32 protein-coding genes (1 of these 32 running past the window's edge) are annotated in these 48449 nt (G+C 49.7%); 19 read left to right on the top strand and 13 right to left on the bottom strand.

What is annotated here, in order from left to right; all coding sequences use genetic code 11:
- From AAC022_RS10745 to AAC022_RS10735, 3 genes are all read left to right on the top strand, one after another.
- Positions 1-4007: Ig-like domain-containing protein (locus AAC022_RS10745; RefSeq protein WP_339730808.1), on the top strand; the 4007-nt coding region annotated here is incomplete at its 5' end.
- A gap of 382 nt (positions 4008-4389) precedes the next feature.
- The gene (locus AAC022_RS10740) at positions 4390-4749 is read left to right on the top strand and encodes a DUF3467 domain-containing protein (RefSeq protein ID WP_339730807.1); all 360 of its coding nucleotides are present in this window, start codon (positions 4390-4392) and stop codon (positions 4747-4749) included.
- Positions 4750-5153: 404 nt separating this feature from the next.
- A complete protein-coding gene (locus tag AAC022_RS10735) occupies positions 5154-8030 on the top strand; it encodes a 2-oxoglutarate dehydrogenase E1 component (RefSeq protein WP_339730805.1) in 2877 nt (958 codons plus the stop codon).
- 24 nt (positions 8031-8054) lie between these two features.
- Here AAC022_RS10735 and fhcD read toward each other — a convergent pair whose 3' ends face one another.
- The 4 genes from fhcD to surE form a co-directional block, all read right to left on the bottom strand.
- Positions 8055-8981, bottom strand: coding sequence for a formylmethanofuran--tetrahydromethanopterin N-formyltransferase (gene fhcD / locus AAC022_RS10730; RefSeq protein ID WP_339730803.1), 927 nt, complete (start codon positions 8979-8981; stop codon positions 8055-8057).
- An 85-nt stretch (positions 8982-9066) separates the two neighbouring features.
- Positions 9067-9741, bottom strand: a complete 675-nt coding sequence (locus AAC022_RS10725) for a response regulator transcription factor (protein WP_339730801.1) — start codon at positions 9739-9741, stop codon at positions 9067-9069.
- A complete protein-coding gene (locus AAC022_RS10720; protein ID WP_339730799.1) occupies positions 9731-11779 on the bottom strand; it encodes a PAS domain S-box protein in 2049 nt (682 codons plus the stop codon). Before AAC022_RS10720 ends, AAC022_RS10725 begins: the two co-directional genes overlap by 11 nt.
- Positions 11780-11992: 213 nt before the next feature.
- On the bottom strand, positions 11993-12802 hold the full coding sequence (surE, locus tag AAC022_RS10715) for a 5'/3'-nucleotidase SurE (protein WP_339730798.1): 810 nt from the start codon (positions 12800-12802) through the stop codon (positions 11993-11995).
- A 103-nt stretch (positions 12803-12905) separates the two neighbouring features.
- On the opposite strand from surE, the gene AAC022_RS10710 reads away from it, so the two are divergent.
- Both AAC022_RS10710 and AAC022_RS10705 read left to right on the top strand, forming a co-directional pair.
- Positions 12906-13541 (top strand): nucleotidyltransferase family protein, encoded by a 636-nt coding sequence (locus tag AAC022_RS10710; protein ID WP_339730796.1) that lies wholly within the window; start codon positions 12906-12908, stop codon positions 13539-13541.
- A 408-nt stretch (positions 13542-13949) separates the two neighbouring features.
- A complete protein-coding gene (locus AAC022_RS10705; RefSeq protein WP_339730795.1) occupies positions 13950-15281 on the top strand; it encodes a hypothetical protein in 1332 nt (443 codons plus the stop codon).
- A gap of 176 nt (positions 15282-15457) precedes the next feature.
- On the opposite strand, the gene AAC022_RS10700 is transcribed toward AAC022_RS10705, so the two are convergent.
- The 4 genes from AAC022_RS10700 to AAC022_RS10685 all read right to left on the bottom strand — a co-directional run bounded on the left by AAC022_RS10700 (position 15458) and on the right by AAC022_RS10685 (position 18129).
- Complete coding sequence (locus tag AAC022_RS10700) at positions 15458-15784, bottom strand: hypothetical protein (RefSeq protein ID WP_339730813.1); 327 nt, start codon at positions 15782-15784, stop codon at positions 15458-15460.
- 423 nt (positions 15785-16207) lie between these two features.
- Complete coding sequence (locus AAC022_RS10695; RefSeq protein WP_339730794.1) at positions 16208-16546, bottom strand: hypothetical protein; 339 nt, start codon at positions 16544-16546, stop codon at positions 16208-16210.
- Positions 16547-16626: 80 nt separating this feature from the next.
- A complete protein-coding gene (locus AAC022_RS10690) occupies positions 16627-16956 on the bottom strand; it encodes a hypothetical protein (RefSeq protein ID WP_145218885.1) in 330 nt (109 codons plus the stop codon).
- A gap of 843 nt (positions 16957-17799) precedes the next feature.
- Positions 17800-18129: a hypothetical protein gene (locus AAC022_RS10685; RefSeq protein WP_339730793.1), complete on the bottom strand. Its 330-nt coding sequence runs from the start codon at positions 18127-18129 to the stop codon at positions 17800-17802.
- Between the two features lie 657 nt (positions 18130-18786).
- On the opposite strand from AAC022_RS10685, the gene AAC022_RS10680 reads away from it, so the two are divergent.
- A complete protein-coding gene (locus AAC022_RS10680; protein ID WP_339730792.1) occupies positions 18787-19656 on the top strand; it encodes a formyltransferase family protein in 870 nt (289 codons plus the stop codon).
- A gap of 15 nt (positions 19657-19671) precedes the next feature.
- On the opposite strand, the gene AAC022_RS10675 is transcribed toward AAC022_RS10680, so the two are convergent.
- A complete protein-coding gene (locus AAC022_RS10675) occupies positions 19672-20364 on the bottom strand; it encodes a uracil-DNA glycosylase (RefSeq protein WP_339730791.1) in 693 nt (230 codons plus the stop codon).
- A 295-nt stretch (positions 20365-20659) separates the two neighbouring features.
- Here AAC022_RS10675 and AAC022_RS10670 point away from each other — a divergent pair, with 295 nt between their 5' ends.
- Positions 20660-21148, top strand: coding sequence for a hypothetical protein (locus AAC022_RS10670; protein ID WP_339730789.1), 489 nt, complete (start codon positions 20660-20662; stop codon positions 21146-21148).
- 40 nt (positions 21149-21188) lie between these two features.
- Here the strand turns inward: AAC022_RS10670 and AAC022_RS10665 are convergent, their stop codons facing one another.
- Together AAC022_RS10665 and AAC022_RS10660 are read right to left on the bottom strand one after the other, a co-directional pair.
- Complete coding sequence (locus tag AAC022_RS10665; RefSeq protein ID WP_339730788.1) at positions 21189-22910, bottom strand: SMP-30/gluconolactonase/LRE family protein; 1722 nt, start codon at positions 22908-22910, stop codon at positions 21189-21191.
- Between the two features lie 58 nt (positions 22911-22968).
- Positions 22969-23799, bottom strand: a complete 831-nt coding sequence (locus tag AAC022_RS10660; protein WP_339730786.1) for a hypothetical protein — start codon at positions 23797-23799, stop codon at positions 22969-22971.
- 181 nt (positions 23800-23980) lie between these two features.
- On the opposite strand from AAC022_RS10660, the gene AAC022_RS10655 reads away from it, so the two are divergent.
- The 5 genes from AAC022_RS10655 (at position 23981) to AAC022_RS10635 (ending at position 31573) form a co-directional block, all read left to right on the top strand.
- The gene (locus AAC022_RS10655; protein ID WP_339730784.1) at positions 23981-24520 is read left to right on the top strand and encodes an NUDIX hydrolase; all 540 of its coding nucleotides are present in this window, start codon (positions 23981-23983) and stop codon (positions 24518-24520) included.
- Between the two features lie 102 nt (positions 24521-24622).
- The gene (locus AAC022_RS10650; RefSeq protein WP_339730811.1) at positions 24623-25738 is read left to right on the top strand and encodes an aminotransferase class I/II-fold pyridoxal phosphate-dependent enzyme; all 1116 of its coding nucleotides are present in this window, start codon (positions 24623-24625) and stop codon (positions 25736-25738) included.
- Positions 25739-25899: 161 nt separating this feature from the next.
- Positions 25900-27594: a serine/threonine-protein kinase gene (locus tag AAC022_RS10645; protein WP_339730782.1), complete on the top strand. Its 1695-nt coding sequence runs from the start codon at positions 25900-25902 to the stop codon at positions 27592-27594.
- Between the two features lie 187 nt (positions 27595-27781).
- Positions 27782-29506, top strand: a complete 1725-nt coding sequence (locus tag AAC022_RS10640; RefSeq protein ID WP_339730780.1) for a SpoIIE family protein phosphatase — start codon at positions 27782-27784, stop codon at positions 29504-29506.
- A 72-nt stretch (positions 29507-29578) separates the two neighbouring features.
- A complete protein-coding gene (locus AAC022_RS10635) occupies positions 29579-31573 on the top strand; it encodes a helicase C-terminal domain-containing protein (protein WP_339730779.1) in 1995 nt (664 codons plus the stop codon).
- On the opposite strand, the gene AAC022_RS10630 is transcribed toward AAC022_RS10635, so the two are convergent.
- Positions 31570-31980, bottom strand: a complete 411-nt coding sequence (locus AAC022_RS10630; RefSeq protein ID WP_339730778.1) for a hypothetical protein — start codon at positions 31978-31980, stop codon at positions 31570-31572. The two genes, AAC022_RS10635 and AAC022_RS10630, sit on opposite strands and share 4 nt — an antisense overlap.
- 370 nt (positions 31981-32350) lie before the next feature.
- Between AAC022_RS10630 and AAC022_RS10625 the strand changes: the two genes are divergently transcribed.
- The 3 genes from AAC022_RS10625 to AAC022_RS10615 all read left to right on the top strand — a co-directional run bounded on the left by AAC022_RS10625 (position 32351) and on the right by AAC022_RS10615 (position 38169).
- Entirely contained in the window at positions 32351-33523 is a 1173-nt protein-coding gene (locus AAC022_RS10625) for a serine/threonine-protein kinase (RefSeq protein ID WP_339730775.1), read from the top strand.
- Between the two features lie 179 nt (positions 33524-33702).
- The gene (locus tag AAC022_RS10620; protein WP_339730774.1) at positions 33703-34614 is read left to right on the top strand and encodes an SGNH/GDSL hydrolase family protein; all 912 of its coding nucleotides are present in this window, start codon (positions 33703-33705) and stop codon (positions 34612-34614) included.
- A gap of 69 nt (positions 34615-34683) precedes the next feature.
- On the top strand, positions 34684-38169 hold the full coding sequence (locus tag AAC022_RS10615; RefSeq protein WP_339730773.1) for a PVC-type heme-binding CxxCH protein: 3486 nt from the start codon (positions 34684-34686) through the stop codon (positions 38167-38169).
- A 16-nt stretch (positions 38170-38185) separates the two neighbouring features.
- On the opposite strand, the gene AAC022_RS10610 is transcribed toward AAC022_RS10615, so the two are convergent.
- A complete protein-coding gene (locus AAC022_RS10610; protein WP_339730771.1) occupies positions 38186-38737 on the bottom strand; it encodes a hypothetical protein in 552 nt (183 codons plus the stop codon).
- A 268-nt stretch (positions 38738-39005) separates the two neighbouring features.
- On the opposite strand from AAC022_RS10610, the gene AAC022_RS10605 reads away from it, so the two are divergent.
- The 4 genes from AAC022_RS10605 to AAC022_RS10590 form a co-directional block, all read left to right on the top strand.
- On the top strand, positions 39006-40499 hold the full coding sequence (locus AAC022_RS10605; protein ID WP_339730770.1) for an aldehyde dehydrogenase family protein: 1494 nt from the start codon (positions 39006-39008) through the stop codon (positions 40497-40499).
- Between the two features lie 291 nt (positions 40500-40790).
- A complete protein-coding gene (locus AAC022_RS10600) occupies positions 40791-43934 on the top strand; it encodes a PSD1 and planctomycete cytochrome C domain-containing protein (protein ID WP_339730768.1) in 3144 nt (1047 codons plus the stop codon).
- A gap of 2 nt (positions 43935-43936) precedes the next feature.
- Entirely contained in the window at positions 43937-45394 is a 1458-nt protein-coding gene (locus AAC022_RS10595) for a DUF1501 domain-containing protein (RefSeq protein WP_339730766.1), read from the top strand.
- Positions 45395-45557: 163 nt separating this feature from the next.
- On the top strand, positions 45558-48449 hold the 5' portion of the coding sequence (locus AAC022_RS10590) for a discoidin domain-containing protein (RefSeq protein WP_339730765.1). Its footprint extends 180 nt past the window's final position; the window shows 2892 of its 3072 coding nt (coding positions 1-2892); its start codon is at positions 45558-45560; the stop codon falls past the right edge of the window.

Raw genomic sequence — 48449 nt, 5'->3', positions numbered from 1 at the left:
GCGACGCCAGTGGCGTCACCATCAACGGAAACCAGCTGGATATTACCCCGAGTGCGTACAACGATCTGGCCGTGGGTGAATCCGTGGTGATTAATTATTCTTACAATGTGATCGACGGCGAAGGGGGCGTTGTTGCTCAGACCGCTTCGATTACGATCAACGGCGTGAATGATGCCCCGGTGGCCCAGGACGATACGTTTTTAACTGATGAAGACACGGTTCTGATGAACGGTGATGTCTTCGCCGATAACGGGAGTGGTGTTGACAGCGATCCTGATAACGGTGCTACCTTTACCGTGACCGGTATCAACGAAGGGGTGTCTGTTGGCACGGTAGGAATTCCGTTTAGCCTGGCTTCCGGTGCCACTGTGACACTGACATCAGGTGGTGTTTTCGAATTCAATCCGAACGGGCAATATGATTATCTGGCCGTTGGAGAATCAGCCACTGAATCATTCACTTACACGATTGATGACGGCGAGGGGGGAACAAACACTGCGACCGTTATGATTACGATCGACGGTGTGAATGACCCTGTTACCGCAGCCGATGATGATGCCACGACGGACAAGAATACGTCTATTGTGGTTGATGTGCGGCTCGACAACGGTCATGGGGCTGACAGTGATCCCGATAACAGTGATGTTCTTCGTGTGACTCATATTGCTGAGGGGGTGGAAGCACCTGTCGTTCTTGTTGAAAGTAATCCAGAAGAGCTAGACTCAGGGGCAACGATCACACTCAATCCTGACGGAACGCTCACTTATGATCCGAATGACGCACACAATGATCTGACACTGCCCACAGATAAGTTTACTGAGACATTTACTTACACAATTACAGACGATCAAGGTTCGACCAATACGGCGACCGTAAGTATTATCGTCACAGGATCAAATGAGCCATTGATGACATCAGGACTGCCTGATGTGACCAGCGATGGTCTGGCAGAAGTGATCATCAATCTGGATAATCATTTCAGTGATGCGGATCCTGGTGATACGATTAGTTATAGTATTGCTAGCTTCCCTCCCACCCTGGTGGGAGGAGATCCTCTGCCTGCTAATTTCTGGGCCAACAATATCTTTATCAGCGGGAATGAATTGCATATTCAATTCAGTGATTACAGTAATATTCAGGTTCGGCTGCCAGCGGAGATTACTGTCACTGCCAAGTCCAGTGACATGGTCTCCCCCGACGTCAGTAGCATGTTTACGCTAACTCCTGACCCTCAAACAACGGCTGCAGTCCAACTGGTGGCTCGGTCTACCGTATCTTCAGATCGTGACTTCATCACTTTCCAGGCAGAAGCCGATTTTGGTTCTGCTGTTGGAAGGGCGCAGTTAGCACTGACAAATGGATTACAGGACCTTGAGTTCAGTATCTATTTACAGGACTTTGTAGATCATCCTACCTTTCTGTTGGACTTTGACGGAACTCGTACGATTGGGGATTCGAACGATGATCTGGCACTTGTTCAGCTTATTGACAATGACTCTTTTGACCCAGTGTTCGTCATCTACGATAAGTCACTGATGAATCAAGATCCCAACCTTGTCTTAGATGCCAGCACTAACACTGTGTCGGGAATCTGGCAAGGCTTGAGCAGTGATATGATTGATAAGTTATATGCTGGGGAATTGGCAATTCAAATATTTAAAGAAAGTGGTGATTCCGACACCGTTGGTGGGGAAAAGATCATAGTATCTCCTAGAGTCGCAGATGCAGGACAGCTTCCTGCGGGGCAAACAGAATTTGCGGTTGATGAGAGATACTATGTGGAAATCTGGGTGAGCGATCAAATAATCCAGTCATTGATCGCGCAGTCGGGAACCGTATCGGGGATTGGCGGAAGTCAGCTTGATATAACTTGGGACAGTAATAACATTGCCCGAGCAGTGAGAGTAAGTGCTACAGATGAAGCCTCTGCTTTTAACGGCAGTTCCGATAACGGCAGCATAAATAATAGTGCCGGTGTTATTTCTAATATTAGAGGATTAAGCTTGCTTCCTGGAATCGCCAGCGATAGTGGTTATGCTAGGTTAGGATATGTATTAGTTGAAGCGGAGGGGGTAACATCGGATACCAATTTTGAAGTCAGACTATCTGACAGCAATGATTTTGTAAAAAGAAGCATTGGTAATATTGACAATAGTCAGGTTTTTCTGGGCGGGCTTTCCCTGACTCATACGCCGGCTGCGTCTCCTTTGCACGGTACCGTTGGTGAACCGGAAGGAACGACCGTTGATGTCGTTGTTGTTCAGGAACAAACGGAAATCGATCAGACAGGTCATGTGACCGAGTTACCCAGCAGTATTACCTGGATTGATGAATGGAGTTCCTTCTGGGCTGAAATTTATGTGGAAACTTCGAATAATGATTCCGTTGAGAATGCATTGGTCGATTTGAATTACAACACGGAATTCTTTACCGCCACTGAGATTGAGTTCGGCAGTGATTTTACTGGTAGTGGGAATGTTGTGATTGATGATTCGACGGGAGTTGTGACCTCGATCAGCGGTACCGCGATTAACTCTGGAACAGGAAACCTGGGAAGTGCGTTGTTAGCACGTGTGAAGTTTGAATCATTGGAGCAGGATGATGTCTCGATTGACTTCAATGATAAATTCCTCGGCCCTCATTCTCTGGGGCTTGAACTGAGTAATGTTGAAATTGGTCTGGCTGATGGTGCTGAAGCGAATATCATCGTCGGAGATGCACCGGAGACTGATTTATGGGCCATGGCCTATGATGTGAACGATGATGATGCGATCAACTTCAGTGATCTGGTCATCTTAACTTCTGTTTATGGTCAGAATGTTCTTGACCAGAATTCCCCTTATGTCTGGGCACTTGATGCTGACAAAAGCGGTACCGTTAACTTTAGCGATCTGACTAGCTTCATCTCAAACTATGGTGTTTCAAAAGGTGGCGACCAGCAAGTCGTTTATCCTGAAAACTTCCTGCAGCGTTGGTATGGGCAAACCGATGATCTGGTCGGAAGCTCTTCCATTGACGACGTCATGGATGAAGCTCTGGCGATCTGGCAGGATGCTCTGGGACTGGAACAGCCGCTGGACATTCAACTGGTCATTACCGATTTGGGTGGAACACAGTTGGGTGCAGGTCAGATTACAGCCGTCGATGATGAAGGGCGTCCTGTAGCAGGGATTGTTACATTGGATGATGATGCCGCTGGTCAAGGCTGGTATTCTGAAATCAATACCAGTGCCTTTGGTGGAACGGAACTGGAAGGGGGCGTATCGTATACTGCTGACAGCGGCTCTGATGCCGTCGGTCATTACGACTTGCTCACCGTGCTATTACATGAAATTGGACACGTGGCCGGGTTCACAGAAACCTATGCTCCATTCCAAAGCCATATCGAAGTGGGCGTCGGTGGAACTTTGAGTTTTGTCGGCAGTGGATTTGAAGCCACATTAACTGATGACGGCTTGCACCTGGATGATACCGTTCATGCTGGCGATATCATGAATGCGACACTGGATCCGGGAGTTCGCAAACTGCCTTCCGTGCTGGATGCTCTGATTCTGCAGACCGTTCACGAAACGGCAACGACAGGGGACTTTGAGATTCTGGTTGGCGTGAATGCTCCTTTAATGGCGAATCTGCCTGCTGGCGAGCAGCTCAACACCGGTGCTGAGTCGTTGACTGCCTTGGATTCCAATATCGTTCTCGTTTCCAACGACTTGTCGGAATTGACCGAAAATGGACTGCCTCAGGTCAATCTGCTACTGAATCACTTGAATCCCAGTTCCTCTGCTCTGAATCAGGTCGAACTTGATTTATCCGTTCTGGAAGGATTAAGTGAGGAACTGATCAGCGACCTGCAGCTCAACGGACTATCCATTGTTGACAGCCGCGAACACAGCCCAAGTTCAGACACCGACCAGACTGATTCCGATTTTGATCTTCTGGGGCTGACTCAGGAATTTGATGCCGGATTTGACGATGTCTTTTCTGAATGGGCAGGTCCGATTCTTTAAGTCAGAAGTGTTCAAGAGGTGTACGACTCGCCCTTATGTGTGTTTTACAGGCCACCATAAGGGCGAATTTCCCCTAAACTATCTCAACTGGCTGTTGTAGGAAAGCTGGGGAAGAGCGTTGTGTTTTTTCAACATGCAGTCAATTTCGTTATACATTTATGAATGTCTTTAAAGACTTACAAAGTCTATACGATCTTTTCTTGAATACTGAACAATCTGATGTTATGTTTCAGGAGTCTTTGAACAAGTCAGGACAAATCAATCTAATATTGGGGGGATCTGTTTTCTTATAACAGGTCGTATTGATTCCCCATCAGTTCAGGTCCCTATTTCTGGAACCAATTACTTCTTAAGATTTTATAACATTGAGGAGAAACTAAGCGTGAGTGCTAAGAAAGATGAGAAATCAGCTGAAGCAACAACAGAAGCAGCAGCAGGACAGGCTCCAGCTCCAGCTCAGCAACAGCAGCAGGTTAAGGTGAACGATGACAACATCGTAGCCAGCTATGCCAACTTCTGTCGCGTTTCCAGTACTCCAGAAGAATTGATTCTGGACCTGGGATTGAACCCGCAGCCGCTTGATCCTTCGAATACCGAGATCACCGTAGGCCAGCGAATTATTCTGAACCATTACACAGCCAAACGACTGTTGAGTGCACTTTCAATGGCATTACAGCGCCACGAACAGGCATTCGGAGTTTTGGAAACAGACATCCGTAAGCGTGTTGTTCAGAAGTCATAATGCTTTTAAACGAGAGCGTTTGACGAAAGCTACATCAAAAAACCGGCCCGATACGAACTGTATTAGGCCGGTTTTTTTAATGCGCTGCGCACTTTTTCATGCTGCTTTGAAGAGCTGGCATCTACCGATTCAGGCACACTCGTGACAGTTATTCTGGTATTTCCTGAAATTTTGGATAAAAGATTGGCAACGGATGAGTAGGAAAGCCAAAACGAGTTTGGTAACTTTCATAATGACAGCGCAAGTCAACTAGAGGAGAGAGCTTTAAAACTCTGATCTTATACCATATTGTAAAAGAAATACGGTTAGAACTCGTTTCATCGATAATCCATTGGTGATTCCTTGACCAAGGGGCATTTCTAATGCCTTGTCGGTTGTTCGTCTCTAAGCCCGGAGAGGGCATAATGCTAGATAAACCAGATTCAGTATCATCCCACTTCGAGGGCAATGGGCACCACGATAGTCAGTTGCCGGAAGAATTAGTCAACGAAATCAGCTCAGAATCATTAACCTTCGTTGAAGATCTGTACGCGAGCTACTTGAAGTCGCCGGGGTCCGTCTCCCAGGAATGGCAGGACTTTTTCGCCCGCTTCCCCCACAAGGTCGCGCGTACGCAAAGACCTGGATTTGGCCCTTCGTTTAAACGTCATACGATGTTTAATCCGCCTGGTTCGCAGAAGACGGAAGGGACGGACCGCCAGACAATGAAAATCGCTGATCGGCAGGAACGTCTCGATCAGCTGATTCGAAATTACCGGGTACGAGGACATATTCTGGCATCGTTAGATCCGTTGGGGAAAATACAGTCCACTCCCGCCGAGCTGATGCCCGAGTTTTATGATTTCTCCGAACGGGATTACGACCGGATTTTTTCCACATCCACTTTTGGTGGTCCTGCTCAACGAACATTGCGGGAAATGATCCAATGGTTAAAGAACACCTACTGTCGATCCATTGGTGCGCAGTTTATGCACATCGACAGTTTGCACGTTCGCAAGTGGCTGCAAGACCGGATGGAAAGCACAGCCAACTTTCTCAAGTTTGAACGTCCCGAAGCGTTGCGGATTTTACGTCGTTTAACCGATTCGGTTGTCTTCGAAGAGTTCATTCAGAAAAAGTACGTCGGCTTGAAAAGCTTTTCACTGGAAGGGGCGGAAAGCCTGATTCCCCTCTTGGATCTTGCCATTGAAAAAGCCGGTGAGCAAGGCGTTGACGAGATCGTCTTTGGAATGGCACACCGCGGCCGATTGAATGTGCTCACAAATATCATGGGCAAAAAACCGCGTGAAATCTTTCGGGAATATGAAGACTCGGTTCCCGAAATGAGCGTGGGACGCGGCGATGTCAAATATCACCTGGGGTACAGTTCCGACTGGATGACCGAATCGGGACACAATGTCCATCTGACACTTTGCTTTAACCCCAGCCACCTGGAGTTCGTCAATCCCGTTGCCATGGGGCGAATGCGCGCCAAGCAGGACCGCTGGCACAACATCGATCGAACCAAGGGCATGGTCCTGTTGATTCACGGTGATGCGGCTTTTGCCGGGGAAGGCGTAGTTCAAGAGAGCCTGAATCTGAGCGAATTGAAAGGGTATCGAACCGGCGGTACGATTCATGTCGTCGTTAATAACCAGATCGGTTTCACGACGGACCCTGCGCAAAGTCGTTCTTCGACCTACGCGACAGATGTCGCCAAAATGCTGCAGATTCCCATCTTCCATGTGAATGGAGAAGATCCGGAAGCAGTCGCCCAGGTCGTCAAACTGGCGATGGACTTTCGTAAGGAATTCCATCGTGATGTCGTGATCGATATGTATTGCTATCGCCGTCGTGGACATAACGAAGGAGACGAACCCTCTTTCACACAGCCGTTAATGTACGATATCATCAGCAAGCACCCCTCTGTACGCGATAGCTTCCTGCAGCGAATGCTGGAACGCAAGTCGGTCACACAGGAAGATGGCGATCGTCTGCGGGACGAGAGTATCTCACACCTGGAATCGGAACTGGCAGCAGCTCGAGTGGATAATTATCCGCATACGGTTGAATTACCAGCTGGTATCTGGGCGGGATATCGTGGAGGAGAAGAATTACCAGCCGACCAGATCGACTCGGGAGTTCCGGAAGAAAGCCTCGTCAATCTGTTATCGAAACTAACCGAACTTCCGGAGAGTTTTACACCGCATAAGAAAATTCAAAGGTTATTGCGCATCCGCAAGGAAATGGCAGATGGTGAGCGTAAGTTAGACTGGGGTGCAGCGGAATCACTTGCATTTGCTTCCTTGTTGACCGAAGGGTATCGGATTCGCGTGAGTGGTCAGGATGCGCAGCGCGGGACGTTCAGTCATCGCCATGCCGTGCTGCATGATGTTAAAAGCGGTAAAAAATATACGCCACTCAAACATCTGGTCGACGGGCAGGGACCTGTTGAATTCGTCAACAGTCCTCTTTCGGAAGCGGGGGTTCTCGGCTTCGATTACGGCTACAGTTTAGACTGTCCCGATGGCCTGATTGTCTGGGAAGCGCAATTCGGCGATTTCTGTAATGCGGCCCAAGTGATTATCGATCAGTTTATCGTCAGTGCCGAAGATAAATGGCAGCGTTACAGCGGGATCGTGCTGTTGTTGCCACATGGATTTGAAGGGCAGGGGCCTGAACACTCCAGTGCGCGATACGAGCGATTTTTGCAGATGGCTGCGGAAAACAATATTCAAATCGCAGTCCCCACAACACCGGATCAGTTTTTCCACCTGTTAAGACGGCAGATGATTCGCAAGTGGCGGAAGCCATTAATCGTGATGACACCCAAAAGTCTGCTGAGACATCACGACGCGGTCTCCAGCTTATCCTCGATGAGTTCGGGCTCCTTTTTCAAAGTCATTGCCAATACCACAGACATCGAACCCGAAAAAGTCACCCGGATATTACTATGCACCGGAAAGATCTATTATGATCTGAATGAGCATCGAAAACAGGCGGAACGCGATGATATTGCCATCATTCGGATGGAGCAGCTGTATCCCATTCCCAAAGCAGAGCTCGAGAAGGCTTTAGCCCCCTATCCGGAAGGGACCCCCGTGTACTGGGTCCAGGAAGAACCGGAAAACATGGGGGCCTGGCAATTTATGTATTGTCGCTTTAAAGGAAATCTGTTTGGCCGCCATCCACTGCAGGGCGTTTATCGTCAGGCTAGTGCCAGCCCGGCGACAGGGTCTGGCAGGAGCCATCAGTTTGAGCAGGAAATGCTGATTTCAGAAAGTTTCCGAGAAGAAGCATAGCCGCATCTGGAATCAAACTTTTTTTCACTGGCTTGTGGAATCCAGGATATCCTTCAGGTGAAAATGATGTTTTCCTAACTGGCCACCATAATTTCCAGCAGTGATTTCGAGGACCCCCGGTTGCTGGCTGGCGATGTGTAAGCCAGCCTGCATCGCCTGTTGTACCGCGTCGAACGAGTCGCCGTCGATGACGATTTCGTAAACGCAGCCGGTACCTTCAGGCAGTTCTGATGTGGTCTGTGCACGAAGCGTCGGGCAGTAGGCATCGTTGGTGCTGGCTTTCAGTTTGGAATAACGCGATCCGACTTTACTGCCGCTTCTGACGATGCCTCCTGGGAAAGGCAGGATGATATGTTCCCGTTTCTGCATGGCGGTAACAGCGGCTTCTGTCGCGAGTAATCCACTTTTCTGATCCGTTGCACAGATTAAAAGGTTACCACCTGCGACCCCTTTAAACGTGCCAACCTGATCTTCGCAAACGAATTCCCCATCCATCACCGGGATCCGCCAGAGTCGGCGGTCGCCCCATTTTTTGGAAACCTGAAAGCCATCACCAAAAAAACGAAGCTGACTTCCCAGTGCGATCTGTTTTTCGGGATCAGAGTCTGTGATTCCGGAATAACAGGCGGTTGTTGGACAGGTGAGAATGCATTGGCCGACCCGGTTCGAGACCGCTTTTTCCAGCGCAGAGCGGCTGAACGCGAAAAACATTAAGCTGACTCCCGGTCGTCCGTCGGGGCTTTCTGCAGGCGAGAGGAACGTTTCAATACCGGCTTCCGCGTCGCAAGCGATGACGCTCGTGGCATATCCACTGACTTCGGCTGCGGCTATTTTGACCCAGGATTCAGTCAGTGCTGTCACGATAATTCGCGTTCCCACGGTTGTGAATGCTTCAGCAAAGGTATCACAAATGGGAACACCATTTAGTTCCAATTCAGTTTGAGTATTCAAATTCGTTCCCAGACGAGATCAAAAAAACGGTTTTTAGTAAGGTTGTTTGCAGAATGCAGTTTGCGTTAGTTCTGCGATTTTCAAATTAGAGACGGTCAGGATCAGCGATAGAGGTTCCTTGAATTTGCAAATCCATTTGAATCAGTTTAGGAACACTTTTGACTTGCATTTTTTTCATGATTTTTGCGCGATGTGCTTCAACCGTTTTAAAGCTGACACTCAATTTTTCTGCGATCTCACGACTGGAAAGTCCGGCCACAACATATCCCATCACTTCTCGCTCTCTGCGGGTCAGCGAGTCTTTGCGTTGGATGAGTTCCTTGTTTTGTGACCGCGCCATTTTATTTTTGATATCCTGCCCAATTCCTTTTTGGATATAATCCAGCAAAACCTGATCACTCACTGGTTTTTCCAGGAAATCGACTGCACCGGCTTTCATTGCACGCACCGCCATCGGAACATCACCATATCCGGAGACGATGATCACGGGAATATCATATCCCCGTTCCCGCAGTTTCTCCTGAAGTTCCAAACCACTCATTCCCGGAATTCGAACGTCCAGGACGAGGCAGCCGGGAGAATCGGGAGAGTAGCTTTCCAGAAAATCGTTGGCTAGCTCATGAGTCTGAACTTTGAGACCGACGGATTCGATGAGCCACCGGAGCGATTTTCGTATCGCCGGATCATCATCAACTACAAATACGGTCGCTTCCTGATTGACGGTCGCTTCCTGATTGATAGGCATAACTTCAGAAACCACGATGATGTTCTCCATTAATGACAGGCAGAGTTATGAAAAAACTCGTCCCTTTTTTATTTCGACGAGGGAATAGTTTGCCGCCGTGCGCTTCAATAATTGTCTGGCTGATAGACAAACCTACTCCGAGTCCTTTTTGTTTAGTTGTGTAGAATGTTTCGAAGATAGAATTTTCTTCCTCTTTTTTCAAACCTATTCCGCTATCTGTGACACAAATAACCAAATTTCCATCTTCATCCTGGTCGGATTGGATGATTAATTTTCGTTCTTTGACTGGTATCTCAGCCATTGCTTCGATTGCATTAATGATCAGATTCACCAGAACCTGTTCAATTTGAATGGCATCACCAATGGTCTGCAAAGGTCCTGGACTGAGTTCCAGGTGCAATGATACGAAATTTCGCTGTATTTCATGTTCGAGTAGTGAGATCGAATTCTGAATCACCAGATTCAGATCGAGGGGTTTGTGCTCGACTTCGCTTTTTTGGACATGCCGACGTAGACGTTTAATGGTTTCACTGGCACGCTGGGCCTGGCGCGAGATCTCTTGCAGTGGTTCGATCAACTGGTCCTGGCTGGTAGTTCCTGACTGAATACGGCGTATACAGCCATTTGTGTAGTTATTGATGGCGGCGAGCGGCTGATTTAGTTCATGGGATAATTCAGCCGCCAGTTCGCCCATGGTAGACAGGCGGGAAAGATGGGCCAATTCGGCACGGCGCCTGACCAGTTCCTGCTCAGCCTGTTTCTGTTGTGTGATATCGGTGGCAATCACCATGGCTGCGATGATCACTCCTCCACTCACCATGGCCCCCACGCGACATGAATACAGGGCTTTCTTTCCCTCCGCATTGAGACCTTCGGTTTGTATGACCTGGGGGATACCGGTTTGGAATACTTCTTTTAGAATCTGTTTTGCTTTGGTAAGATCATCCGTCTTCATGTATTGAAAGATGTTAGACCCAATGATGCCTTCAATGCCCACTGATGCGATGTTATGGTTGATGTAGAGAATCGTACCATCACAGTCCAGAGTCAAAATCGTATCGGGCGCGTTGGTGACCAGAGAACGCCATTTGGCTTCGGTCTGCTGTAGCGCGCGATAGAGTCGATTTCGTTTTTTATACTCTTCATTCAGGATCGCATGTGCGTGTTGTAGTTCGGCTGTACGAGAAACCACTCTGGATTCCAGATGCTCATTTAATTTTTCGAGTTCTTCCAGCGCTTGATGCTCTCCGGTGACATCTTTGATACAGGACAGAAGTAGGTTTTCTCCTCGGAAGTAAATCTGAACTGCCGACAATAAGGTACAAAGTCGGCTGCCTTTGGGGTTCACGAAATCAAAAAATAGTTCCCGCGCGGTGCCTTCCCGTTTGACTTGTTCAATCATTTCCTGGCGTTGTTGTGTGTTTGACCAGAAACCTATATCAAAGGCACTTTTTCCCAGAATTTCTTCCCGACCGCATTGCAGTGCAGACAAAAAACCCTCATTGACTTCGATAAATAATCCTGTTTCCATTTCCGTGATGCACATGGCAATCGGATTGACCTGGAAGATTTTACTGAACCGTTCTTCGGAGAGTCGAAGTTCTTCTTGTGAAAGCGTTTTTTCGGTAATATCCGCCGCAACGGACAGAAAACCATCCACATCACCCTGTTCATCAAACAGGGGCATATATTCTACGTCGAGGATCAGGTTTCCAACGAACCTTTCCAGGCGTGATACTTCACCATTCAGCGTTTTTCTGAAGATCGAGATCAACTCCGGGTCATCCGCATATTCTTGAAAGACAGACCTGCCGACCCATTCACCAGGTTGGAATCCGACTTTTCTCAGGCCGCCGCCTTCAGAGAAGGTGACTATCCCGTTCCGATCAACGGCCCAGATAATCAACGGGGTATTGGCGAGAATTTTTCTGAGCAGTTGATGATCGATTTGCGCGAGATTCTGCAAGAACTCGCTGGTTTTCAACCCCAGCAGGTTCTCACCCAGCGACTGGGAATCAGCAGAGGAGCTTTGAAGCGAATTATTCTGTGTCACTGCTTACCTCGAAATCGCATAGGGAAGATCGTACTTAACATTGTGGTCCGCAGAAGCGCGTTACGGATGTGAGCATTTCTGATCAGCTGGTCATCGTGCATGCCAGAATAAAAAATCGCTGAATGTAAATAGATTCACGATTGTTTATGTTAACTTGGCAGGCAGGACAAAGTCAAATTTGCATTCTCTTTAAGTGATTGATCAGGCATGGTTCTATGAATTCTCGTCAGATTCCAGGTCAATCTCTCTGCCTGTCTGTCCCTTTAATGTTTCATTGAGTTTTGCATGATCCGTTAAATCAAATTTGAGAGGCGTGACGGTCACATATCCTTCTGAAAGCTCCTGTATATCGGTGCCTGCTTCCAGCCGGTGATTGCTGATCGGATCCAGGCCGCTCCAGTAATAAGGCCGCCCTCGTGGATCGATCCGTTTTTCCATCACATCAAAGTGTCGTTTCACGCCGAGAGATGTCCATTTTACGCCGCGCGGCCATTCGGGTTTCGTTTCCGGAAAATTGACATTCCAGAGTCTGTCAGAGTCAGAGCGGGAGTTTTCCTGTAACAGTTTTTTGATAATCGGAATACTCTGTTCCGCACATTGATCATAATCCGGTTTGATATCGTTAGCAAAACTACTGGCGGCGGAAATGGCAATCGATGTGATGCCGGCAAACGCGCCTTCGATCGCGCCGGCGACAGTTCCCGAATACAGCACGTTGATTCCCGCATTGGACCCGGAATTAATCCCACTCACGATCAGATCGGGGCGTTGAGGACAGAATTCCAGGATTCCCAGTTTGACACAATCTGCCGGACTGCCGGCAACAGCCCAGCCCCAGTGCTGTTCCCCTTCGAACTCCTGATGTATCATCAGAGGATGGAGATAAGTAATACTGAGGCCGACGCCACTCTGCTCTGACAATGGGGCGACGACTTCAACATCGCCCAGTTGTGTCAGCGCTTTTTGCAGACTCCGAATACCAGGGGCATGAATTCCATCGTCGTTGGTTAATAAGATTTGCACTAAACTACCTCAAGTTATAGAAGAGAGCAGGGGGCTTAGTAATCAAGCTTCCCTGTGGCTTTGCGATTTCTCTGTTTGAACGAGTCATTGGTATATTATCCGAATGAGCGACTTAAATACACCACCACGACTGTTTGTCATTATTCCTGCTGCTGGCAGGAGCCGTCGCATGGGCACGCACAAGCTGTTGCTGACCCTTGGTAAAGAAACCGTCATCCAGAGACTGGTTCGGGGATTAAGCGCGCCTTTTATAACCCGAGTCGTCATTGTCGCTCGCAAAGGGGATGATCGATTGCAGGATCATCTTTCCGATATGGATCTGGATTTGATCCAACCCGAAGTTGATCCTCCCGATATGAAACAAAGCGTGCAAATCGGGTTGGAATGGATTAACACCCACTACGAACCGGTGGAACAGGACAGCTGGCTGTTAGTCCCCGCGGACCATCCGGTCCTCAATCGTGCGGTACTGGAAGTACTTTATCAGGCCTGGGTGCAATGTCAGGCGGAAGTCATGATTCCTACCTTTCAGAAACAAAAAGGACACCCGGCTTTCTTTCGCTGGTCCATTTCAAAGGACGTCTTTCAGCTTGGGGATGATGAAGGCATCAATGCGTTGTGGAACAATCATCGGGTTCAACCACACTTGTTCGAATGCGATTTTCCGGAAATTCTGATTGATCTGGATACTCCCGAAGATTTCGAGTCGGTAAAGCAGCAATTTTCTGGAGATTTCTGAACCTCAATGCATCCAACAATTTAGATGCTTGGATGGCTGGCGTTTTTCAGCGCAGTTTTGCTGTAGCATTTAGTGCTCATGTTGCTATCTGACAATAGGTTAGCGCGCCACGGTGTTGCTTTTGTGAAACTTTGCAGGTGATAACGATTGTAAAGTGAAAGCGTGATCGACCTCTTAACTAAAAAGTCATATCCCCCTTTTTTCCTCAAGTTACCAAAACTATGTGATCTATGCTTGAGTGCTAAATAGATCAATCCGATGCGATTTTGTTTTTTCCATACGAGACGTCTGCTTTTGATTTGCATCTTTTTTCAGGTCATGTCAATAATGCAGGCAGTCCTGTATGAAATGAAAATTCGGAAAACGCACACTTTCATCATGTGACGAACTTTTTTGGAGGGGGAAATAATGAGAAAGACTTTAGCCTTGGCATTTGCCGCAGTGGCAATGCTGGCTGTTAGTGATTCAGCGCAAGCCTGCAGGTATTTTGGAGCAGCTAGTTATAACTGCTGTCCTACAGTAGCCTGTCAACCAACGGCCTGTTACACCGCTTGTCGTGTTGAGCGGAAGACATGTTACCGTACTGTATACGACCGGGTTTTAGAGCCTCAACAGTATACTGCGTATCGTACTGAATACGAGACAGTCTACGAAGACAAGCAGCAAACCTGTTATCGCATGGTGAATGAGACGGTTTACCGCGATGTCGAATATACGGTACAGAAACCGATATATCAGACATCGGAACGTGAAGAACGTTACACTGTGCGTCGCCCTGTCGTCGAGACTAAATATCGCGATTGCAGCTATCAGGTACAGCGTCCTGTCTGGGAAAATCATGAGCGGGAATGTCGTCGTACTGTGATGCGACCGGTTGTGGAAACAATCGAGCAGGAATGCCGACAGACTGTCATGCGTCCTGTCACAGAAACGATCAACCAGGAGCGTTGTTACACGGTGATGAAGCCCGTAACTACGTATCGTACGGTGCATCGTTTACGTGGCGTCTGGGAAACAAAACAGATTACCAAACCTGGTAAATGTCGCCCCTGCTGGTCGACGAATGCTTGTGGTGTTCCCCAAATGACAATGGTACAGGTTCCCGGAAAAACACGATGTCGTAAAGTTTGGCGACTGCGAAAAGTCGCTTGTCAGGTTCCTTGTACGCAATACGTACCTCAGGTTGTTCGTCAGAACTGCCCGGTTCAGGTTACACGGTATGTTCCTGAAGTGGTTGTGAACAAGTTTCCTGTCAAAGTCTGCAAAATGGTGCCTGAAGTGGTTGTTACCAAGGTTCCGTACCGGACTTGTCGCTGGGTTACCGAAACCGTTGCTCAGAAAGTTCCTTACCAGACCTGTAATTGGGTCTGTGAAGAACGAGTTCGTAAAGTTCCCGTGCAAACCTGTAAAATGGTTTCAGAGAAATGCACCCGCAAGGTTGCTGAGTGCGTGACTCGTAAAGTTCCTTTTACAGTGACACACCGTGTTGCTCGTTGCGTACCAAAACAGGTCGCAGTGAATTGCACACGTTATGTTTCCAAGTGTGTGGCCCGTAAAGTTCCTTACGAAGTTTGCACCATGGTTCCATCAACGGTCTGTCCCACAACTGCCTGTGCAACTGGCAATTGTGGGCTGGTACCTCAAGTTCGGGAATCAGCTAAACCAGTGGTTCCGGAACCACAACCAGAACCGGAAGCAAATCCTAAATTGACTCCCGCGAAACCAGATGTTTCTGCTTAGTCGACTTGGCGAATTGCTTGTGATATGAACGAATTGAGGCAGGTTTCAATTGAAACCTGCCTCTTTTTCTATATCTCCAGTGAGAATACTTGACGAAAAGCAATCAAACTCTTGCCGGCAGCAGATGATCGAAATACCCTTTATGTTATTTCAGATCAATCGACCAGGCTCAAGGCTTAATAGCCTCCTTCAGATGGCAGGCCTTCAGCCCCACAGACGATGTCACAACTTGTGTTCAAGTCACAATCGTCAAAGGCATCATCAAATTCACTGCCCATGTAGTAGCTTTTGGTTTTGCCGTGGCTACCCGACCAGAAACCGGTGAAGGCATACGTCTGGTTCAACGCACCAATCGCGTTCGAAACGTCGTTCAATTCCGTATTCACGGCGACGGCGACTTCGCTTAAGCCAACGATCATTGCCAAGACAGCAATCGTCAGAACCAAGACTAATTCGGCTGAAATGATGAATCCTGATTCGTCATTGTACAAACGGCGTACGATACCTAACATTTGAGAGTCCCCTTAACTTAATTGTAGAGTGTGCCAAAAAATCGAAGCATCGACGTCCGGCACTGTGAGAGAGTGTTTGTTTTCGTGAGAGAGATTTTTACGTTTCCGTCCATTTGTAATGAGCGTGCACTCAAAAAATCGACATGAAAATAACAGAACGCAGACTGTGTGCCAGAACAGCTCGGAAGGGAAAATCCGCGGTCGGATTTGCGGCGTTATCTCTTTTGTTTCCCTTTGTTTACGCGTTTTTTGTACGGGTAACCATTCGGAAACCTCTTTCAGACAAACGCGTCCGGAATGTAAAGTGGATTGAACACTTTTTTTGAACAAAGTGTAAGATCTGCTGATCGTAAAAAAAGAACCGGCGGGAGTTCCGCCGGTTCTATGAGAGAGTTGAATTGTCGCAGTTTGAAACTACGGAGTGACACTTTCAGAAGCAGTCACCGCGATTGTTCCTGTCACCAGATCGCAGGACGTGTTCAGATCGCAGTCATCGACTGAGTCATGAAACGTAGAACCAGCGTAGTGACTTTTCGCTTTGCCTTCACAAAAAGTGCTGGCAGTAAAACCGGTATAAGCATAACTCTGATTCAGAGCACCGATGGCGTTTGAGACGTCGTTCAATTCGGTGTTTACAGAAACAGCGACTTCACTCAGTCCCACAATCATAGCCAGCACAGCAATGGTCAGTACTAGAACCAGTTCTGCTGAAATTACAAACCCACTTTCATCTTGCCATATAGCCCGTAACATGATTTTTATCCCCTATTTTGAAGAAAACTCTGCCCAGGAAGCTCCTGAACAGAGTTTTGTGAATTTGATCGTAATCAAAATTATGGAGTAACTGATTCAGAAGCAGTTACAGCAGTTGTACCTGTAACCAGGTCACAAGTGGTGTTCAAGTCGCAGTCATCGACAGCGTCATTGAAACGTGAACCAGCGTAGTGGCTCTTGTTTTTTCCACCAGTTCCAGCGAAACCTGTGTAGGCATAGCTCTGGTTCAGTGATCCGATTGCGTTTGAAATGTCGTTTAATTCAGTATTAACAGCAACAGCAACTTCGCTCAATCCGACGATCATAGCCAGTACAGCGATGGTCAAAACGAGTACTAATTCTGCTGAAATTACGAAACCTGCTTCATCGTTCCAAAGTTGATTTAACATTCTAATGAGTTCCTTGGTTTTTTTCAAAATTTAGTTGAGAGACTTTTACGGATCGATTTCCCGAAATGAGAAACCCATCCAAAACGATGAGATCCATATCACACATGCGATATATTTCTCAGAGCCAGAGAGAGACAACGCTCCATTCAGGCACACTTTGTGAAATTACCGGCCAGCAATTTCACGGTACAAACTGCAGTATTGTTTTCATAAATATTTTTAAATTCACACGTTATGACCCGCGGAGCAATGGAAGCCCAAAATGGTGCCTGTGGCATCATTCGCATTGAATGCTCTCTCACCTTCATGCAATGCCGTTGGCTTCTCTTCTTCGTTCGGGGACTAATCGCAAGAAATAGAAGAAGCCTCAACACGGGTCACAACGCTGCGAATCAATGTGTGTTTATTTGATCAACCAGTATTCCTGGCATTTTCAATTCGATTCAACTTGTCATGCCTAGACCATAACGCAGTCGGTGTGCCAGACGGAAAAGGAACGTTGATGACCGAAGTCCACAAAGCGTGTGGAGAGAAAGAAACACATCTTTGGAATCGCTATAAATGTAATCAAAGATAGAATTTACATAAATAGTCGATGGGAGAGTCACAAAGACGTAGAAAGATCGATTGGTTGTTTTCAGGCAACACTGGCTATTAAAAATCTTGAACAGTCTGTTAAAGCAACTGTCAATCAGATGAGCGAAATTTTATACACCAGCCCCCAACAGCGTCTGACTGTCTTGCCAGGTCTGGAATTCAGATCAAAACTAAGTTGTTTTTGAAGAACCCTGCTCAGGAACGGCCCTGAGCAGAGTTTTCGTATTTACACACAATCATCTCAAACTATGGAGTAATAGCTTCAGAAGCGGTAACAATACCGGTACCTGTTACCAGGTCGCAAGTGGTGTTCAGGTCACAGTCATCAGTAGCGTCATTGAACCGTGAACCGGCGTAGAAGCTCTTGGATTTTCCACCATTTCCAGTGAAACCAGTGTAGGCATAGCTCTGGTTCAGGGCTCCGATGGCGTTTGAAATATCGTTTAATTCAGTGTTTACAGCGACAGCGACTTCGCTCAGTCCGACGATCATAGCCAGGACAGCGATCGTGAGTACGAGAACTAATTCCGCAGAAATTACGAAACCAGCTTCGTCATTCCAAAGTTGATTCAACATGTTTGAGTTCCTTAATTGTTTTACTAGAGAGTAAGAGTGTTTGTTTTCGATTCAGATCGAGAAACCTAAATCGCGAGAGACTACATCTGCATCTTTCCATGCAAATGCACCAGCATTGATCATGGAAGGTCCAGACAAGAACCAAGAAACTTGTCAGAATACTTCCCATGACCGGGGAATCAGACTGCCCCAAATAAGATATGAGAACCGGTTCACTCATATGGCCTTTGGAACGAGAACCCGCTATTCACAGGTTCGCAGCAGAGTATTCCCACTATGCTGATTATGGTGATCGCACAGATCGTGCCGAAGGAGTATTCTTTACAAGCCCTACAACACGCAGATCTGGAATAGTTTCTCTAACACCTTTTACTGTTCAAGTTTAACACGCACACTGTTTTGGACCGTGTATCAGAAAGCAGCTGGAGACGTACCTCGTTTGTAAGGAATCTGAAACACTGCTTTACATTTCCTGTTTACGAAATCCAACAAATACTTACATTGAACATGATGGGTTCAATAGAAAAGGGAATCTGACTTACGAAGGAACATAGAACTGAGTTCCCGTTAGAGATGTGATAAATTTAAGTGAGACAGAGCGAATTCTGTTCTGTCGTTGAGAGATGTGCCATTAGCTCAGGAAAGTATATTTAGGCTATGCAGGTTACTATTACCGCCGTCGGTCCGGACAATCGTGGATTAGCCGACCCTATCGTGCACTATGTCACCGGTGTCGGGGCGAATATTCATGAAATTCAAATGTATGACCATGATTCCGAGCATCTGTTTGCGATGTTACTGCGAATCGACTGGCCGACCGACGTAGAGCCGGTTGCGGTCCTGCGCGAGCGGATCATGCAGATTGGGACGCAAAAGGGATTGACCTTAAGAGTCTGGGCGCGTGACGAACATGATCGTCCACCACGCGTTGCCATTTGTACGACCTACCGCAGTGAACCCGCGGAAGCCGTGCTGAATGCCATCCAGGATGGCCTGATTAAAGCAGAGCCTGCTGTGATTCTGGGAAACCGGGACCGCTGCCAATCCTTAGCCGACAAATATCAGGTCGATTTTCACAATATCGGCGATGATCACGGCAACCCGGATAACACTCGCATGGTCGAGTTGTTTGACTCGTATGATGTCGATTATGTGCTGCTGGCCCGGTACATGCGCGTTTTGCCCCCCAGCATTTGCTGGAGTTTTGCTGGTGGGAGAATCATTAACCTGCATCATGGGTTACTCCCTTCGTATCCCGGGTTCCAACCTTACGAAGACGCCTTCAGCCATCATATGCTGACATTTGGAGCCACAATTCATTTTATTATTCCGGAGTTGGATGCAGGCAATCAAATCATCCATCAGAATGCGTTTACGGTATCGCCGGGCACTACGTTAAAAGAAATTAAACGGATCGGCGAGACCGCGCATGAGCCGGAATGCCTGGTGGAAGGGGTCCGTCGGGTGGTGAATCGCGAAGTCGAACTCCACTTTCATCGTGTTGTGGGCATAGAAGACAGGGAATGATGTTGTCCCGAGCGCTTACGGGTTTTCTTTCAACTTGGATTTGACCTGCTCAAACACCGAGTCGAACATGGGTTCTGTCAGCCGCCCGGTGAAGGTGTTCTGCTGGCTGGGGTGATAACTGCCGATGAGCCAGTGCCCATCGGGGAACTGAAATGAGGCACCATGCGAAAAGGCAGGGCGCTTGCCGGTCCATTTTTCCTGGCGTTTTTTGAAATCCAGTACTGCTTTCCAGCCGATCCCTCCTAGTGCCAGAAAGACTTTAACGGGAAGCAAGTCGACCGTCTGTTCCAGCCAGGGGTGGCAGTTTTCAACTTCTTCACGCGTTGGTTTATTCGCTGGCGGAGCACAATGACAGGTAGCGGTGATCACGCAGTTATGTAATTGAAGACCATCGTCGCTACTCTCTGCTTGAGGCTGATTGGCGAAGCCCGCTTTGAACAACGCCCGGTACAGCCAGTCGCCACTTCGGTCCCCCGTAAACATTCTACCGGTACGGTTCGCCCCGTGTGCTGCGGGCGCGAGACCCACAATTAACAGTTCGGCACGCGGGTCACCAAAATTCGATACCGGTTTGCCCCAGTACTCCCAATCTCGGAAGGACTTGCGTTTTTCGGCGGCGATTTTCTGACAATGGGCCAATAATCGCTCGCATTTCGTACAATTCACGATGTTCTGATTCAGCTGATTCCACTTCGATTCTGGCATCATTTGCTCTTGCGTTCAGTTCTATTGGTGAAGAATGCCGGATTGTGACCGTTGTGCTGCTTAGTTCAGATAAACCGGTTCAATGCGACATATCTGTACTACCAATACCAGCAAACAGGCGAAACAGTCAAACCGGACTCTATATTTAAAGAGAACATTTTAAAATCCAGACTTGAAAAGCCATCTGATGCCACTTTACGATAGTATCAAAGCGCCATGTGTTCCGGTTTTGTGTCGGCACGGCGTTTGTCAATGACAGACAGCTTTTGAATATGAGTCCCTTTCAGGAACAGCGATTGTGTCCAAACTACAACTCCCTCTCATGTCACTCGTGGCGGCAATCCCCGGCGGTTTTTTGACTTACCTGCTGGTGATGGCATTTCTGAATCATGCAGAAGCCATGTCAACCACCCTGCTTGGCATAGCAGGATTGACACTTTTGTTGAGTGGCTTTCTGACGATCTTACCCGTCGGCGCCCTCATCCTTGGCCCCAAGGGAGCCTCGAAGAAAAAGGCCAAAGGCAAAGATCAACCTGAGCCCGAGGATGAAGAAGACGAATTCGTCTCCGATTCAGCAGCCGAACTTTCTGATGAATTCGCCGAAGACGAATTTGCTGATGAAGAAGACGGCGAGGACGACGATGACATGCTGGCCTCAGGAGATGATCTCGATTTCGGTGAAGTCGACGAGATCAGCGATAGTGAAATCAGCGGCGAAATCGAAGAGGAAGAATTTGATTTCAGCGATGAGTATGAATTCGATGATGAGGATGAAGAGGACAAGTAACGGGCCATTGCCCTCTTTCATTCTCATTATCACGACACTCTTATTTCAGGTGTTCCTGAAAAAACTGATCCATGTCTGCGACCATGTCGTTGAACCAGGGCAGTTGATTCCAGCAGCCATGTTTCCCGTTCGGATACACTTTGACGCCAGTTTTGACGCCCAGCGATTTTAGTTTTTCACGCGAAGGCGCGTTTCGTTCGGGATGATCATGCTCCCCCATCATAAATAATAGCGGTGGTGTCTGCTTGGAAAGATGCAGATGCGCATCACTAAGCTCATACAGCTCGGGTGCTTCATCAATCGTTTTTCCCAGCCAGATATTTGAGTAGGAGTTCTTGGGGCTCTTGCGTGAACGGTCAGCGACAGTGCCCGAAGCCATCTGCATTGGCCCCGCCATGACAATCGCAGCCTGCAGTGCGGAAGACTGATCTTGGTGTCCCGCCTCTCCCTGTAATGATTTGACATCCGATGCCGCCGCCATGAGTCCTACCAGATGACCGCCCGCAGAACCTCCCACGGCACCAATCTGCTGCGGATTGACGTGATACTGTTTTGCTTCTCCCCGTAAAAACCGGACGGCAGCATTGCAGTCTTGAATTCCCGCGGGAAACTTTGCTTCATGACCCAGTCGGTAGCCGGCTGCCATCGTGACATAACCGCGTTCCGCCAACGCAACCGCCAGGGCGCGGAACTTGGCTTTGTCCCCATTTAACCAACCTCCACCATGTACAACGACCACGGCGGGAAATGGGCCTTTCCCTTTCGGTACGAAGATGTCAGCCAGTAAATTTCGAGGTCCAGCCTGTCCATACACGACATTCAGATGGGGAGTGACTGATTCGGGTACATTAGTCGAAGGACGTTTTGAACTGGTTTTTGTTGTCGGTTCGGAAGCAGGTTCTGGCATACAGCCGTAGGCGTTCATCCGTTGGCGATACAAGCCGCCAAAACCAGTGATATAGAGCGAACGCATATCCTGATCGCCGAAAGCGCAGTTAATGGGTCGCGTTGGAGTATGAATTTTCGCCAGCAGTTTGCCTTCTGGATTCCAGATCCAGATATCCGCAGGACCGGCACAGTAGACGTTGCCTGCACGGTCAACCGTCATGCCATCGGCTCCTTTATCAGGACCGGAATCCATCTTGGCGAACAATCGCCCGTTGGCAGTGATACCCGACTTTGTTACGTCATAAGCCCAGATTTCTTTCGGCACATAAGCGGCGACATACAGCGTCTTGCTATCTGGTGAAAGGATTAAACCGTTGGGGGTTTTAATGTCTTTAATAGCGACAGATTGCTTCCCTTCGGGCGAAATATAGATGACTTCTCCCTGGCCGGTGAGTGTGTAATAGATCCCGCCTTGTTGATCAACGACCAGGTCATTCGGACGGCGGGGAGGCTTGGCGTCCGCCGGTTGGCCGGCAATCCGGATTTTCTGTTTCCCTTTCAACACGCTGATCTGGCTGGCACCATTGTCTGACAGATAGAGTTTGCCATGGTTGAAATAGCTGGCGCTGATCCGGCCTGCGTCTTCCAGGAAAACGGAGACTTTCCCAGAGCGGGGATGATAGCGATATAGTTTGCCCCCTTTTACATCGGGGAAATACAGATTTCCTCCCCCATCCCAGGCAGGGCCGTCCGCCAGGCCGAAGTCAGTGGCAATGGTTTCCAAGGGGGATGACGTATCGACGATTGAATCCGCGGCGGTGCCGATCTGATTCAATAACGCAAGCGACAAGAGAAAAAGGGCGAGCTGTTTCATAAATGGTTCCTGTTATTCGGTTCAAGGTGTCAGTTCGTTAGATTGATATCAAAGTCTGTTATTGTCTGACGAGGCGGATTTGTCGCACGTCCATTACGGCATTTTTCGCTTTTTGGATTGGTTTCACCTGGAGTGACTGCACGCCGGTTTGATCAATTTTCAGTTGACCAATATGACGTTCTTTAAAATTCTGAAAGTGGCCGGTATCTTCGACGATAAAAATCACCTTTTGGTCATTGATCCCCAGTTCCACTTTACTACCTCCCTGTCCGCGCCCGCAGCCCTGCAGTAAATAGACATCAAACACGCCGGGCGTTTTCAAATCCAGTTTCCATTCGCACCAGTCTTTTTCATTGGCCCAGTAGCCAACGGTATTTTTATGCGGCTGCGGTTCATAGCGTAACAATTTGCCATGCACGACCGCATCTTTCGCATCCAGCACGATCTGCTGATCGGCATTTTCTGGAGTCACCTTCGGTTTCACGGGTAGATAGGGAGGTTCCTTGAATTCGACGATGACTGTTGCTGCTAGCGGCAGTGCTTGAGGCAGCTGGATTTCCCATTCCTCAATGCCCGGCTTGAGCGTGAGCGGTTTTTTCTCGGTATCATTGGCAAGGTAAATCGTTTTCAAGCGATTATTCATGCGCGGGATCGAGATACTTTTAGGGGGCCTGGAATCAGAGAGTTCCAGTTTCAGACCTAGAGGCAAGGCACTGATGCTTCCCCAGCTTTTTTTGATGGGAAATGCTTTCTGGCCAGACTGACGAGCAAATTTCGTCGCTGCCTGGACTGAGTGACCGTGGAAAAAACAGCTCACCGTCCCTACAATCAGGAGCATAGAAAACAGGGAGATCACATTTCGAGTGAACCTCAACGTCAAGTTGTGCATCAAAACAGCGCCCCTCGATTGATGTTGAAAAAGGGTGTGAGTGAAATTACTCTCCATTCTTGATCATCTCAATCGGCAGATCAATCGATAAGTGAGTGAATGGGGCAGTTCTGCGTAAGAAACATTCATTGTCAATCTGTGGATTGGCGGGACAAATCTGGAAACGTAAAGAAAGACATCGATGAGTGATGAAGATCAGACGATCGTTGAAACCCGTTTCTTAAAATTAATCAAACGCGGACGCTGGGAATTCGTCCAGCGCGCGAATTCGACCGGGGTTGTCTGTCTGTTCCCACTTACAGAGGATTACCGGGTGATTCTGGTCGAACAGTTTCGGCCTCCCGTTAATGCGCCCGTGATTGAGTTTCCTGCAGGTCTGGCCGGAGATATCAAAGGTCAGGAAGAAGAAGCATTCAAGACAGCCGCTGCCCGAGAACTGATCGAAGAAACAGGATATGAAGCACAGACCATGATTCCGCTGGGATCGACCGTCTCTTCTGCCGGACTGACTGACGAAGCCGTTGAATTCTTTCTGGCGCTCGATCTTAAAAAGGTGGCGTCTGGAGGCGGCGATGAATCGGAAAACATCACCGTTCACGCGGTTCCGTTCCAAGAAATTGAACCCTGGTTGCAGGCGGCACAAGAGCGAGGTTGCCTGTTGGATGCGCGGGTTTATGCCGGCCTTTATTTTTTATCGAAACACATTCCCGAAAACCGCTGATTTGTTTCCTTTCTTTCGGAGTCATTCCTGAGATATAATCAGCGTGCCAATCAAAAATAATCTGATATACCAAAGCCCTTTCAGAAAAAGAACGTGAATCCTATGAGCGAAGAATGGATAGCCGACCGCATGCATCTGATTGATGCTTCAGGAATTCGAAAAGTATTCGATCTGGCGGCGAACATGAAGAACCCGGTTAACCTGAGTATCGGGCAACCGCACTTTGATACTCCTGATACGATTAAAGATGCCTTGTGTCAGGCGGTCAGAGATGGCAAAAATGCCTATAGTCAGACGCAGGGGATTGCACCACTGCTTGAAAAAATTCAATCGCGGGTCGACGCAGAGTATCAGCATGAAGATCGCCAGGTGTTTGTTTCCAGCGGCACCAGCGGAGCATTGATGCTGGTTTTAAATGCGCTCATCAATCCGGGCGATGAAGTGATTGTCTTCGACCCCTACTTTGTGATGTATACACATCTGACACGCGTCGTCGGTGGCAAGCCGGTCTTTGTGGAGACTTATCCCGATTTCACCATCGATATCGAAAAAGTACGCGCTGCGATTACCGATCGCACCAAGTTGATTCTGTTCAACAGTCCCAGCAATCCGACCGGGCATGTCGCTTCGGAAGCAGAGACGCGTGCACTGGCGGAATTGGCGGCGGAAAAGAATATCGCGCTGGTCAGCGATGAGATCTATCGTTCTTTCTGCTACGACGAATCGTTTGTCAGCCCGGCTGCTTTTAATGAGAAAACGATTGTGATTGACGGATTTAGTAAATCACATTCGATGACCGGGCATCGCCTTGGCTTTGTGCATGGACCGAAGAGCGTCGTTCAACAGATGATCAAACTGCAGCAATACACGTTTGTCTGCGCGCCGCATCCGGTGCAATGGGCGGGACTGGCTGCGCTGGATTGTGACATTTCAGATCGGGTAGAAGAATATCACCAGAAACGTGATCTAATGCGGGACCGCTTGTCAGACAAATTTGAAATCGCCGGTGCTGGCGGAGCCTTCTACATGTTCCTCAAAACGCCTTGGGGATCGGGGACTGAGTTCTGCACCGAAGCGATCAAAAACAATCTGCTGATCATACCCGGCAATGTGTTCAGTAACCAAGATACGCATTTTCGGATTTCCTATGCACAGGAGAACCCGGTTCTAGAGGAGGGAGCCGCCATTCTCAATCGTCTGGCAGATCGTAAAATGTGAAAAATCGGCCCGAAAACCAATAGACTTTCTCTTGGCAGTAAGTTTTTTGAGACATTTGAAAACTTTCGCTATACCTTAAAGGGTATCACCTCTATTATGGAGAGTGTGTACTTCTTTCTATCAGGTGATAAACGACTTACGATACTGCCAGACAACAACTTATGCCATCTGACAAACGACGAAAAAAGATCAAACCGGTCTCGGCTGGAACGACCGGAGAAAGTTCCGCGACGCCTCCCAGTCAGGGGAAAGGGGTGCGTACACCGCCGGTGTCAGGTTTTGATGATTCCGATTCCACTCAGGAAACGATTTATCAAACCAGCAATTCATCGCAGCCTTCGGGTGACGCCAGATCAACGAATCTGATCGGTTTACAGTTGGATGACTTCAAGATTCTGAGAAAGCTGGGGCAGGGCGGGATGGCAACCGTCTATCTGGCCGAGCAGGTTTCTCTCAAACGCGAAGCCGCCATCAAGGTAATGCATAACGAACTGATGAGCGACGAAACGCATGTCAGACGATTTGAACGCGAGGCAAAAGCAGCCGCTGGCCTGACGCATCCGAACATCGTTCAGGTCTATATGACGGGCGACTTCGAAGGCACCCACTATATTGCACAGGAATACGTGCGCGGGGTCAATTTACGAGAACATCTCGCCCGCAATGCGCCCCCTGATTGTGCGTTAATTCTGCGAATCATGCGTCAGGTAACCGCAGCCTTAAATGCCGCTGCGGAAAAAGAGATTGTGCATCGGGACATCAAACCTGAAAATATCATGATCACCTCCCGGAAACTGATCAAGGTGGCCGACTTTGGTCTCGCGCAAATCGCTCAGTCGGATGAACGCGTCGATTTGACTCAGGTCGGCACGACTATGGGCACGCCTTTGTATATGAGTCCGGAACAAGTTAACGGCAAGCCCCTTGACCAGCGGAGTGATATCTATTCGCTGGGGGTCACCTGCTATCATCTGATTTCAGGGCGTCCCCCGTTTCATGGAGAAACGGCACTTTCGATTGCCGTCAAACATCTGAATGAACCGCCGCCACCACTGGCAAAACGTCGACCGGATCTCCCTGTCGCGCTCTGCAACCTCGTCCACCGTATGATGGAAAAAGATCCAGACAAACGTCCGGCGAATGCGGCTGAGCTGATGCAGGCAATTAAGAAAATTCCAGAGCAGCCTACGGTCAAGCAGGGGAAAAACTGGACTTCACTGGTTCCCTTTCAGGGCAATCGGGGATTTCAAAAACAACTTCTCGCGTTTGTATTGGCATCGCTGTGTCTGGGGAGCGTGGCGGCTGCCATCGGTTGGGTCAATCGCCCCGGAGATCCATTGAAGGCACCATTCCAAGAGCAAGTAGGCGGAGGGGCTGTCGAGAGTATCATCCCCCATGAAAAAACGGCGTTTGCGCAGTTTTTTCTCGCAATGCGATTGAAAGAAAAAGAAGCAGCCTGGCAGGCGGTCATCGATTATGAACCTGTTAGTGAAGTTTATAAAAAACGCGCCCAGATTCGCTTAGGCGTATTATTGATCAAACCGGATCGATATGACGAAGCCAAAGCTATTTTTCAGGACCTGGCAAACTCGGGTCAGACTGAGTATGAAGTCAATGGTTATGCGGGGCTGATGGCTCTGGAAAGTATCAACGGGAATGCGCGGGGGGCTCAGGATATATGGGATATCCGAGTGCGGAACCATTGGAGGGATCTGGATGCAGGATTGATCGAATACGTCGTAACGGCGCTGGAAGAGAATCAGATTGCTTTGGAAGCGGATAAAGTAGATAACAGTGAGTTTATTCTCGACCTTTCCAGTTTTGACGATGAGGAAGCCAGACCCCCTGGAACTTGAAAGCGCCAGGAACACCTGAGAGAAATCAGCGAGAGTTCTGACAATCTTCCGAGCTCCTGTTAGGGAGAGTGTCTTTTCGTGAGCAATGGCCTATAATGGCTGCAGGTTCAGCTTTGTTTCCATGACGCCAGAGTTGTGAGCGTCGATTTCGTTTATCAGACAGTTTTCAGAACATTCGGGCACATCGGTGGCGATTTTACAAATTTTAAAAGGGAAAGTTCCCGAACAGATTATCGAACTCAGTGGCGACCGGGTCATCATGGGCCGGCATCCCAACTGTGAGATTGTGCTCGATAATGTCGCCGTCAGTCGCTATCACGCACAGATTCTAGAAAGTCACGGCTTCTTTTATCTGGAAGATCTGCACAGCCGCAATGGGACTCTGCTGAACGGGACGGTCATCGAAGGCCGCACGGAACTGCACGAAAACGATACGATCAGCATTTGTGATATTCAGATGCAGTTCTTATTGGACTATCAGGATTCGCCTGATTTTCTCGATTCGGCCATTCAACAGACGGTGGAAGTCAGTAATCAATCCTTGAAACAGGGTTCGCATTCACTGGCACTGGATGGAAGCGCTCATGAAGGCGTGTTGGATGGCTCCTCGATTATCAGCCAGCTCGATCTGAATACCAGTAGCCAACTCCGAATCAGCGTCAAGCCGGAAGTGAAGCTGCATGCGGTTCTGGAAATCAGTCAGATTCTTAGTCGTGCCTTGAAGCTGGACGAAGTACTGCCCCGAATTCTGGATGGCCTGTTCAAGATTTTTGCCCAGGCGGACCAGGGCTTCATCATGCTGCAGAGCCCGGAACGGAAAAAACTGGTTGTTAAAACAACGAAAGCCCGCCGCGCGGAAGATGAAGATTCGATTCGGATCAGCACCACAATTGTACGTCAGGCGATCATGAGTGGTTCTGCGATTCTGAGTGCCGACGCGGTCGGAGATGATCGATTCAAAATGAGCGAGAGTATTACCTCGCTCCGAATCCGTTCGATGATGTGTGTGCCGCTGGTCTCACAAGGGGGCGACATTCTAGGAGTCATTCAAATTGCGAGCCGCGATATCGGTCAGCAGTTTACTAAAGACGATCTGGATGTGATGGTGGCGATTGCACAACAGGCAAGCCTGGCCGTTGAAAATGCCAAGCTGCACGAGGATTTAGTCAAACAGCGAGATATTGAACGCGATCTGGAATTTGCCCATCAGATTCAGTTAGGACTGCTGCCACATACTCGACCGAAATTCAAAGAGTATGAGTTTTTTGATTACTACGAATCAGCCCAGAGTGTGGGCGGCGATTATTTTGATTATATCGATCTCCCGAATGGAAAATTGGTTGTCACATTAGGCGACGTGGCGGGCAAAGGCGTCCCGGCGGCGATTCTGATGGCGCGGCTCTATGCATCAGCACGCTATCAGGTTCTTTCGAGGAATACTCCGGAAAAAGCCCTGGGAGAATTAAACACGGAAATTGCGTCCAGTGAAGTCGGGCTGCGGTTTATCACGTTTGTTCTGGCAGTGCTTGATCCGAAGAAGCATACGGTTTCGATTGTTAATGCCGGACATATGGCGCCATTGCTTCGAAAAAGTGCCGATGGAAGCGTAGAACCGGTGGCACAAGAGAAATCAGGGATGCCATTGGGAGTGTTGAAGAAACAGACGTTCCATGTCGAAACGATTACGCTCGATCCAGGGGACACACTTTTGTTTTACACGGATGGAGTCACAGAAGCGATGGATCAGGATAATAACCTGTATCATAAAGACCGCCTGGTAAAATATCTCAAGTCGGGGCCGGATGAAGTGGAGCCACTTGTGAAAGGCCTCCTGGTTGAAGTCGAGGCGTTCCAAAACGATTCCATACAAAAAGATGACATGTGTGTTGTCTGCTTCCGTCGCAAGAAATAAAACACGCTCTCAGAGTCCATTCAATAATTTACTGGTCTCTTTTTTGTTCCCACTCAACAGATGAGGCCCACTTTGACAACGGATGTGATTTCAATTCTCGGCGACGAGGGCAAGGTTGCGCAGAGGCTCGAACGGTATGAGAATCGTCCCGAGCAACTGGAAATGGCCGAAGCAGTCGCACAGGCGATTGAAAATAAGAACCATCTGCTCGTGGAAGCCGGAACCGGGGTTGGAAAAAGTTTCGCCTATCTGGTCCCTGCAATACTGGCGACCTGTAAACAGAATGAGACCAGATCGGGCAAAGACCGCAAACGGTTGATCGTCTCGACGAATACGATCAGTCTGCAGGAACAGCTCATCAACCGGGATATCCCATTCTTGAATGCGGTCTTACCGGTCGAGTTTTCGGCGGTGTTGGTGAAAGGCCGCTCGAATTACATGAGTCTGCGTCGCTTGAAAGGGGCCGTCGATCGAGCCGGCAGTACCTTTTCACGTGAAGACGAATTACATCAACTCGATCAGATTGTGGAATGGTCGCGTAATACCACTGACGGCAGCCGCTCGGATCTGGAATATCGTCCTCTGCCGAAAATCTGGGATGAAATTCAAAGCGAGCATGGAAACTGTCTGGGGAAACGGTGTCCCACTTACAAAGAGTGTTTCTATTATCGGGCGCGCCGCCGTGTCTGGAATGCAGATGTGCTGGTGGTAAACCATGCCCTGTTCTTTTCAGATCTGGCAATCCGCCGGGAAGGCAGCAGTATTCTGCCTGATTATGATACGGTGATTCTGGATGAAGCACACACGATTGAAGCGGTCGCCGGCGATCATCTCGGTCTATCCATTACCAACAGCCAATTCGATTATCTGTTTAACAAGCTCTATAACGACAGAACTCAGAAAGGGCTGCTGTTGCATCACAATCTGATCGATTGTCAGCAGCATGTAACGCGTCTGCGATTTATGGTCGAAGGTTTGTTTGATCATTTACTGGAATGGCAGTCGAGCCACGGCCTGTCGAATCGACGCATCCGGCAGCAGCCGCCGATTGAGAATTTGGTCACACACGAGATGAAGTTGCTGTCAGCACAGATATTCGAGTATGCCTTTTCCCTGAAAAACGAAGAAGAAAAGATCGAGCTGCAGGCCGTCGCAGAACGCAGTTCTGCTCTGGGAGATGCGGTAAACAGCTGGCTGACGCAGCAGGCGGAAGGAGATTCGGTTTACTGGGTGGAAGTTTCGCGAGGACGAACACAACGCGTGAAAATGGTCAATGCACCGGTCGATGTCGGGCCGGTACTCCGCGACGAATTGTTTAATCAGACAGATACCGTCATTCTGACCAGCGCTACACTGGCGGTCGGCGACCAGGACTTCAGTTTCACGCGCTCCCGTCTGGGCTTAACGCAGTGTAAAGAATTGAAGCTGGGAAGCCCGTTTAATTACAAGGAGCAGGTCCGCTTGATTCTGCCTGGATCAATGCCCGATCCCGGCGATGCACCGGCGGCGTATGAAGCGGCAGTGGCTGATAAATTAAAACAGTATATCGAACAGACAGACGGTCATGCGTTTGCTCTGTTTACCAGTTATAAAATGATGACGCAGTGTGCCGATCGAATCAGTGGCTGGTTACAGGAGCATAATCTGGCCTTGTATCTGCAAGGAGAAGGCTTACCGCGTTCCTTAATGCTGGAGCGGTTTCGGAATAATCCCCGGGGAGTTCTGTTCGGAACGGACAGTTTCTGGCAAGGCATCGACGTACCCGGTGATGCGTTAACCAACGTGATTATTACCAAGCTTCCTTTCAGTGTGCCCGATCATCCTCTGCTCGAAGCGCGTGTCGAAGCGATTCGCAATCGAGGGGGAAATCCGTTTATGGATTATCAGATTCCTGAAGCGGTGATCAAACTCAAGCAGGGCTTCGGGCGGTTGATTCGCTCTGCCAGCGATCAGGGGCAGGTCGTCATTCTCGACCCGCGGGTCCGCACCAAACGTTATGGTCAGAAGTTTCTGGACAGCCTGCCTGACTGTACGGTGATCATTGATCGGGAAGAAAACTTCGATTAATCGGAACCGAAAATGATATCGCTGCTGCAGTAGGAGCCGCCAAAATTATTCGCCAGTGTGACGACCTGATCCAGTCCGTCGAGAAACAGGGGCCGGCTCAAGTCGGTCAGCGGATGTAAAAACAGGGACCAGAGCACCTCGTCGCCAATCGCATAGCGTGCATCAAGGGAGCGGTCGAAATTGGCTTCCATCACTTCCCATAAATCATCTTCGTCCAGGTCTTCCTCTTTTAGAATTGGCGTCATGATACGCACACGGTCATGGATTTCATCCACAACCAGAAACAATACCCGCTTTTTATATTCTACTTTCCAACAGCCTGCTCCCGTTTCAAGGAGGGTACTCACCTCTTCAATCAACTCCGATATAGATTGCGTATTCAACGCCGTTTTTATTGTCGCAATCATTGTCCTACTCCTTGAACAAATAAACCCAGTGATTGAAATCATGGCCCGGCTTTTAGAAACCCGGGCAATCGAACCTGATGTGCAGGTATTCTGTCTAAACCATTACTTTCAGGATGTCAGGCCTTTTTTTGCAACAGAGATCTGTTACGATTTCTGAGATCGGGCTGATTTCAATGTTCCTCACATCTCTATTGTTTAGCAATTCGCTTCTAAAAAGCAACATATTTTTTAATACCTTGCCGAATTCTGTTTTTTGAAGATAGGAAAACCTGGAATTCGGATTAAAATCAACTCGGTTTTTCACTTGATGATTACTTCAGATGCAGGCAATACCTGAAAGTAATTCTCATCCAGTTCTTGCGGAGTTCCATTGACGAACCACGACTCAACACAATCAGGTCACTTGTCAGAATTAGAGCAGCAATATCAGGATTTGCTCAACAATAATTTCCTGCAATGGAACAACCGCCGTACGTTTTCGCGTTGTCTGGGTGTGGGAGGCCAGGGGGTTGTTTATCTGAGTGCGCGCGAAGGCGCCGATGGGTTCAATATTCCCGTGGCACTCAAACTCTTTTCTCCCAAACGCTATGACAATGGTCGTGCTTATCAAAACGAGATGGCCCGACAGTCTCAAGTCGCTGCCCGTGTCGCGCGGGTTCAGGAAAATCATCTGGTCGCTGTACAGAATTTTGTGAAGCGGAAGCAGATCTACATCATGGAAATGGAATGGGTTGACGGCTATGACTTGCGCAGTCTGCTCACACCGGCGACGTTCAAACAGATTCGAGAACAGGTGACGCTGCGTCGCTGGAAAAACATCAATAACAATGTTTTTACCAAAGGGGTGCAACAACCGCGTTTGAAACCAGGCATTGCTGTGGCCATTCTTCGTGAGTGTCTGGCAGCTTTGGCGGCATTACATCGCAACGAGATTATTCACTGCGATATGAAGCCGGCCAACATCATGCTCAAACGCAGTGGGAATGCCAAGATCATTGACATCGGTTCGGCCGTTGATTTGAATAACCTGCCTTCCAATCAACCCTGCACGCCAACCTATGCTGCCCCGGAAGTTCTCTCGGGAGAACGGGCCACTCCGCAATCCGATCTTGCCAGCCTGGGTTACATTCTGATTGAATTCATTACCGGATTTCAGCCGTTTGCGAATTTAAAATACGCCCAATTGATCAAAGCCAAACAAAATATTCTGCAACAACTTCCGCGATGGTTTCCTGATGAAGAATTCGCGTTAAGCGAACCGTTAATGAAACTGATTCATCGCCTGGTGCATCCCGATCCTGCCGAGCGTTTTAGCAGCGCCGAAACTGCTGACTTGGGCGAAGACGGCGCCGCCGAATTCCATCGCTTACTCGTGAAGAGCGATCTTCCCAGCGATTACGAGAATGAATTACGGCTCTGGATTGAAGAAGTCGAAACCGATTATTTCGAAGAGGGTCAATCTACCGCCGACCCCAATACGACCGTGTTCACGACCGCACCCTGGCAGGACGAAGATCAGGATGAATTGTCCGCGGAATCCTGATTCATTCCTGATTTCGCCGATATCTTTACAATGCTAAGAAAAGTAGGCACTGTGCATCTGACTTTGATCGGCTTTTCCCTCTGATTTTTTTACAATCCAGATTTGCTGTTGCCCTCAAAGCCTGTTATTTTAGTTAGATACAACATCATTTGCTCTCAATCATCATCAGAGGTCCTTCCGTGAAAAAGCGTCTCACCTTATTTCTGCTTCTGTTTGTTTTCGTAGCTTCGCCATCAGTGCCGGCTGCCCCACCGACATTTGAATTAAAGTCGGGTGACCGGATTATATTTCTGGGCAATACCATGATCGAGCGGGCGCAAAAGTTTGGGAGTTGGGAAAGCGTCTTCTTGCGAAGTTTTCCGAAAGCCAAACTGTCGTTCCGCAATCTGGGATGGAGTGCGGATACCGTCTGGTCTGATTCTCGCGGCATTTTTGATCCACCAGCAGTCGGTTATCAGCGGATGCTCAAACAAGTCAAAGGTTTGAATCCGACTGTGATTCTACTTGGCTATGGTGGCAACGAAGCATTCGCCGGCAAACAGGGCTTACCCGCATTTCAAAAACAGTTGAATCAACTGATCACTGATTTGAAACCAACGGGGGCCAGGTTGGTGATTGTTTCGCCGCATCGCTACGAATATGCAGGGCATCCGCTGCCGGACCCTGCCGCACACAATCGGGATCTAAAGTTCTACTGTGATCTTTTACAGGAGACTGCTGCCGCGGGAAATCATGATTATGTTGACCTGTATTCCGACTTAATTCCTGAACCTGCCGGCAAGCCACAACTCAAGTTGACGAACAATGGGATTCACTTGACTAAAGCCGGTTATCAGAAAGCCGCCGAACTGATCTCCGTTGATCTCGGCTTAAAACCCATCACTTTATCTCCCTCTGTTGAGCAGGAAGTGAGCCAGTTAACCTTTGATAAAAACCGTGAGTATTTTTACAGCTGGCGACCACAGAATATCACCTACCTGTTGGGCTTCCGCAAACATGAGCAAGGCCAGAACGCCAAAGAGTTGCCACAGTTCATTCCACTGATTGAAGAAAAAGAGGCGACCATCCATCGCCTGATTTCCACTCAGTAGCTGTGACCATTGGTTCTTGGCGTAAGAAATTCTTTCCGACCTGTTTTTGATCTCTAAAGGATCGTTCCTGTGATAAATCAAGCCGCTCTCCCGCTGAAACGCATTATTTCCGGTTCTCTTGCTCTGCTTTGTCTGTTGACCAGTTCTTCTCTCTGGGCACAGCGGGATTTGACCGATATTCCTCCCACAGATCCTGAACTCGAACGTAGATCATTCAAAGTGGCGGAAGGTTTCGAAGTCAATCTGTATGCGGCTGATCCGCAAATTGCCAAGCCGATTCAGATGAATTTCGACGCCCAGGGCCGGCTCTGGATCGCTGCTTCGGAAATTTATCCACATATCAAGCCGGGCGAAAAAGCCAACGATAAAATTCTCGTCGTGGAAGACAAAGACGGTGACGGCACCGCAGATAAAACGACGGTCTTCGCAGACGGTCTCTTGATTCCAACTGCTGTCATGCCAGGCGACGGTGGTGCGTATGTCGGAAACAGTACGGAACTGCTGCACTTGAAAGATACCGACGGCGACGGCAAAGCAGACGTGCGCAAGACGGTACTCGCCGGATTTGGAACCGAAGACACGCACCATATTCTCCACACACTCCGCTGGGGACCGGGGGGACACCTTTATTTCAATCAATCCATTTATATTCATAGCCACATCGAAACACCGCACGGCGTAAAACGCTTGAATGGCGGCGGGATCTGGAAATATCGCCCGGAAACGATGGAGCTGGAAGTCGCTATGCGTGGCATGGTGAATAGCTGGGGCCATCATTTTGACCGTTGGGGACAATCATTCGCCACCGACGGTGCCTACGGGCACGGTATCAACTACACGTTCCCCGGTGCTGCTTTTGTGACGGCGGTTGGCGCGGATCGCATTCTGAAAGGTCTGAATCTCGGCAGTCCCAAACACTGTGGCCTCGAAATTCTCAGCGGCCGCCATCTGCCGGATGACTGGCAGGGGAATATGATTACCAACGACTTCCGCGGTCATCGCGTCTGCCGCTTTGTTGTGTCGGAAAATGAAGCCGGTTATGTTTCACGGGAACAGGTCGAAGTCATCAAAACCGACCACGTCGCGTTTCGCCCGATTGATGTCAAAATGGGGCCCGACGGTGCGATCTACATTGCCGACTGGTACAACCCGATCATTCAGCACGGCGAAGTCGATTTCCGCGATCCCCGCCGCGACCATACACACGGACGTATCTGGCGTGTGACTTACAAAGGCAAACCAACACTGCCCCGACCCAAACTGGTCGATGCCACCAATCAGGAATTACTCGATGCTTTGAAAGTGCCTGAAGAGTGGACGCGTCAAAATGCGAAAAATGTTCTGCGGGAACGGGGACAGGCCAAAGTTGAACGCGATTTGAAAACCTGGGTGAGCCATCTCGATCCCAAAGATTCGCAGTTTGAACACAATCAACTGGAAGCACTCTGGGTGGCTGAATGTATTAATAGCGTACAGCCAGAACTATTGACGCGTTGTTTGAATTCCAAAGACGGCAGAGCCCGCGCCGCCGCGGTCCGCGTCGCACGCCACTGGAAAGACAAACTGCCCAACTCGTATGAACTCATTGCACCACTGGCCGGCGATACGCATCCACGTGTGCGTCTGGAAGCCGTCCGTGCGCTTTCGTTTTATGATCGACCCACAGTCTTGACCGACTCTTACCAGGCTCTCGATCAACCCGTCGATGAATTTCTGGACTACGCCCTCTGGCTCACCACACGCGAAACGAAATCAACCTGGCTACCACAGGTCTTGGAAGGAACCTCTTCGCTTCAAAAAACGCCGAAGAAACTGCTGTTCGCGTTGACCGCCGTCAACTCTCCCGAAGTGGCACCGGTGATTACAAAACTCATCCAAACGGGACAAATTCCCGACAGCGAATTACAAACCAGCCTGAACCTGATCGCCAAATTTGGCAACGCCAACGATTTACAGCAACTGTTTGCACTCGCTTTGAAAGACGATACCAAACCAGCCCAGCAGGCCGCTATTCTGCGGGCACTGTCGCAGGCGTTTCAAGCGAGAAAAGTAAAACCGGCGGGTGACTTGAGTTCGTTGCAGCAGCTGTTTACTTCGAAAAATCTGTCGGTCCAGCAGGCGGCCATCGATTGTGCAGGGCTCTGGAAAAATAAATCTTTACTATCGCCAATTCGTAATCTGGCACAATCGGATCAGACCAAATTAGAGTTACGAAAATCGTGTCTCTTTGCATTAGCCCGCTTGGGTGGCGTAGAGAATCAGGATATTCTCGAGAATCTGAGTATTTTCAGTGATTCACAAGATCTTCGCATTGCAGCTGTCGCCGCGCTTGCGGAAATGAATCTTAATCTTGCTGCCAAGCAAACAGTAAGCTTGATGAACGATATCACTTCACCTCCGCAGCTTTCCGCACTGTCGAATATCTTCCTGCAGCGAAAAGGGGGCGCGGGAGTGCTCGTCAATGCACTCAAAGGAAAGACGATTGCCAAGGACGCTGCCATTCAACTGGGACGATTGATTCAATCGACGGGCCGATCGAATCCGAAGCTTGCCAAAGCGATCGCTGTTGCCGGGGGCTTGACCAGCAGTGGTGCGCCACAACCGGTGAAACTTTCGCCGAAAGAAATGGCCAGCATGATTAACGACGTCAAAACCAAAGGGGACGCCCATCGCGGCGAAGCCATTTTCCGTCGGGAAGATCTTTCCTGTTTGAAGTGCCATGCGATTGGGGGCGCCGGCGGTAAAGTTGGTCCCGATATCATCAGTCTCGGCGGCAGTGCACAGCCGGATTATATCGTCGATTCACTGTTGGACCCGAATAAAGCAGTCAAAGAAAATTATAACGCGCTGACCGTCATCACGGATCAGGGAAAAGTCTTCTCGGGAGTTCTGGTCCGTCGCACAGACACCCAGCTGGTACTGCGGGATGTGAATGATAAAATCATGAATGTTCCTTTGGACCAGATTGATGAAGAAGTCCCCGCTGCGTCTCTGATGCCCGTTGGTTTATTGGATAAACTGACGCAGCAGGAATTGATTGACCTGACGCGGTTTCTGTCGGAACTGGGGAAAACGGAAGCCTATACGGTCGGGAAAGAACGTGTCGTACGTCGCTGGCGTGTGATGAAAGGGACACCGGAAGCAATGCACGCGATCCGTCGTACTCGACACGCGACCGCCTCCACGGAAAACCCCGCGTTTGTCTGGGAGCCAGCTTACAGTCGCGTCGATGGCAATTTGCCCGTCAGAAAATTTGACGAGATCGGCAAGCTGCACGTATCGAATCGCGCCACGGGCGCTGCGTTTGTCCGCTGTGAACTGGAAGCGACTTCACCCGGCAAAACGATTCTGAAATTCAATTCAGTCGATGGCCTGAAAATGTGGATCGGCGAAAAGCCGGTAGTCCTCAAGCCCGAGACCGAACTGGAACTCACCAAAGGCAAGCACCGGCTGACCTTCGCCATTGATCTGACTCCCGAACGGGACGTGCTGCGTCTGGAATTATTGGACTCAGCAGACTCTCCCGCGCAAGTGGCGATTGTGAACGGGAAGTAAGTCTGTTCAATCCGATTCAAACATTATTCCAGAGCGTGGCATACTTTTTTTGATATTTGAGCTCCGATTCGATTTCGATTAATTCTTTAGCCAGTTTCTTGATCTCTTGATCCTGAAGCTGGTCATAGAGTGTTCTGAGCCCCTGCAGAAAGTCATAGCGGATCAACGTGCAGTTTTTCTCGGCTGCACATTCTTTAAAACGGAATTCAACCCCTTCCAGAAATAACTGAAGCTGTTCCTTTCCTGCGGCTCCCACTTTCCAGAGTGACTGAATGGTGTGCCGGGCGGTGACGAAGCGTTCGTCTCTGGTGACTTCGAGCAGGGCCGGGAATGCGTTTCGCATTTGATTCCTGGGGTCACTCTTCGCCAGATTACAGAGCAGCTGGGCGGCGATGGCGCGCTGACGATTATTTTCGTGACTGAGATTCATGACCATCTCGTCCCAGACTTCATAGGTCCACTCAACTGGCTGATCCGTTTCTTTTATCAGGCTGAGAAACGCCTGGTGTTGCAGCTCCCGATCATCAGAAGCGAGTTGATCCAGGTATGTTCTGGTCGTTTTGTTCATGAAGTGATCCGCTATCAAGAGTCGTTTGTGGAACGAGTTGCCAATTTTAGTCATTCTGTTCTGCTGCAACCAGATCACTCTGAACTAACAAACTAAATTGCGTTTTGAGTTTAAATTCTGAATGCATTCGGGTTATGATGAATTGAGGCAGCAGGACGCCGTCGGGGTTTATTAACGCAAGAAATCAGCCTTGGATCAAACAAATTACTATTTTGAAGATCGAGGCACGAAGCATTCTTTTCTGAAAATCATTGAACAGGAGCGCACAATGTCAACAACTACAGCCAGTGAACTGTATCCCGAAGTGAAGTCCTTTCTCGAAGGGGGACCGTTAAAAGGTGTTGTCGGGGGGAACGAAGTCGAAGCGAACAGCGGTGAAACGTTTGTGACGTCAGATCCGGGTACTGGTAAGCAATTGGCCGAAGTCTTCAGCTTCCAAGCCTCAGATATCGATATGGCCGTCGATGTAGCGGATGCCGCTTTCCGGAAAACCGGCTGGGCGCAAATGCCACAGAACGAACGCAGCGCACTGCTACATCGTCTGGCGGATGCCGTTGAAAAACATAAACCAATGATTGCCCAAATCGAAGCATTGGACGCCGGCAAAATTGAAGCACAAGCGCAAGGCGACGTGCAGAACTTTGTCGATACGATGCGGTACTTCGCCGATCTGGCACAACATGTCCAGCGTCGTTCGGTTCTGGCTGTTCCGAATCACGAAGCCTGGACGGTGCGTCAGCCTTACGGTGCGTGCGGCTTTATCTTTCCCTGGAACTTTCCCTTCCTGTTGATCGGCTGGGGCATCGCTCCCGCGTTGGCTGCTGGAAATACGGTTGTCATCAAACCGGCGGAAGACACCCCAATGTCGGCGATTTATCTGGGACGTCTGGCGAAAGAGGTTGGCATTCCGGATGGCGTGATTAATATCGTACCCGGGCTTGGTTCAGTCGCGGGCGCCGCATTGTCTGGCAATCCCAAACTCAAACGTATGTCATTCACTGGTTCTCCTGAAGTGGGCCGCATGGTTGCTGAATCCTGCGGTCGCAATCTGGTGCCGGTCAAGCTTGAACTGGGTGGAAAGGGAGCAGCCGTCGTCTTCAATGACGTCGATATTCCCGACACTGCGGAAAAACTGGTGAATGCGATTACGTTCCATACCGGGCAGGTCTGCTGCGATGCCACACGCTGGCTGGTTCACAAAAACATCTACGATGAATTCGTTAATGAATGTGTGAGTCGTCTCAAAAAAGTCCAGGTCGGTTATCAGTTGGATGATGCCTCACAGATGGGGCCTGTTGTGAATGCGAAGCAACACCAGCGGGTGCTTTCCTATCTGGAAAAAGGACAGGACGAAGGAGCCGAGTGCCTTCTCGAAGGGGGGCCTGCGGAAGTGGCCGGCTACAATGGTTTCTATGTGAAGCCGGCACTACTGGCAGGTACGTTGGAAAATGTAGCTGCTCGTGAAGAAATATTCGGACCGGTTGCCTATCTGGCACCATTTGAAACGGAAGAGCAGGCCATTGAGATGACCAACAGTACCGATTACGGTCTGGCGAATAGTGTCTGGACATCGGATTTGAGCCGTGCCTCCCGTGTTGCCGAAGCAATGTGTGCCGGCAATAGTTGGATCAATGCTCATAATGTCTTCGCACACGGCGTTCCTTATGCCGGCATCAATAAGAGTGGTATGGGAGGCGGCGTATTGTCCGTCGAAACCCTGTTCGATTACTGGCGCAGCCTATCGGTAGTACGCCCTCTGTAAGCGGCATTTGCTTGTGAAATTATCAGGCCCGCAGCACGTTATTTTCAAGACGTTCTGCGGGCCTTTTTTGTTATGTTTCTTGGTAAAATAAGTAGTTTTAAACTCAGACCTCATAAATGGTTGGGACGCGTTGATTACTTGCTTGACAGTCCCCGTTCCGAGGCTTTAAGATCAAGGTAACGATCCGTTTGCTGGGACCCACCTGTTCTCCCGGACCATGATGGCATGGTTTGGTTTCTAAGAGACGCACCAGGATCGCTATCAGATGATAAAATACAGGGCATGATAAGTATGCGTTCTCGTTCCCTTTTAATCTGGCTGCCCGTTGTTGTATTGGGTGCCACGTTTATTTCTGTGTTTGCTGCGGAAGACAGTAAGCCACAAACGGCGTTGGCCGAAGCGAAAGTCGATTTCAGTCGAGATATTCGCCCGATTCTGTCCAACAATTGTTTTTTCTGTCACGGTCCGGATGAAAAACACCGCGAAGGCGACTTGCGGCTCGATACCAAAGTCGGGGCGTTCGAGAGCGCGATTGTACCGGGCAATCTCAAAGAGAGTGCTCTGATCGAGCGGATTCTGGCGACCGACGCGGATGAGCGAATGCCGCCCGCTGACTCGGGGAAAACATTGAAGCCCGCAGAGATCGAATTGCTCAAGCAATGGGTTCAGCAGGGTGCTGACTGGCAGGATCACTGGGCGTATGTCAAACCAGAACAGGCCGCGTTACCAAAAGTCAAACAGATCGATTGGCCGCGGAATGAGATCGATTATTTTGTGCTCTCGCGATTAGAAAAAGCAGGACTTACTCCTTCCAAAGCAGCCGATCGTCGGACTTTAATCCGCCGTCTGTATCTGGATCTGCAAGGACTGCCACCCTCAGCTACTGAAGTTGATGCGTTTGTGAATTCAAAAGATCCAAAAGCGTATGAAAAGCTGGTCGACCATCTTCTGGCATCACCCCAGTATGCAGAACGGATGACACTCAAATGGCTCGACCTGGCCCGCTATGCTGATACGAACGGTTATTCGATTGATGGCGGACGTCACATGTGGCTCTGGCGGGACTGGGTGATTAATTCGTTTCATAAGAATCAACCCTTTAATCAGTTTATCACCGAACAGATTGCCGGCGATCTGATTCCCGAAGCGACCCCCTGGCAGAAAGTTGCCACCGGTTTCAGTCGCAACCATATGATCACGCACGAAGGGGGCACGATTCCCGAAGAGAATCTCCTGAACTACACTGTCGATCGTGTGAAAACCACTTCGGAAGTCTTCATGGGCTTAACGATGGCGTGTGCCCAATGTCACGACCATAAATACGATCCGATTACCATGAAAGACTTTTACCAGTTCATCGCGTATTTCAATACGCTTGAAGATCGGGGACTGGATGGTAACAGCGGGGTTAACGCCGGTCCGAAACTGTCCGTTAAAACAGAACTCTCTTTTGCGGCTGCGGAATTAAAATCGCTGGATCAGGAGCTGGCCCGGCTGCAGAATGAACTGGCGCATCCCGATGAATCAAAGCGTGCTGCCTGGGAAGCACAAGCCCAACGGGAGCTGGCAGAACGCGGGGAGGGTTTGAAACTGCATGAGCTGGAAATCGTTAAGGTCTCTGATCCCAATACGCGGACCGCGTTTGAAACCAGTGCGGACGGGCATATTCTTGCACTAACGGCGAGCGGCCGTTCGCCTTCCATTTCATTGAAAGTCAAACCGGGCGTGGAACAACTGACCGGCTTACGGATTGTCTTTTATCCGAATGAAAAACTACCCGAAGGAGGCATCGGGCACGGCAAGAAAGAATCGTTTCCCGGCGGATTCATTTTGACGAGTTTCGCTACTTCGGGAACCGCAATCCATTCCGATCAACTCGACCTGTATGCGATGTTTAATATCGCCAGGATCACCGCCAGCAATTCGCACGCCGATTATCCGGTCATCGATTGTCTCGATCCGCGTGACCACAATGGCTGGTCGCCCGCACCGCAAAATCAAAAACAACAGCATTTGACCGTGACGTTTGACAAACCGTATGCAACAAAAAACTCTCCCTATGTCACAGTGATGCTGGTCTGGGGCGGCGGAAAATTTGGCGGGCGTCAGGCGTTAATGGCTGGCGATTACCAAGTATTGGGAATCTCTGGCGTGGATGATGGAACCAACATTCCGGATGACATTCAGAAGATACTGGCAGTCGATCCAACAAAACGCGATGCTAAACAGATTGCCGCTCTAAAAACCTACTATAGTCAAATTGCACCCGAATTCGAAAACCTGCGGTATCAACTGACCAATCTCAAAGAACGCCAACAGATGTTGACCAGTTCGTTTGAAACGATGGTCATGAACACCGCGAAAAAACCACGAGAAACGTTCATTCTGAATCGCGGGCAATACGATCAGCCGACCGAGAAAGTCTCGACAGGCGTGCCCGGCTTTTTACCCGAATTACCGGGGAAGGCCCCCGCAAATCGAATGGCGCTCGCCCAATGGTTGACCTCGCGGGAGAATCCGCTGGTAACGCGTGTGGCCGTCAATCGATTCTGGGAAATGCTGTTTGGTCAGGGAATCGTCTCGACGACAGCCGACTTCGGTTCACAGGGTGATCCGCCATCGCATCCGAAATTACTTGATTGGCTATCAGTGGACTTTTACGAGTCGGGCTGGGATGTCAAACGCATCATGAAAAAAATCCTGATGTCGGCGACGTATCAACAGGCCTCCGCGGGAACGCCGGAACTTTGGAAGCAGGATCCGCAGAATCGTCTGTTGGCTCGTGGCGGTCGGTTCCGTCTACAGGCAGAAGCCATTCGCGATGCGACGCTCAAAGTCTCTGGCCTGCTCGTCGAACGTGTTGGCGGAGCGAGTGTGAACCCCTATCAGCCGGAAGGGCTATGGCGCGAAGTCAGTCACTATGGCAGTTCGCCTGCGACCGCGCAGGTCTTCGTGCAGGATCATGGCGAGAAATTGTATCGCCGGAGCATGTATACGTATTGGAAACGGACCGTACCACCGCCGAACATGCAGACATTTGACGCACCGAACCGCGAAGTCTGTCTGGTCAGCCGGGCGCGAACGAATACGCCGTTACAGTCACTCGTACTTTTAAATGATGTGCAGTTTGTGGAAGCTTCACGGAACTATGCCGAGCGGATCATGAAAGAGGGCGGGACGGAGATCGACTCGCGAATTCAGTTCGCGTTCAAAGAAGCACAGGGGCGTCTGCCTGAAGCGTGGGAAGTGAAAACAGCCAAAGCCGCTTACCTGCGTGAGTTGAAAAATTATCAATCCAATGAAAGTGCCGCGCTGGCGTTATTAAGTCAGGGAGAGTCGAATCGCGATGAAGGTCTCCCTCCCGCAGAAGTGGCTGCCTGGACCGCCGTTGCCAGCATGATTTTCAATACCTACGAATTTATTACCCGGGGATAGTGATGGACCCAATATTTGAATACGAACGCAATGTAACACGGCGTACGCTGCTGGGACGCTCGGCGCGTGGCATCGGCGGGGCAGCTCTGGCTTCTTTGCTGTATCCGGAACTATTCAATCAGAGTGCGCATGCGGAAGCGGTTCCTGAAGCGGTAAAGCAAATTGCGCCCAAGGCAAAACGGATTATCTATCTGTTTCAGTCGGGCGGCCCTTCGCACGTCGATCTGTTTGACTATAAGCCGATCCTGCGGAAACTGCATGGCTCAAATCTGCCTGATTCGGTTAAAGGAACACAACGTGTGACGGGAATGACGGCCCGCCAGAAATCGTTTCCGGTGGTCGCGCCCTTCTGGGAAATGAAGCAGTGCGGTCAGCATCAGACCTGGATCAGTGAACGGCTGCCTTATACGCAAACGATCGCCGATGACATTACGATTCTCAAATCGGTCAACACCGAAGCGATCAACCATGACCCCGCGATCACATTCATTAACACGGGCACACAGCAGATCGGGCATGCGAGCCTTGGCGCGTGGCTCAGTTATGGACTGGGAAGTGAAAATGAGAATTTGCCTGCGTACATGGTGATGCTTTCACAGGGGACCGGCAAGAACCCGGGGCAACCTCTGTTTGATCGCCTGTGGGGTTCCGGTTTCCTGCCACCCAGTCATCAGGGAGTCAAGCTGCGTCCCGGCTCCAGTCCCGTGTTGTATCTGTCGAATCCAGCGGGCATCGATCGAAAGCAACGTCGCAAATTATTAGACGATTTAGCGACGTTGAATCGAGGACAGGCCGAGGAAATTGGCGATCCTGAAATTCAGGCCCGCATCAATTCATATGAAATGGCGTACCGGATGCAGACGTCGGTTCCCGGCTTGATGGATCTTTCCAGCGAGACGCAACAAACATTTGAAATGTACGGCCCGGAATCACGTAAGCCGGGCAGCTTCGCGGCAAACTGTCTGCTGGCCCGACGGATGACCGAACGCGGCGTGCGGTTTGTGCAGCTTTTTCATCGAGGCTGGGATCAGCATGTTTCACTCAAAAGCCAGTTGCCTAATCAGTGTCTCGACGTGGATCAACCCTCGGCGGCGTTAGTGAAAGATCTCAAGCAGCGCGGTTTGCTGGATGAGACACTGGTGATCTGGGGCGGGGAATTCGGTAGGACCGTTTACAGCCAGGGCGCGATCGGCAGCCCGAGTGCGGGCCGGGATCATCATGGCCGCTGTTTCTCGATCTGGATGGCAGGCGGCGGTATCAAACGCGGATTCGAATACGGCAAGACTGACGATTTCTGCTACAACGTTGTCGAGAACCCGGTTCACATTCGTGATATGAACGCCACGATCCTGCACTGCATGGGCATTGATCATCGCCGGTTGACCTATAAATATCGCGGCCTCGATGCAAAACTAACGGGCGTCGAAGAAGCTCACGTTGTGCATGATGTTTTGAGTTGACGCTGGTTTGGGATGGATCTGTTTGGGGTAGGGATACTAAAGATGATCCGCACTGTCGGGCCAGCCGACTGTGGCACACGCCGTTGAATAGATTGTGATTAATGGTTCTTTTCTGACGTTGTCTTTTCTCATTGTTAATTCTTGATCTTCTGAAAGTTTCAGCATGAAGTTCTGTTTCATTGTGCTTGCGTTTTTGTTCTGTTTGCCGCTTTACTCACAGGCTGCTGATGTTTCAAAGACGGAGAAACATATTGGCAACTATCGTCGGGGGCGTGCTCTGTTTGCGCAGCGGGGATGTGCTGCCTGTCATGCCTTGGATGGGAAAACCGTATCGCTGGGGCCGGATTTGACCAAGCCTGAGAAACCGTTGACGCGTCAGGAGTTTCTAGAGTCGATCAACGAGCCGAGTAAACAGATTAAGAAAGGATATGAGGCGTACTCGATCCTTTTGGAGTCGGGAAAAGTTCTGACGGGACGAATTACCAAGCAGACCGATGATGCGGTGACCGTGCTGATTCCTGATAATCAACTCGTGAAAGAACAGACGATTCCACGCGATGAGATTGAGGAAATGATCAAACAAGCGGTTTCCGTGATGCCTAAAGGCCTCTTGAAAGGAGTGCCCGAGTCACAGGTGTCTGATCTATTAGCATACCTCGCGTCCGTCGGTGATCCCAAATTTACCACGCCGCCGAGCGCCACGATTCCCACGAAACTGTCAGGTGTGATGCTTGAACCGGAAGCAACCGATTCGACTGTTTATTCACCTGAGGAGTCCATGAAGCGGATTCATGTGGCTACCGGTTATCGACTGGAACTGGTTGCTGCTGAGCCGATGATTGAAGAGCCGGTACTCTGTGTCTGGGATGGCAACGGTCGGATGTACGTGGCCGAGATGCGAACCTATATGCAGGATGCCGATGGTATCGAGCAGGATCTTCCCAAGTCGCGCGTGTCGTTGCTGGAAGATACTGATGGCGACGGCCGCATGGATAAGGTGACCCGGTTTATCGACAACATGGTACTGCCGCGGATGATTCTGCCTCTCGACGATCGCATCATTGTCAATGAAACGTATACCGAAGATTATTATAGCTATCGCGATACAAACGGCGATGGAGTGGCCGACGAAAAGATTCTGCTTTATCCGGGAGGCAAGGCTGGCGGGAACCTCGAACATCAAAACAGTGCTCTGACCTGGGGACTCGATAACTGGATTTATTCTGCACGACAGGGGACCCAGCGACACCGCTACCGGAACGGGAAATGGGAGTCCGAGCGGATTTATGGGGACAACGGTCAATGGGGTCTGGCGATGGATGATGTCGGGCGTTTCTTTCTCTCCGCGGCAGGAGGAGAGAAACCGGCGTACGGATTTCAGCAACTGCCGCAGTACGGCAGAATGCAACTGCCGGGAGAACTGGAGTCGAATTTCGAAGCTGTTTACCCGATTGTAGAGATGGTCGATGTCCAAGGTGGATTGGGACGCGTCGACAAGGAACGAGGCGGGTTGAATCGCTTTACAGGCTGTGCCGGGCAATCAATCTTTCGCGGCGATCAATTGCCGGATGATTTTTACGGGGACTACATTCTCCCCGAGCCGGTCGGTCGTCTGGTGCGACGTGCAAAAGTGACGCAGATCGACGGTAAAAGGGTTCTCAGTAATGCGTATGAAAATTCCGAGTTCATCGCCTCAACGGATAAAAACTTTCGACCGCTCTGGTCGGCCACTGGTCCTGACGGCTGTCTGTATATTGTCGACATGTACCGCGGCATTATTCAAGAAGGGAACTGGACGAAAAAAGGCTCGTACCTGCGGGGCGTGATCGATAAAGAGGGTTTCGCGAAAAACATCGGCCGCGGTCGCATCTATCGTGTGGTTCATGACTCGACGGTTCGCCAGGCGTCTCCCAAGCTGCTGGATCTATCGACCGCACAACTTGTCGAAGAACTTTCCCATCCCAACGGCTGGCGGCGCGATACAGCACAGAAGCTAATTGTTCTACGAAATGACAAATCCGTCGTGCCGACTTTGGAGCAGTTAGCTCAGGCAGGTGACTCACCGCTGGGGCGGATGCATGCCCTGTGGACGTTAGACGGACTTGAGGCGATAACGAAATCCATGATTCTCACTGCTCTCGGTGATTCTGATCCGCGCGTGAAACAGGCGGCGATGCGACTTAGCGAACCGTTGCTGGCAGACGAGGCTGATCTCGTCAAGCAAGTTGCCGATGCCGGCTATGATGATGACACTAGTGTCGTCGTGCAGGCGGTCAATTCGTTACGGTATGCAAAATCAGATCTGGGGCGGCAATTGATTAGTGAGTTCGCCGCCGCGTATGTTGAGAATGATCTGGTGCTGGTTTCAGCTCAGGCCAGTCTGCGGTATCGGGAAGGGGGGGATCAACCCACGTTTACTAATCTGGATGCGAAAACACTGGCGCAGATGAAACAGGGCTATCAGACTTATACGCTGTTGTGCATCCGATGTCATGGGCATGATGGCAAGGGGGCGCTCTCCAGTGATGGGCTGCAACTGGCTCCCTCGCTGGCGAAATCACCACGCTTGCTGGCCAATCCGGAATTGCCTGCTCGGATTTTGCTGCACGGTCTCAGTGGCCCGATTGAAGGGAAGAAATACCCGGGCCTGATGGAATCGATGAAGCGGCAGGATGACGCGTGGATCGCGTCGGCGTTGACGTACGTCCGCAACAGTTTTGGCAATGCCGGCTCCGCGGTCACAGTCGAGGATGTGGCTCGCGTGCGCAGCATGACACACGACCGCACACAGCCTTATACGATTGCAGAGTTGGCCGAATTTCTGCCGATCTCACTGGATGTCATGAAAACGTGGGAACTCTCTGCCTCACATGGCGGAGAGCATGTGGGGGCGGCGATTGATGGGAATCCAGATTCGCGGTATTCCACGAACGGAAGCATGCAGCCCGGTATGTGGTTCTCGTTCGACATGAAGCAGCCTTACAACGTGACTAGCATTCTACTCGACACACAGAAATCAAGAAACGACTACCCGCGCGGGTATGCGGTCTCGATC

This window comes from uncultured Gimesia sp. (genome assembly GCF_963976445.1).
Classification (GTDB): domain Bacteria; phylum Planctomycetota; class Planctomycetia; order Planctomycetales; family Planctomycetaceae; genus Gimesia.
This window is presented reverse-complemented; position numbering and strand designations above follow the sequence as displayed.

Coding starts and splice junctions, on each gene's coding strand:
- AAC022_RS10735 (WP_339730805.1), top strand. CDS start 5,154: ATGCTAGATAAACCAGATTCAGTATCATCCCACTTCGAGGGCAATGGG.
- AAC022_RS10710 (WP_339730796.1), top strand. CDS start 12,906: ATGAGCGACTTAAATACACCACCACGACTGTTTGTCATTATTCCTGCT.
- AAC022_RS10705 (WP_339730795.1), top strand. CDS start 13,950: ATGAGAAAGACTTTAGCCTTGGCATTTGCCGCAGTGGCAATGCTGGCT.
- AAC022_RS10695 (WP_339730794.1), bottom strand. CDS start 16,546: ATGTTACGGGCTATATGGCAAGATGAAAGTGGGTTTGTAATTTCAGCA.
- AAC022_RS10690 (WP_145218885.1), bottom strand. CDS start 16,956: ATGTTAAATCAACTTTGGAACGATGAAGCAGGTTTCGTAATTTCAGCA.
- AAC022_RS10685 (WP_339730793.1), bottom strand. CDS start 18,129: ATGTTGAATCAACTTTGGAATGACGAAGCTGGTTTCGTAATTTCTGCG.
- AAC022_RS10680 (WP_339730792.1), top strand. CDS start 18,787: ATGCAGGTTACTATTACCGCCGTCGGTCCGGACAATCGTGGATTAGCC.
- AAC022_RS10675 (WP_339730791.1), bottom strand. CDS start 20,364: ATGATGCCAGAATCGAAGTGGAATCAGCTGAATCAGAACATCGTGAAT.
- AAC022_RS10665 (WP_339730788.1), bottom strand. CDS start 22,910: ATGAAACAGCTCGCCCTTTTTCTCTTGTCGCTTGCGTTATTGAATCAG.
- AAC022_RS10660 (WP_339730786.1), bottom strand. CDS start 23,799: ATGCACAACTTGACGTTGAGGTTCACTCGAAATGTGATCTCCCTGTTT.
- AAC022_RS10655 (WP_339730784.1), top strand. CDS start 23,981: ATGAGTGATGAAGATCAGACGATCGTTGAAACCCGTTTCTTAAAATTA.
- AAC022_RS10650 (WP_339730811.1), top strand. CDS start 24,623: ATGAGCGAAGAATGGATAGCCGACCGCATGCATCTGATTGATGCTTCA.
- AAC022_RS10645 (WP_339730782.1), top strand. CDS start 25,900: ATGCCATCTGACAAACGACGAAAAAAGATCAAACCGGTCTCGGCTGGA.
- AAC022_RS10630 (WP_339730778.1), bottom strand. CDS start 31,980: ATGATTGCGACAATAAAAACGGCGTTGAATACGCAATCTATATCGGAG.
- AAC022_RS10610 (WP_339730771.1), bottom strand. CDS start 38,737: ATGAACAAAACGACCAGAACATACCTGGATCAACTCGCTTCTGATGAT.
- AAC022_RS10605 (WP_339730770.1), top strand. CDS start 39,006: ATGTCAACAACTACAGCCAGTGAACTGTATCCCGAAGTGAAGTCCTTT.
- AAC022_RS10600 (WP_339730768.1), top strand. CDS start 40,791: ATGCGTTCTCGTTCCCTTTTAATCTGGCTGCCCGTTGTTGTATTGGGT.
- AAC022_RS10595 (WP_339730766.1), top strand. CDS start 43,937: ATGGACCCAATATTTGAATACGAACGCAATGTAACACGGCGTACGCTG.